At 73.1% G+C, this 56099-nt stretch carries 50 protein-coding genes and 3 pseudogenes (2 of these 53 only partly in view); 17 read left to right on the plus strand and 36 right to left on the minus strand.

The features are described from left to right. Positions 1–122, plus strand: the end of a protein-coding gene (locus ACF1GV_RS29295) for a MarR family winged helix-turn-helix transcriptional regulator (RefSeq protein WP_391686239.1). It extends 334 nt beyond the left edge of the window; the window shows 122 of its 456 coding nt (coding positions 335–456); the start codon falls outside the window, past its left edge; the stop codon is at positions 120–122. Positions 123–128: 6 nt separating this feature from the next. Here the strand turns inward: ACF1GV_RS29295 and ACF1GV_RS29300 are convergent, their stop codons facing one another. Continuing rightward, positions 129–743, minus strand: coding sequence for a hypothetical protein (locus ACF1GV_RS29300; protein ID WP_391686241.1), 615 nt, complete (start codon positions 741–743; stop codon positions 129–131). 234 nt (positions 744–977) lie between these two features. Here ACF1GV_RS29300 and ACF1GV_RS29305 point away from each other — a divergent pair, with 234 nt between their 5' ends. After that, the gene (locus ACF1GV_RS29305) at positions 978–1226 is read left to right on the plus strand and encodes a hypothetical protein (RefSeq protein WP_391686243.1); all 249 of its coding nucleotides are present in this window, start codon (positions 978–980) and stop codon (positions 1224–1226) included. Between the two features lie 41 nt (positions 1227–1267). Here ACF1GV_RS29305 and ACF1GV_RS29310 read toward each other — a convergent pair whose 3' ends face one another. The 4 genes from ACF1GV_RS29310 to ACF1GV_RS29325 form a co-directional block, all read right to left on the minus strand. Further along, positions 1268–2233: a DUF1152 domain-containing protein gene (locus ACF1GV_RS29310; protein ID WP_391686245.1), complete on the minus strand. Its 966-nt coding sequence runs from the start codon at positions 2231–2233 to the stop codon at positions 1268–1270. 259 nt (positions 2234–2492) lie between these two features. After that, positions 2493–3857: an FAD-dependent oxidoreductase gene (locus ACF1GV_RS29315; RefSeq protein ID WP_391686247.1), complete on the minus strand. Its 1365-nt coding sequence runs from the start codon at positions 3855–3857 to the stop codon at positions 2493–2495. A 134-nt stretch (positions 3858–3991) separates the two neighbouring features. After that, the gene (locus ACF1GV_RS29320; protein ID WP_391686249.1) at positions 3992–6799 is read right to left on the minus strand and encodes a SpoIIE family protein phosphatase; all 2808 of its coding nucleotides are present in this window, start codon (positions 6797–6799) and stop codon (positions 3992–3994) included. Positions 6800–6933: 134 nt separating this feature from the next. Then, the gene (locus tag ACF1GV_RS29325) at positions 6934–9420 is read right to left on the minus strand and encodes a SpoIIE family protein phosphatase (protein WP_391686251.1); all 2487 of its coding nucleotides are present in this window, start codon (positions 9418–9420) and stop codon (positions 6934–6936) included. 328 nt (positions 9421–9748) lie between these two features. On the opposite strand from ACF1GV_RS29325, the gene proP reads away from it, so the two are divergent. Then, positions 9749–11257 carry a glycine betaine/L-proline transporter ProP gene (gene proP, locus ACF1GV_RS29330; protein ID WP_391686254.1) on the plus strand — a complete coding sequence of 503 codons (1509 nt, stop codon included), beginning with the start codon at positions 9749–9751 and terminating at the stop codon, positions 11255–11257. 115 nt (positions 11258–11372) lie between these two features. Continuing rightward, positions 11373–12218 (plus strand): DUF72 domain-containing protein, encoded by an 846-nt coding sequence (locus ACF1GV_RS29335; protein ID WP_391686256.1) that lies wholly within the window; start codon positions 11373–11375, stop codon positions 12216–12218. A gap of 26 nt (positions 12219–12244) precedes the next feature. Here the strand turns inward: ACF1GV_RS29335 and ACF1GV_RS29340 are convergent, their stop codons facing one another. The 4 genes from ACF1GV_RS29340 to ACF1GV_RS29355 are packed head-to-tail and all read right to left on the minus strand — an operon-like array spanning position 12245 to position 16667. Next, entirely contained in the window at positions 12245–13627 is a 1383-nt protein-coding gene (locus ACF1GV_RS29340) for a GH1 family beta-glucosidase (RefSeq protein ID WP_391686259.1), read from the minus strand. A gap of 17 nt (positions 13628–13644) precedes the next feature. Further along, complete coding sequence (locus ACF1GV_RS29345; RefSeq protein ID WP_391686262.1) at positions 13645–14481, minus strand: carbohydrate ABC transporter permease; 837 nt, start codon at positions 14479–14481, stop codon at positions 13645–13647. A gap of 8 nt (positions 14482–14489) precedes the next feature. Beyond that, positions 14490–15437, minus strand: coding sequence for a carbohydrate ABC transporter permease (locus ACF1GV_RS29350; protein ID WP_391686265.1), 948 nt, complete (start codon positions 15435–15437; stop codon positions 14490–14492). Between the two features lie 12 nt (positions 15438–15449). Next, entirely contained in the window at positions 15450–16667 is a 1218-nt protein-coding gene (locus tag ACF1GV_RS29355) for an ABC transporter substrate-binding protein (protein ID WP_391686268.1), read from the minus strand. A 226-nt stretch (positions 16668–16893) separates the two neighbouring features. On the opposite strand from ACF1GV_RS29355, the gene yicI reads away from it, so the two are divergent. Continuing rightward, complete coding sequence (gene yicI / locus ACF1GV_RS29360; RefSeq protein ID WP_391686271.1) at positions 16894–19164, plus strand: alpha-xylosidase; 2271 nt, start codon at positions 16894–16896, stop codon at positions 19162–19164. A 90-nt stretch (positions 19165–19254) separates the two neighbouring features. Here yicI and ACF1GV_RS29365 read toward each other — a convergent pair whose 3' ends face one another. Genes ACF1GV_RS29365 through ACF1GV_RS29375 form a run of 3 tightly spaced genes read right to left on the minus strand, consistent with a single transcriptional unit; the run spans position 19255 to position 20428 of the window. Continuing rightward, complete coding sequence (locus ACF1GV_RS29365) at positions 19255–19941, minus strand: alpha/beta fold hydrolase (protein WP_391686274.1); 687 nt, start codon at positions 19939–19941, stop codon at positions 19255–19257. Continuing rightward, positions 19914–20267 (minus strand): hypothetical protein, encoded by a 354-nt coding sequence (locus ACF1GV_RS29370; RefSeq protein ID WP_391686277.1) that lies wholly within the window; start codon positions 20265–20267, stop codon positions 19914–19916. Before ACF1GV_RS29370 ends, ACF1GV_RS29365 begins: the two co-directional genes overlap by 28 nt. Beyond that, positions 20264–20428: a hypothetical protein gene (locus tag ACF1GV_RS29375; protein WP_391686279.1), complete on the minus strand. Its 165-nt coding sequence runs from the start codon at positions 20426–20428 to the stop codon at positions 20264–20266. Before ACF1GV_RS29375 ends, ACF1GV_RS29370 begins: the two co-directional genes overlap by 4 nt. Between ACF1GV_RS29375 and ACF1GV_RS29380 the strand changes: the two genes are divergently transcribed. Continuing rightward, complete coding sequence (locus ACF1GV_RS29380) at positions 20427–20666, plus strand: prolyl oligopeptidase family serine peptidase (RefSeq protein WP_391686282.1); 240 nt, start codon at positions 20427–20429, stop codon at positions 20664–20666. The two genes, ACF1GV_RS29375 and ACF1GV_RS29380, sit on opposite strands and share 2 nt — an antisense overlap. A gap of 21 nt (positions 20667–20687) precedes the next feature. Here ACF1GV_RS29380 and ACF1GV_RS29385 read toward each other — a convergent pair whose 3' ends face one another. The 3 genes from ACF1GV_RS29385 to ACF1GV_RS29395 all read right to left on the minus strand — a co-directional run bounded on the left by ACF1GV_RS29385 (position 20688) and on the right by ACF1GV_RS29395 (position 22821). Continuing rightward, positions 20688–21218: a DoxX family protein gene (locus ACF1GV_RS29385; protein ID WP_391686285.1), complete on the minus strand. Its 531-nt coding sequence runs from the start codon at positions 21216–21218 to the stop codon at positions 20688–20690. A 76-nt stretch (positions 21219–21294) separates the two neighbouring features. Continuing rightward, complete coding sequence (locus ACF1GV_RS29390; protein WP_391686287.1) at positions 21295–22353, minus strand: ABC transporter permease; 1059 nt, start codon at positions 22351–22353, stop codon at positions 21295–21297. A gap of 120 nt (positions 22354–22473) precedes the next feature. Then, a complete protein-coding gene (locus ACF1GV_RS29395) occupies positions 22474–22821 on the minus strand; it encodes a helix-turn-helix domain-containing protein (RefSeq protein WP_363268425.1) in 348 nt (115 codons plus the stop codon). A 130-nt stretch (positions 22822–22951) separates the two neighbouring features. On the opposite strand from ACF1GV_RS29395, the gene ACF1GV_RS29400 reads away from it, so the two are divergent. From ACF1GV_RS29400 to ACF1GV_RS29410, 3 genes are all read left to right on the plus strand, one after another. Continuing rightward, a complete protein-coding gene (locus tag ACF1GV_RS29400) occupies positions 22952–23677 on the plus strand; it encodes an ANTAR domain-containing protein (RefSeq protein WP_391686290.1) in 726 nt (241 codons plus the stop codon). Positions 23678–23956: 279 nt separating this feature from the next. Further along, positions 23957–24730: a chitosanase gene (locus ACF1GV_RS29405; protein ID WP_391686293.1), complete on the plus strand. Its 774-nt coding sequence runs from the start codon at positions 23957–23959 to the stop codon at positions 24728–24730. A gap of 14 nt (positions 24731–24744) precedes the next feature. Next, positions 24745–25710, plus strand: coding sequence for a right-handed parallel beta-helix repeat-containing protein (locus tag ACF1GV_RS29410; protein ID WP_391686295.1), 966 nt, complete (start codon positions 24745–24747; stop codon positions 25708–25710). A 54-nt stretch (positions 25711–25764) separates the two neighbouring features. Here ACF1GV_RS29410 and ACF1GV_RS29415 read toward each other — a convergent pair whose 3' ends face one another. From ACF1GV_RS29415 to ACF1GV_RS29440, 6 genes are all read right to left on the minus strand, one after another. Then, positions 25765–26637: a trypsin-like serine protease gene (locus ACF1GV_RS29415; RefSeq protein ID WP_391686298.1), complete on the minus strand. Its 873-nt coding sequence runs from the start codon at positions 26635–26637 to the stop codon at positions 25765–25767. A 119-nt stretch (positions 26638–26756) separates the two neighbouring features. Next, positions 26757–27686 carry a hypothetical protein gene (locus tag ACF1GV_RS29420; protein ID WP_391686301.1) on the minus strand — a complete coding sequence of 310 codons (930 nt, stop codon included), beginning with the start codon at positions 27684–27686 and terminating at the stop codon, positions 26757–26759. A gap of 14 nt (positions 27687–27700) precedes the next feature. Then, positions 27701–28465 (minus strand): metallophosphoesterase, encoded by a 765-nt coding sequence (locus ACF1GV_RS29425; RefSeq protein ID WP_391686304.1) that lies wholly within the window; start codon positions 28463–28465, stop codon positions 27701–27703. Further along, positions 28462–28707 carry a BON domain-containing protein gene (locus ACF1GV_RS29430; RefSeq protein WP_363268434.1) on the minus strand — a complete coding sequence of 82 codons (246 nt, stop codon included), beginning with the start codon at positions 28705–28707 and terminating at the stop codon, positions 28462–28464. Before ACF1GV_RS29430 ends, ACF1GV_RS29425 begins: the two co-directional genes overlap by 4 nt. Beyond that, complete coding sequence (locus tag ACF1GV_RS29435; protein WP_391686307.1) at positions 28704–29378, minus strand: hypothetical protein; 675 nt, start codon at positions 29376–29378, stop codon at positions 28704–28706. Before ACF1GV_RS29435 ends, ACF1GV_RS29430 begins: the two co-directional genes overlap by 4 nt. A 102-nt stretch (positions 29379–29480) precedes the next feature. After that, a complete protein-coding gene (locus ACF1GV_RS29440; RefSeq protein ID WP_391686310.1) occupies positions 29481–30944 on the minus strand; it encodes an aminotransferase class I/II-fold pyridoxal phosphate-dependent enzyme in 1464 nt (487 codons plus the stop codon). 162 nt (positions 30945–31106) lie between these two features. Here ACF1GV_RS29440 and ACF1GV_RS29445 point away from each other — a divergent pair, with 162 nt between their 5' ends. Continuing rightward, positions 31107–32396: an amidohydrolase gene (locus ACF1GV_RS29445; RefSeq protein ID WP_391686313.1), complete on the plus strand. Its 1290-nt coding sequence runs from the start codon at positions 31107–31109 to the stop codon at positions 32394–32396. Here the strand turns inward: ACF1GV_RS29445 and ACF1GV_RS29450 are convergent. Beyond that, complete coding sequence (locus tag ACF1GV_RS29450) at positions 32326–32967, minus strand: class I SAM-dependent methyltransferase (protein ID WP_391686316.1); 642 nt, start codon at positions 32965–32967, stop codon at positions 32326–32328. The two genes, ACF1GV_RS29445 and ACF1GV_RS29450, sit on opposite strands and share 71 nt — an antisense overlap. Positions 32968–33445: 478 nt before the next feature. On the opposite strand from ACF1GV_RS29450, the gene ACF1GV_RS29455 reads away from it, so the two are divergent. After that, positions 33446–34819 (plus strand): alpha-lytic protease prodomain-containing protein, encoded by a 1374-nt coding sequence (locus tag ACF1GV_RS29455; protein WP_391686319.1) that lies wholly within the window; start codon positions 33446–33448, stop codon positions 34817–34819. Between the two features lie 79 nt (positions 34820–34898). Here the strand turns inward: ACF1GV_RS29455 and ACF1GV_RS29460 are convergent, their stop codons facing one another. Then, a complete protein-coding gene (locus ACF1GV_RS29460; protein WP_391686322.1) occupies positions 34899–35990 on the minus strand; it encodes a serine hydrolase domain-containing protein in 1092 nt (363 codons plus the stop codon). Then, positions 35987–36109: a hypothetical protein gene (locus ACF1GV_RS29465; RefSeq protein WP_391686325.1), complete on the minus strand. Its 123-nt coding sequence runs from the start codon at positions 36107–36109 to the stop codon at positions 35987–35989. Before ACF1GV_RS29465 ends, ACF1GV_RS29460 begins: the two co-directional genes overlap by 4 nt. Positions 36110–36759: 650 nt before the next feature. Here ACF1GV_RS29465 and ACF1GV_RS29470 point away from each other — a divergent pair. Together ACF1GV_RS29470 and ACF1GV_RS29475 are read left to right on the plus strand one after the other, a co-directional pair. Next, a complete protein-coding gene (locus ACF1GV_RS29470) occupies positions 36760–37026 on the plus strand; it encodes a hypothetical protein (protein ID WP_391686461.1) in 267 nt (88 codons plus the stop codon). A gap of 161 nt (positions 37027–37187) precedes the next feature. Then, entirely contained in the window at positions 37188–37361 is a 174-nt protein-coding gene (locus tag ACF1GV_RS29475; protein ID WP_391686328.1) for a hypothetical protein, read from the plus strand. 7 nt (positions 37362–37368) lie between these two features. On the opposite strand, the gene ACF1GV_RS29480 is transcribed toward ACF1GV_RS29475, so the two are convergent. Together ACF1GV_RS29480 and ACF1GV_RS29485 are read right to left on the minus strand one after the other, a co-directional pair. Next, positions 37369–38724, minus strand: a complete 1356-nt coding sequence (locus tag ACF1GV_RS29480) for a diacylglycerol/lipid kinase family protein (RefSeq protein WP_391686331.1) — start codon at positions 38722–38724, stop codon at positions 37369–37371. A gap of 64 nt (positions 38725–38788) precedes the next feature. After that, positions 38789–40084, minus strand: a complete 1296-nt coding sequence (locus ACF1GV_RS29485) for a phytase (protein ID WP_391686334.1) — start codon at positions 40082–40084, stop codon at positions 38789–38791. Between the two features lie 192 nt (positions 40085–40276). Between ACF1GV_RS29485 and ACF1GV_RS29490 the strand changes: the two genes are divergently transcribed. Continuing rightward, positions 40277–40690: an SRPBCC family protein gene (locus ACF1GV_RS29490; protein ID WP_363268448.1), complete on the plus strand. Its 414-nt coding sequence runs from the start codon at positions 40277–40279 to the stop codon at positions 40688–40690. An 8-nt stretch (positions 40691–40698) separates the two neighbouring features. Here ACF1GV_RS29490 and ACF1GV_RS29495 read toward each other — a convergent pair. The 8 genes and pseudogenes from ACF1GV_RS29495 to ACF1GV_RS29530 form a co-directional block, all read right to left on the minus strand. After that, positions 40699–41001, minus strand: a pseudogene (locus tag ACF1GV_RS29495) (lytic polysaccharide monooxygenase); the annotation flags it as partial. A gap of 132 nt (positions 41002–41133) precedes the next feature. Beyond that, positions 41134–42270, minus strand: coding sequence for a cellulose binding domain-containing protein (locus ACF1GV_RS29500; RefSeq protein ID WP_391686337.1), 1137 nt, complete (start codon positions 42268–42270; stop codon positions 41134–41136). Positions 42271–42508: 238 nt separating this feature from the next. Further along, entirely contained in the window at positions 42509–43531 is a 1023-nt protein-coding gene (locus tag ACF1GV_RS29505; RefSeq protein ID WP_391686340.1) for a LacI family DNA-binding transcriptional regulator, read from the minus strand. 174 nt (positions 43532–43705) lie between these two features. Then, on the minus strand, positions 43706–45973 hold the full coding sequence (locus tag ACF1GV_RS29510) for a catalase (protein ID WP_391686343.1): 2268 nt from the start codon (positions 45971–45973) through the stop codon (positions 43706–43708). 437 nt (positions 45974–46410) lie between these two features. Next, positions 46411–46875, minus strand: a pseudogene (locus ACF1GV_RS29515) (SRPBCC family protein); the annotation flags it as partial. An 80-nt stretch (positions 46876–46955) separates the two neighbouring features. Beyond that, entirely contained in the window at positions 46956–47708 is a 753-nt protein-coding gene (locus ACF1GV_RS29520; protein ID WP_391686346.1) for a DedA family protein, read from the minus strand. Further along, positions 47705–47986 carry a hypothetical protein gene (locus ACF1GV_RS29525; RefSeq protein ID WP_391686348.1) on the minus strand — a complete coding sequence of 94 codons (282 nt, stop codon included), beginning with the start codon at positions 47984–47986 and terminating at the stop codon, positions 47705–47707. The genes ACF1GV_RS29520 and ACF1GV_RS29525 overlap by 4 nt, the downstream gene beginning before the upstream one ends. A 92-nt stretch (positions 47987–48078) precedes the next feature. Next, positions 48079–49023, minus strand: coding sequence for a MerR family transcriptional regulator (locus ACF1GV_RS29530; RefSeq protein ID WP_391686464.1), 945 nt, complete (start codon positions 49021–49023; stop codon positions 48079–48081). A gap of 61 nt (positions 49024–49084) precedes the next feature. Between ACF1GV_RS29530 and ACF1GV_RS29535 the strand changes: the two genes are divergently transcribed. Beyond that, positions 49085–50614 (plus strand): alpha/beta fold hydrolase, encoded by a 1530-nt coding sequence (locus ACF1GV_RS29535; RefSeq protein ID WP_391686351.1) that lies wholly within the window; start codon positions 49085–49087, stop codon positions 50612–50614. A 101-nt stretch (positions 50615–50715) separates the two neighbouring features. Here ACF1GV_RS29535 and ACF1GV_RS29540 read toward each other — a convergent pair whose 3' ends face one another. Together ACF1GV_RS29540 and ACF1GV_RS29545 are read right to left on the minus strand one after the other, a co-directional pair. Beyond that, the gene (locus ACF1GV_RS29540) at positions 50716–51582 is read right to left on the minus strand and encodes an SGNH/GDSL hydrolase family protein (RefSeq protein ID WP_391686354.1); all 867 of its coding nucleotides are present in this window, start codon (positions 51580–51582) and stop codon (positions 50716–50718) included. 321 nt (positions 51583–51903) lie between these two features. After that, positions 51904–52575: pseudogene (locus tag ACF1GV_RS29545) on the minus strand (PP2C family protein-serine/threonine phosphatase); the annotation flags it as partial. 266 nt (positions 52576–52841) lie between these two features. On the opposite strand from ACF1GV_RS29545, the gene ACF1GV_RS29550 reads away from it, so the two are divergent. Further along, a complete protein-coding gene (locus tag ACF1GV_RS29550; protein ID WP_391686356.1) occupies positions 52842–54602 on the plus strand; it encodes an MOSC domain-containing protein in 1761 nt (586 codons plus the stop codon). 125 nt (positions 54603–54727) lie between these two features. Further along, positions 54728–56099, plus strand: partial view of a PLP-dependent aminotransferase family protein gene (locus tag ACF1GV_RS29555; RefSeq protein WP_391686359.1) — the 5' portion only. It continues 62 nt past the right edge of the window; the window shows 1372 of its 1434 coding nt (coding positions 1–1372); the start codon lies at positions 54728–54730; its stop codon lies off the right edge, out of view.

The raw sequence follows: 56099 nt of genomic DNA on the forward strand, positions 1-56099 counted from the left end.
GCCACGCCCTGCAGGCCCGGCTCCTCGAACTGCTCGAACAGGACTCGCCGTTGGCCGGCCTGGGTCCGGATCAGCAGCGCACGTTGCAGGACTTGCTGGAGCAGGCCCTCATCCGTCCCTGACCGATTTCAGGAACCGCCGCTGCCCTCACGCTCCGGACGGTCCCGGCGCCGGCCGCGCCGACGGCGCTCCCGCGGCGTCGGTACCGCGTCGACCGGGGGTGCGCTGAAGCCGCCCGGCACGAACGGTGCCGCCGCCGGCCCGGAACCGGGCGCGGCCCGGTCCCCGGCCGGACGGTCCCCGGCGGCAGGGCGGTCCCCGGTGGTCGCCGGACGGGGTGCGGGCGGGGTCGGCCGGGCCGCGGCCCGGGCCACCACGCGCGCGTGGCTCATCAGCGGCGCGCACGTGGAGCACACCTCGCTCAGGGTCCACACCTGCCCCACCGCGGGATCGTGGCGCAGCACCAGGACCACGGTCCCTCCGCAGGAGACCCGGGTGCCCTCGTGCGGGCCGCATCCGTGATGGCGGCACCAGCAGGCGGCGTCGGCGCGCACGGCCGCGGCCCGGGCGTGCGCGAGGGCGTGCGCCTCGGCGAACCGGCGCAGCGCCGCGAGGTCGCGGGAGCGGGCCGGCATCACACACGACGAGGAGCAGGTGACCGAGGCGCTGCGGTCGCGGTGACCGACCACCCGGATCGTCCAGGAACGACCCGGGCGGCGCGCCGAGGGAGCGTCAGGAGTCATCAGAGCCAAGAGCGGTTGTCCTTCGTGGGAGCCGATCAGGCGGGCAGCCACCGAGGGAGATCCACCGATCCACCGGAAGTGGCCTCGCCCACAGCATGCCCACCCTCCGGCCGCGCCATCCGCCTCCCACGCGGGAGTCACCACCCGGCTCACTCCACCGCGTACACACGGATCACGATGTCCCCGTCCTCCTCATGGGCGAGACCCACGAATCATCGTCTGCGCGAGCCACCGGTGGGCGGGCGCGTCGGTGCGGAAGACGGGCTGTGGCGGAGCCGGCGCACCGCCGACGCGGGCGCGGCCCTCGCCCTCGCCGTGCTCGGCCTGCTGATCCTCGGACTGCGCGTCGCGGCCCTGTACCCCTGGCTCGACGTGCCGGTCCCCGGCGTGCTGCTCGCCGGACTCCTGGCCCAGACGGCCGCCGTCCTCCTGCTCACCGTGGCCCTGGCGGTGAGCGGCGGCCGGCACCTCACCGCCCGCTGAGCAGCGGGCGGGCTCGCATCTCTGCGCCGCCCGCAGAGCGGTCAGTGGGGGTACTGGCGGGGCTGCCGCAGGCGCGGTACCTGCTCCCTGAACTGCGCGATCCTGGTGCTGATCTGACGCATCAGCACCGTGTCCTCGAGACGGTCCAGGTAGAGGTTGCGGCGGGCCAGGGCCGGGGCGTCGACGCAGAAGTACAGCGCCATGAGGGGGTTGACGAACAGTTCGCTGTCCTTCGTGCGCGCGGTGAAGCGTACGTCGCCGAAGTCGCCGCGCACGGCCGCGGCGACGGATCCGTTGACGATGCTCGGATGGCCCGGCGTGCACGCCTGCGCATGGGCCACCGCGTCCAGGTAGAGAGCGCCCTCGGAGCTGTCGCGGGGCAGGGAGAACGCGCCGAGGCAGGCGCCCTCGCGGTCGAGCGCGGCGAGGTTCTCCAGCACGTGGACGTGGTTGACGCCGTGGTGGGCGTCCACGCCGAAGCCGAGGCAGGCCACGAGGCGTTCGGGAACCTCGTCCAGGCCGTTCACCGCGGCCAGGCTGGCCATGTCCTCCTCGGGCGTGCCCAGCCCGTGCTCGTCCCCACGCATCAGGATGTCGGTGCCGCCGTCCACCAGCACGATCGCGTCCACGCCGCCGAGGTGGCCGAGCAGCGCGCGATAGGCGTCCCGCAGCGGGGCGACGCCGGTGCGGGGGAAGGCGTACACGGTGGCGGGCAGGCCGTTCCGCTCCAGCCAGCGGGCGAGCGTGCGCTCGGGGAAGTAGTCGTCGTGGCCCGGGGTGTCGGGTCCGACGGCCGCGAGGTCCGGCTCGACCCAGGCCTGCGGCGGCAGCCCGTACAGATCGACGAAGGAGAGGCTCGCCAGGTGCACGTCCTTGCCGGCCGAGCGCAGAGCGAGAGCCAGCGGCAGCCCCGCGTACACGTCGAAGCCACCGCCGGCCCCGGCGACGACGACCCGCCGCGCCTCGCGCAACCGGGTGAACAGGGGAGGCTCATGAAGGGTGAACACGCCGGGACGCTAACAGCCGGGTGTTACGGAACCCAGCGGTTTACCGGGGCGCGGGAGCCGTCGCAGGTGCCGGTGGCCGCCCGGATCCCGGCCGCGGCACGGCGGCGCGGGGCGGGCGGCCGCCCGGGGTCCGCGGCCAGGCGCGGCGGGCCCGGTCACCGGCGCCGGTTCCGGTCCGCCGCGCTGTGGCGCGGACCGGCGAGTGCGTCACCAGCGGCGCGGACCGGCGAATGTGTCACCGGCCCACGCCGTGACCCCGTTACGCGCCGCTCGCCTTCAGCATCTCCTCGCGTTCCACGATCTTCACGCGCTCGCGGCCCTGCGGCTCGCCCAGCGCCTTCTCGGCCGCATCCAGGGCGTACCAGCCGTCCCAGGTCGTGAAGCGGACGCCGCGCTCGGCGAGGAAGGCGTCGACCGCCTCCGGGGCGGGCGAGGCCGGCGTCTGCAGACGGCCGTTCGCGTGGTCGTCCAGCAGGTTGGCCACCGTCTCGTTGGCGTCGCCCTTGGTGTGGCCGATGAGGCCGATCGGGCCGCGCCGGATCCAGCCGGTGACGTACACCGACTGCAGGTGGGTGCCGCCCTCCTCGACGACCCGGCCGCCCGCGTCGGGCACCGTGCCGCTGTCCAGGTCCCAGGGGAGCTTGGGGAGTTTGTCGGAGAGGTAGCCCACCGCGCGGTAGACCGCCGACACGTCCCAGTCGGTGAACTTGCCCGTACCGCGCACGTTCCCGGTGCCGTCCAGTTCCGTGCGCTCGGTGCGCAGGCCGGCCACCTTGCCGTCCTCGCCGAGGATCTCGGTGGGCGACTCGAAGAAGTGCAGGAACAGCTTGTGCGGGCGGTCACCGGTGTCGCGGATCGCCCAGTTCTCCAGGGTCTTGGCGACCATGTCGGCCTGCTTGTTGCCGCGCCGGGTGGCGATCGAGCCCTCGTCGTAGTCGATGTCCTCGGGGTCGACGATGACCTCGATGTTCGGGGAGTGGTCCAGCTCCCGCAGCTCCATCGGGCTGAACTTCGCCTGCGCCGGACCGCGGCGGCCGAAGACGTGGATCTCGACGGCCTTGTTGGCCTTCAGACCGTCGTAGACGTTCGCCGGTATCTCCGTGGGCAGCAGTTCGTCCGCCGTCTTGGCGAGGATGCGCGCCACGTCGAGGGCCACGTTGCCCACGCCGAGCACCGCGACCTTCTCGGCCTGAAGCGGCCAGGTGCGCGGCACGTCCGGGTGGCCGTCGTACCAGGAGACGAAGTCGGCGGCACCGTAGGAGCCGTCGAGGTCGATGCCCGGGATGGGCAGCGCGCGGTCGGCCGTGGCGCCGGTCGCGAAGATCACCCCGTCGTAGAACGCGCGCAGGTCGTCCAGGGAGATGTCGGTCGGGTAGTCGACGTTGCCGAAGAGACGGATCTGCGGCTTGTCCAGCACCTGGTGCAGGGCCGTGATGATGCCCTTGATCCGCGGGTGGTCGGGGGCGACGCCGTAGCGGATCAGTCCGAACGGCGCGGGCATGCGCTCGAAGATGTCGATGGACACGCCGGGCTCGGCGGCCACCTCGGACTTGAGGAGCGCGTCGGCGGCGTAGATCCCGGCGGGGCCGGAACCGACGATGGCGACCCGCAGGGGGCGAGACATGACGGGTTTCCCTTCGAGCGGCGAATGATCGACTCGACGGGAAGCCTAAACTGAGGCATGCCTAAGTCGGTACGCGGGTCCGCTCTATGACCTCATAAGCGGCTCTTATGGGAAGTCAAAGGTCCGCTTGATGGCTACGGCAGCGGCTGCTCCGCCCAGATGATCTTCCCGTGCTGGGTGTAGCGCGTCCCCCAGCGCTCCGTCAGCTGCGCCACCAGGAACAGACCGCGCCCGCCCTCGTCGGACAGCGCCGCGTAGCGCAGGTGCGGTGAGGTGTTGCTGCCGTCGAAGACCTCGCAGATGAGACTGCGGTCACGCAGCAGCCGCACCCGCACCGGGGCGCTGCCGTACCGGATCGCGTTGGTGACCAGCTCGCTGAGGATCAGCTCCGTGGTGAACTCCAGCTCCTCGAGGCCCCACTCCGCCAGCTGCCGGGTCACGAACGCACGGACGTCCTTGACCGCCGACGGCTCCATCGGCACCTCCCGCTCGGCGACCTGGTCGGGGCCGAGCGCCCGGGTGCGCGCGACGAGCAGCGCGATGTCGTCGGCCTGCCGGGCCGGCAGCAGCGCGTCCAGAACCGCCAGGCAGGTGTCCTCCGGCGAGGTTCCGGCCCCCGCCAGCGCGCCGCGCAGCAGCTCGAGACCGCTGTCGATGTCCCGCTCCCGGTCCTCCACCAGCCCGTCGGTGTACAGCACGAGCCGGCTGTCCTCCGCGAGGTCCAGCTCCACCGCCTCGAACGGCAGGCCGCCGAGCCCCAGCGGGGGACCGGCCGGTACCTCGGCGAACACCACGCTGCCGTCGGGGCCGACCACCGCCGGCGGCGGATGGCCGGCCCGCGCCATCGTGCAGCGCCGCGCCGCCGGGTCGTACACCGCGTACAGGCAGGTCGCGCCGGTGACCGGGGCGGCGGCGCCTTCCGTCGCCTCGTCCTGGTCGATCCGCGCCACCAGCTCGTCCAGCAGCGTCAGCAACTCGTCCGGGGCCAGGTCCAGCGAGGAGAAGTTGTGCACCGCGGTGCGCAGCCGGCCCATGGTCGCCGCCGCGTGCAGCCCGTGCCCGACCACGTCGCCCACGACCAGCGCCACCCGGGCACCCGACAGCGGCAGTACGTCGAACCAGTCGCCGCCCACCCCGGCCTGCGCCGGCAGATACCGGTAGGCGATGTCCAGCGCGTTCTGCGCGGGCAGACTGCGCGGCAGCAGGCTGCGCTGCAGCGTCACCGCGAGGCCGTGCTCGCGGGTGTAGCGGCGCGCGTTGTCGATGGCCACCGCCGCCCGCGTGACCAGCTCCTCCGCCAGCGCCACCTCCTCCTCGTCGAAGGGTTCGGGCCGCTCGGCCCGCCAGAAGCTCACCACGCCCAGCACCCGGCCACCCGCCCGCACCGGCACGGTGATCAGCGAGTGGATGCCGTACGCCATGACCCGCGCCGAACGATCCAGGTCCTGCGCCCGAAAGCCCGGCGCCTTCGCCAGGCTCGGCTCACTGACCGCCCTGCCCGTCACCAGACTCACCCCGTGCGGCGAGGAGTCCACGAACCGCAGCTGGCGGCCCAGGGGGAACAGCGGCGCGTCCCGGCGGACCCCGCTGACGGCCGTCCGGCGCAGCGCACCGCCCGGCGCCGGGTCCTCCCCGGACAGGACGGCGTCGAAGAGGTCCACGGTGACGAAGTCGGCGAACCGCGGCACGGCCAGCTCGGCCAGCTCCTTCGCCGTACCGGCCACGTCGAGGCTCGTGCCGATTCCCACTCCGGCGGCGTAGAGCAGGTCGAGGCGCTCGCGGGCCGCCTCGGCCCGGCCCAGCAGGGCCCGCAGCTCGGTCGAGTCGCGCAGGGTGGCCACACTGCCGGGCGGGCCGCCCTCCAGGTCGGTGGGCCGCTGGTTGATCACCAGCAGGGAATCGCCGACCAGGTGCACCTCGTCGGTGGCGACCCGGCCGGAGGCCAGCAGTTCGGCGGTGTCCGCGTCCAGGCCCAGGTCCAGCACATGCCGGCGTTCGGCGTCGGCGGGCAGGCCGAGCAGCCGGTGTGCCTCGTCGTTGGCGAGCAGCAGGTCGCCCTCGCCGCTGACGATGAGCACGCCCTCGCGCACCGAGTGCAGCACCGCGTCGTGATGCTCGTACATGCGGGTCATCTCGCGCGGGCCGAGGCCGTGGGTCTGGCGCAGCAGCCGCCGGCTCACCAGGGCCGTGCCGCCGGTGGCCAGCGCCAGCCCGGTGGCCGCTGCGGCCAGCACCAGCGGCAGCTGGCGGTCGACGGCGCCGCCCACGTGGGCGGTCGTGATGCCGGCCGACACCAGCCCGACCACCTTCCCGTCGGGCGCCGTCACCGGCACCACGGCCTGCACCAGACGGCCGATCGTCCCGTTGACCTCCTCCACCACGGTGCCCCCGGCCAGGGCGGGGGCGATGGTCCCGACGAACTTCTTGCCGATGCGGTCCGGCTTGGGGTGGGTGTAGCGGATGCCGTCGGTGTTCGTCACGACGATGAAGTCCACGTTCGCCGCCTTGCGGGCCGCCTCGGCGCGCGGCTGCAGCACCGCCGTGGGGTCGGGGGTGCTGAGCGCCTCCCGGGTGCCGGGCGCGTTCGCGAAGGTCTCGGCGACCGCGAGGGAGCGGGTGCGGGCTTCCTGCGTGGTGTCGGCTCGGGCCTGCAGCAGCAGCGCGACCACGGCGGCGACGACGAGCAGCAGCACGATGACGACATTGAGGACGAACACCTGCCCGGCCAGGCTGCGGCCGCCGAGCCTGGCGCGCAGCCCCGCCGCCGGCTCTCGGCGCGTGCGGCCGGGCCCGTTGCGCCGCGCGGCGGACGCGGGCACGGCGGCCTTCCGCCGCAGACGCTCACCGCCCGCGCGGGGCACGCCGTCATGGCCGTGCGGTTCACGCCGGCTGCCGGGAGGCCGGGGCGAGCGGGTCCCGGATCGACCCAGAAGTCGGACCATGTGCCCATGTCTACACTGCCGCGCCGCGTGAGGCGAGGGGCGTCACACCGTGGCAGCGGCCCGTCGGGTGAGCGGTGCGCGCTCGTGCGCCTCGTGCGCGACACGCTGGCCCAGGCGCCCAGGGGTTCGCGCCGTCACCCGCCCGCCGCACCCGCCGGCGTGAGCGCCGCCAGCAGGAGTGCGATGTCGTCCGGGCGGTCCGCGGCGTGCCGGGCCGTCGCGGTGAGACGGTCGGCGACGTCCGCCAGGGACCTGCAACCCCGGTCCGCGCCCGGCGCGCCTGCCCGGGACAGGGCGAGCCGCAGCGCCGTGATGCCGTCGTCGATGTCGAAACCGGGCCGCTCGACCAGCCCGTCCGTGTACAGCGCCAGCACCGCGCCCGGCGTCATACGCAGCTCGGACACGGGGTAGCGGGCCGCCGGGTCCACGCCGAGGACCACCCCGCCGGGCAGGTCCACGACCGTGGTGCGGCCGTCGGCCTCCCGCAGCAGCGGCGGCGGATGCCCGGCCCGCACCGCCCGCGCCAGGCCGCTGACCGGATCGAGCCGGACGTAGCAGCAGCTCGCGAACTGGCCCGGGTCGAGGTCGATGAGCAGCCGGTTGGTGCCGCCGAGCACCTCCTGAGGCGGCCGGTCGCTCAGCGCGAACGCCCGCACCGCACTGCGCAGCTGCCCCATCGTGGCCGCCGCCTGCACCCCGTGCCCCTGCACGTCCCCGATGACCAGCGCCAGCCCGTCCCCGGACGGCACCACGTCGTACCAGTCGCCGCCCACGTCCATCCCCTCCGTCCCCGGCAGATACCGCCCCGCGGTCGCCACCCGGGGGTGCTCGGGCAGACGGCGGGGCAGCAGCGCCTGCTGCAACCCGTGCGCGAGGGCGGCCTCGGTGTCGTACCGCTGGGCCTTCTCCATCACATGGGCGATCAGACCGGCGAGCGCGGTCAGGACGGTGCGCTCCTCGGAACTGAAGCTGCGCGGGCGGTCGAAGCCGAGGATGCAGGAGCCGACCGGGCGCCCGGAGGCGATCAACGGCAGGAAGGCGCGGGAGCCCTCGGTGGCGTCCAGCGGGATGCCCGGGTAGGCGGCCTCGAGCTGCTGCATGGATTCGAAGAACAGCGGACGGCCCGTGGTGAGCGTCTCGACACCGGGCAGCCGCGCGTCCAGCGCCACCCCCTCGAAGGGCGTGAGGAAGCCCTGCGGGAAACCGGTCTCCCAGGCCAGGTACAGATGCCGCTCCTGGAGCAGATAGATCGCCAGGCGGCGACCGCCGAACGCGGGCAGCAGCTCCTGCACGACCACCGCGGACACCTGGCGCGCCGTGACCGCCTCCGACAGCGCGATGGCCAGTGCGATCGGACGGTACTGGGGAGCGGCGGCGGCCGTGGCGGGGCGCGGTGCGTCGTCGGCGTCGATCGGCGGCGGGGACTCCGGCACCCGGTCGGCCGGGGCGAGGGTGCAGGTCAGGATGTGGGTGCCGGGGTGCACGGACACGGCGAGCCAGTCGCCCTCGTAGGACTGCCGGGGCTGCGCGGGCGGCCGCCTGACCTGGAAGTGCACCGGCTCGAGGGACAGCAGGGCTTGGCGCAGCTGGTCCTCGCAGCCGGGCTGGTCCAGCCACGGCACGGCCTCCCACAGCGGACGGCCGAGCAGCCCGTCGCGCTCCGTCCCCAGCAGCCGGGCGGCGCGCGGATTGGCGTAGCCGACCACGCCCAGCCGGTCCAGGCAGAACACCCCCTGCGGCAGCAGATCGGCCGCGCCGTCGGCCAGTGCGCCGGACCCCGGGTCGAGGACGACGCCGTCCACGCACCGCGTCAACCCGCCGTCCGCCGTCCGCGGCGCCCACAACAGCACCAGCCGCTGCGCGCCGTCCGCGCCGCGCACCGGCACCGGCAGGGGCGGGGGCCGGCCCTCGGCCGCCTCCCGCAGCAGGGCAGGCAGCTCCGGATCGACCGGCAGCAGCGCGTCGAGGGCGCCGGGCAGCCGGCCGGCCGGGGTCCCGAGCAGGGCCTGCGCCGGGCCGTCGGCGGTCAGGCGGTCGGCCACCGGATCCCACGACAGGCACCCGACGCGCCCGCCGGCCGGACCCGGCCCCTGCGGCCGCACGTCCAGCGGCGCCGCGTCCCAGGTGACGTGCGGGCCCGTGCCCGCCGGGCCGTCCAGCGCCAGGGCCAGCCGGCCGGCCAGCGCCTCCAGCGACTGGCGCTGCGGCACCAGCTCGGCGGCATCCGCCACGGCCGGGCCCAGCACCGCCAGCACCCCCAGCACCCGGGCGTCCCGGGCGATCGGCACGCACAGCGAACCGAACGGGAACGGCAGCCCCGCCGCGAACTGCGGATAGCGGCGCATCGTCTCCGCCGGGTTCGCCAGCGTCACCGGCACCCCGAGCCGATACGCGTCGGTCGCCGGGAACGGCCACTCCACCTGCAACCGCCACCACGGCCGGAACAGCGCCCCGGGCAGCCCGCACAGCACGGCCAGCCGCAGCAGCCCGGGGACGGACGAGCGCAGGTACACGGCCGCGACCCGGCCGTCGGCCGCACGCATCGCCTGCGTCACGGCGTCGGTCAGCAGCGCGGCCGACCATCCCGGTGGCCGCTGTCCGTCCCCGGCGCTCCCACTCATGGCCCTACCTCGTCGGTGCCGCCGTGTGGGCGACACAGCAAGAAGACACAGCAAGAATGCGCCTCCCGGCGGGGGCGCCGCATCCGCGCGCAGCGGTTGCGCGGCCCCTCGGTACGGCGGGGGAGGCGGCGCGTCGTCCGCGGACCGGTGGAGTGACGAACATCCCTCTGCCGCCCCCACCCGGTTTGCGTCTGCCACGAGTGAGCAGGCGATCTTGCGGTTGTACCCGCCCAGAGGAGTCCAGGAGTCCAGGAGTCCGCAGGAATCCGGGGGTCCAGGTCCGCACAAGTCCCAGCGGCCCGCAGGAGTCCGCAGGAAAGGAGTCCCCATGGTGCCCGGCGTGTCCGACACCTTCGAGGAAGCCGCCGATCCGGAGGCCGAACGCCGACACCGCGCACTGTTCCGCGCGGCGAGGCGGCGCCGCAACCCGCCGCTGCGCCGCACCGACATCACGGTGACCGACGAGCAGGCCGTGCAGCGCGCGGTGAAGGCGGCCTCCCTCGGCAACGCCATGGAATGGTTCGACTTCGGCATCTACAGCTATCTCGCGGTCACCCTCGGGCATGTCTTCTTCCCGTCCGGGAACGACACGGTCCAGCTGCTGTCGTCGTTCGCCACCTTCGCGGTGTCCTTCCTCGTACGACCGCTCGGCGGCATGGTGTTCGGCCCGCTGGGCGACCGGATCGGGCGCAAGAAGGTGCTCGCCCTGACCATGATCATGATGGCGGTCGGCACCTTCGCGATCGGGCTGATCCCCTCCTACGCCCTGATCGGCTTCTGGGCGCCGGGCCTGCTGATCCTCTTCCGCCTGGTGCAGGGCTTCTCCACGGGCGGGGAGTACGGCGGCGCGTCCACCTTCATCGCCGAGTACGCGCCCGACCGGCGGCGCGGTTTCTTCGGCAGCTTCCTGGAGCTCGGCACCCTCGCCGGATACGTCGGCGCGGCCGGCCTGGTGACCGCGCTGACGGCGTGGCTCGGCGACACCGGCATGCAGGACTGGGGCTGGCGGGTGCCGTTCCTGGTCGCCGGCCCCATCGGGCTCGTCGGTCTCTATCTGCGGCTGCGGCTGGACGAGACGCCCGCCTTCCGCAAGCTGGAGGACGACGCCGTGCACCGGGCGTCAGAGGCGGCGTCCGGGGTGGAGACGAGCGCGCGCGGCGACCTGGCGAAGATCTTCCGGGAGCACTGGCGGACGCTGATCCTGTGCGTCTGCCTGGTCGGCGCGTACAACATCGCCGACTACATGCTGCTGTCGTACATGCCGACCTACCTGTCGGACGAGATGGGTTACTCCGAGGCGCACGGCCTGCTCGTCCTCATCGGCACCATGGTGGTGCTGATGCTGCTCATCAACCAGGTCGGCCGGCTGTCCGACCGGGTGGGCCGCAAGCCGCTGCTGATGGCCGGCATGCTCGGCTTCCTGCTGCTGTCCGTGCCCGCGTTCCTGCTGGTCGGCCAGGGCAGCCTGGGCGCGGTCTCGGCGGGCATGCTGATGCTCGGCCTGTCCCTGGTGTGCCTGCTCGGCACGATGTCCGCCGCGCTGCCCGCGCTGTTCCCCACCCAGGTGCGCTACGGCTCGCTGTCCATCGGCTACAACCTCTCCGCCTCCCTCTTCGGCGGGACGACCCCGCTCGTGATCACGGCCCTGATCTCGGCCACCGGCAGCGAGCTGATGCCCGCGTACTACGCCATGGCCGCCGCCCTCGTCGGCGTCGTCGCCGTGGCCTGCATGAAGGAAACGGCCCGCCGCCCCCTCGACGGCTCCCCACCGTCGGTCGAAACGGAGGAGGAGGCGGCCCGCCTGGTGGAGGAACAGGCACCGGCACCGCGCTTCTGACGGTCCGCCGGCTGCGTCGACCGAGGGCGGGGCCCTGATCAGGGGCCCCCGCCCTCAGCCGCGCCCAGGCCCCCAATCGCCCCATGTGCAGCCCGTGTCGGGGTAACCGGCCGCCATGGGTGAGATTCTCGTGGGGACGTGCTCATGGACCGATCGGGCGCTCGTCGGCAGCGGCTGGTACCCGGCCGGGCGACGGGATCCCGAGGGGCGGCTGCGGTACTACGCCGAGCAGTTCCCCGTCGTCGAGGTCGACGCGACCTACTACGCCCTGCCCTCCGCACGCAACAGCCGCCTGTGGGCGGAGCGTACGCCCGACGGGTTCGTCTTCGACGTCAAGGCCTTCTCCCTGCTGACCGGGCACCCCACCCGCCCCGCCTCCCTGCCGGACGGCCTGCCCGCGGACAGCCGGGACCCCGCGGTGCTGGACGCGGTGTGGTCCCGCTTCACCGACGCGCTCGCACCGCTGCGCGAGACCGGGCGGCTGGGCACGCTGCTCTTCCAGTTCCCGCCCTGGCTGAAGCCCGGCCCCCGGGCCGAGGAGGTCCTCGCCGACTGCGCCGCACGCACCGCGGGCTGGCCCGTCGCCGTGGAGTTCCGCCACCCGCAGTGGTGGAGCGGCGAACGGTACGACGAGACGCGGGCCTTGCTGCGCGGCCACGGGTTCGCCGCGGTCGGCGTCGACATGTGCCAGGGGCTGCCGGCCTCCGTTCCGCCCGTCATCCCGGTCACCTCGCCGGAGCTGTCCGTCGTCCGTTTCCACGGCCGCAGCCCCGCCTGGGGAACGGGCAGCAAGGAGGACCGCTTCCGCCACGCCTACACGGACGCGGAACTGAAGGAGTGGGTGCCGCGGCTGCGGGCCCTGGCCGACGGCACCGCCCGGCTCCACGTGCTGTTCAACAACTGCTGCGGTACGGCAGCCGTCGACGCCGCCGCCCGCATGCGTGACCTGCTGGACGCGTGAAGGCCGGGCCCCCGCACGCCGTCGGTTCAGTCCCGCTGCGCGGCGATGAACTCCCGGTACCACCGGTAGCTGTCCTTCGGCGTGCGCCGCAGTGTCTCGTAGTCGACCCGCACGATGCCGAACCGCTTGCCGTAGCCGTGCGCCCACTCGAAGTTGTCCAGCAGGGACCACACGTAGTACCCGCGCACGTCCACGCCCGCGTCGATCGCGGCCCGCAGTGCGCCGAGGTGGTCGCGCAGATAGGCCACCCGGTCCGTGTCGTGCACCGTGCCGTCGGCGTCGGCCTCGTCGTGCTCGGCGGAGCCGTTCTCGGTGATGTGCACCGGCGGCAGCGCCGCGCCGTAGCGCTCCTTGAGGTCCACCAGCAGGTCGGTGAAGGTGCCGGGTGCGACGGGCCAGTCCATCGCCGTGTGCCTCACACCTTCCAGACGCACCTCCGCGTACCGGTTGTCCGTCGCCACGCGCCGGGCCGGGTCGGCTTCCCGGTACGGGGCGTCGGCGACCACGATCGGCCGGTAGTAGTTGACGCCGAGGAAGTCCAGCGGCTGCCCGATCAGCTCCAGGTCGCCGTCCTGCCGGAAGTCCTGACCGGTGATCAGCTCGCCCCAGGTCTCCTCCTCGCTCGCCGGGTAGCGGCCCGCGAACAGCGGCTCCGTCCACACCAGGTTGTGCTGGGTGTCGGCGCGCAGTACCGCCGCCCGGTCCGCGGGGGAGCCGGGGGAGGCCGGCAGGTTGCGGTCCAGGTTGAGCGTGATGCCCACCTCGCGCACCCAGGCCGCCCGCAGCGCCTGTACGGCGAGCCCGTGGCCGACCAGCAGATGGTGGGCGGCGGCCAGCGCGCCGCGGCCCTCCCTGGCGCCGGGCGCGTGACGGCCGACCGCGTAACCGAGGAAGGCGCTGCACCACGGCTCGTTGAGGGTGATCCAGCGCGGCACCCGGTCGCCGAGGCGCTCGGCGACGGCGGCCGTGTACGCGGCGAAGTGCTCCGCAGTCGCCCGCACCCGCCAGCCGCCCCGGTCCTCCAGGGCCTGCGGCAGGTCCCAGTGGTAGAGGGTGGCCGCGGGCTCGATCCCGGCCGCGAGCAGCTCGTCGACCAGCCGGTCGTAGAAGTCCAGGCCCTTGGGGTTCACCGGGCCCGAGCCGTCCGGCACGATCCGCGGCCAGGCGATCGAGAAGCGGTAGGAGTCCACGCCCAGGTCGCGCAGCAGCGCCACGTCCTCGGCGTAGCGGTGGTAGTGGTCGCAGGCGACGTCGCCGGTGTCGCCGTTCGTGACCATGCCGGGAGTGTGGCTGTAGGTGTCCCAGATGGAGGGGGAGCGGCCGTCCTCGCGGACCGCGCCCTCGATCTGGTACGAGGCGGTCGCGGCGCCGAGGACGAAGCCGGGCGGGAAGCGGGGGAAGTCGGTCATGTGGGCGGCCTCCACGGTCACTTGACGGAACCGCCGGTGATCCCGGCGGCGATGTACTTCTGGGCGAGGACGAGCAGGATCGCGGCGGGGATCGCGGACAGCACCGAGGCGGCCATCACCGAGCCCCAGTCGCCGACGTGCGCGCCGATGTACTGGTAGATGCCGAGGGTGACCGGCTTGACGTCGTCGGTGGTGTTCAGCGTGAGCGCGAACATGAAGTCGCTCCAGGAGAACAGGAACGCGAACAGCCCCGAGGTGATCAGCGCGTTGCGGCTCATCGGCAGCACCACCTGGACGAACGTCCGCAGCCGGCCGGCCCCGTCCATCTGCGCGGCCTCGACCACCTCGCCGGGGATGGACACCATGAACGAGCGCATCAGCACGATGGAGAAGGGGATGCCGAGCGAGGCGTCCGCCAGCATCAGGCCGGCGTAGGAGTTGACCAGGCCCAGATCGACGTAGGTGTTGTACAGGGCGTTGGCGATGACGATGCCCGGCACCATCTGGGTGATCAGCGTGCCGAACACGATGCCGCGGCTGCCGCGCAGCCGGAACTGCGCGAGCCCGTAGGCGGCCGGCGCGGCGATCGCCAGGCAGATCACGACGGCGCCCAGCGACACCACCAGCGACGTCAGCAGATGCCCGCCCTGGTCGCCGAGCGCCTTGGAGAATCCGGACAGGTCCAGGCTGTGCGGCACCGGATCGACCTCCAGCAGCCCGGCCTTCGGCTGGAGCGCGGTGTCGAGCATCCAGTACAGCGGGAACAGCATCACGCACAGCACCAGCACGCCCACGACGGTGGAACCCCAGTGGCGCTTCGCGGTGCGCGGTTGCGCGGCGGTTTCGGTGGCCATCGTCCTCGTCACTTCCCCTCGGTGCGGTTGGCCCGCAGGTAGAACACCGCGAACACCGCGGAGATCAGGATCAGCACGTTGCCGACCACCGCGCCCGCACCGAAGTCCAGCTGGACGAAGGAGTTCTGGTAGGTGAGCGTGCCCAGGGTCTGCGTCGCGTTGGCTGGACCGCCGTCGGTCAGGGCGAGGATCAGGTCGAGGATCTTGACCGTCGACATGAATCCCAGCACCAGGACGACGGTGATGACGGGCCTCAGCATCGGCAGGGTGATGGACCGGAACGTCCGCCATGCCGACGCGCCGTCAAGAGAGGCGGCCTCGTACATCTCCCTGGGGATCTCCTGCAGACCGCCGTACAGAATGACCATGTTGAAGGGGATGCCGATCCAGATGTTGACGACAATGACCGACAGCAGGGCCATGTGCGGACTGGTCAACCATGGAGTGTGGCCGCCGAGCCCGATCGTGTCGAAGAAGGTGTTCAACACACCCGTGTCCTGGTCCAGGATGCGCCGCCACACGATGCCGGACACCACCATGGGCACCAGCCACGGCAACAGGATCAAGGACCGCAGTGCACCGCCCAGCGGAAAGCGCCGGTTGAAGAACACCGCGAGGGCGAGGCCGATGCAGAACTGCCCGAGCAGCGAGCCGGCCGTGAAGACGAGTGTGTGCCACAGCGCCTTGCCGAACAGGGCGTCCTTGAAGACGTGCGACCAGTTGTCGACGCCGTTGAAGGGCGCCTCGCCGGTGAAGAACGTCTTTGGCGTGTAGTGCTGGAAGCTCATCACGACGTTGCGCACGAGCGGGTAGCCGAAGAAGAGCAGCATGAAGACGACGGCGGGGGCGACGAACCCCCACTGCGCGAGCCGGCGCCGCAGCCCGCGCGGACCTGGCGCGGCGGCCTTCGGACGGGCCGCGGAGGGCGCCGGGGCGGTGACGGTGGACGTGGTCATGGGTCGCGTACCTCAGTTCCCGCTCGTGGCCCGCTGCTGGGCGCGCTTCAGGGCGGACTCGCTGGACTGCCCGGTCAGGGCGGACTGGAAGGCGCTCTGCAGGGCGAGCGACACGCCCGACCAGCCGGCGCCGAGCTTGGCGGTCCGCGAGCGGGCCTGGGCCACCTGGTCGGCGAGCGCGTCGAGCTCCGGGACGCGTGTGCGCCACACGGCGGCGGCCTTGGCGTCGGCGGGGACCATCCAGCTGTTGAGGGCGTAGGTGAGCTGCTCCTGCTCGCTCGACAGGCAGGCGACGACGCGCCCGGCCGTCTTCTCCCGGGCCGCGTCCCCGGTGTCCGGCACGGTCAGCACCGCGCCGCCGAGCGGGCCCACCGACTCGTCACCGGCCTTCGGCACCGGAATCTGCGCGATGCCCCAGTGCAGCGACTTCTTGGTGTTGAGCGTCTCGACCTGCCACGGTCCGTTGATCATCATCGCGGCGTTGCCCGCCATGAACTGGTCGTTGACGTCCGCCTGCGTCCAGCCGACCGTCGACTTCGACAGCGAGCCGTCCTTCAGCAGGGCCTTCCAGAAGTCCAGGGCCTGCACGACCCGCGGCCCGTCGAGCCGGGTCTCGTCACCGCCGTTGGACCACATGAACGGCGTGAACTGGAAGACGCCGTCCTCCGCGCCGCCCGCGCTGAGGGCTATGCCGTAGCGCTTGCCGGCGGTGAGCCTCTTCGCCGTCGCACGCAGCTCGTCCCAGGTGGCGGGCACCTTCAGACCGGCCTCGGCGAGGAGGTCCTTGTTGTAGAACAGCGCGAGCGTGTTCACCGAGCGGGCCGCGCCGTAGTACGTGCCCCGGTACGACCCGAAGTTCACGATGCCCTGCGGGACGCCGTCGGTGCTCAGCCCGAGCGTGCGCAGGTCGGTCAGACCGCCTGCCTCCGCGAAGGTCGGCATCTCGGACGCGTCGAACTGCACGATGTCCGGCAGCGACTTCGAGGACGCCATGCGCAGGGCCTTGGTCATCACCTGCGCGGCCGGGACGCTCTGCTGCCTGATCGTGACCCCCAGCCGCTCGCTGCAGCGGGCCATCGCCTGGGCGTCCCAGCGGTGGTACGACTCGTCGGTCGAGGAGTTCAGGACGGTGTAGACACTGCTGTCGCGCTGCTGGCCGCATCCGGTCAGGGCCGTACCGGCGAGCAGCACCAACGCCGCGGCGAGCGTGTTGTTGAAGCGCTTCGACATAGGGTGGACCTTGCTGTCGTCCGCCCGGCCACCTTGCCGGACGAGTTTGTTTTCTGCGATGACTAATACGGCAATCCTGGCTCCGGCGCCAGACCTCTTCCGTGGTCGATCGCTCACCGTCCGCACGGAGATCCCCGCTACCGCCTTGTTTTATGTACGATCCGAACCCTTGGGCGACGCTCAGCGCGGGCCCTTTCGACCTCCGCCTCTCCTTGCGAGGAAGACCATGAAGTTCACCAACGGCTTCTGGCGCATCCGTGACGGCGTCCGCATCGCGTACGCCACCGAGGTGCGCGACGTACGCGCCGAATCGAAGCGCTTCACCGCCTCTGCCGCCGTGCAGAAGGTGACGCGCAGAGGGGACACGCTCAACGCGCCGCTCCTCACGGTCGACTGCTTCTCACCTGCCGAAGGCGTCATCGGTGTGCGCGTCACCCACCACGCGGGCAAGCGCGACCCGGGCCCCCACTTCGCCCTCGCCGCCGACCCCGGCGGCGCGGGCGAGGTGCGCGACGACGGCACACTCACCGAGCTGACCAGCGGCCCGCTCACCCTGCGCCTGGACCGGGCCGCCCCCTGGACGCTGAGCTTCCACGACGCCGACGGTCGGGAGCTGACCCGGGCCGGCCGCAAGGGCACCGCGTTCGCCACCACCGACGACGGCGCCCACCACGTCCTCGCCCAGCTCGCGCTCGGCGTCGGCGAGCAGATCTACGGACTCGGCGAGCGCTTCACGCCGTATGTCAAGAACGGCCAGGTCGTCGACATCTGGCAGGCCGACGGCGGAACCAGCAGCGAGCAGGCGTACAAGAACATCCCGTTCTACCTGTCCTCCCGCGGCTACGGCGTCTTCGTCAACCACCCCGGCGCGGTCTCCTTCGAGGTCGGCTCCGAGTCGGTGGGGCAGGTGCAGTTCAGCGTGCAGGACCAGACGATCGAGTACTACGTCGTCGCCGGCCCCACGCCCAAGGACGTCCTGACCCGCTACACCGCCCTGACCGGCCGCCCGGCCCTGCCGCCCGCGTGGTCCTTCGGGCTGTGGCTGACCACGTCCTTCACCACCGACTACGACGAGGCGACCGTGATGTCCTTCGTCGACGGCATGGCCGAGCGCGGCATCCCGCTGTCGGTCTTCCACTTCGACTGCTTCTGGATGCGCGAGTACCAGTGGTGCGACTTCGAGTGGGACCCCGAGGTCTTCCCCGACCCGGAGGGCATGCTGGCCCGGCTGAAGGCCAAGGGCCTGAAGGTCAGCGCCTGGATCAACCCCTACATCGCGCAGAAGTCCCCGCTGTTCGAGGAGGCTGCCCGGCTGGGCCACCTGGTGCGCCGCCCGAACGGCGACGTGTGGCAGTGGGACCTGTGGCAGGCCGGCATGGGTCTGGTCGACTTCACCAGCCCCGACGCCCGGGCCTGGTTCCAGGGCGAGCTCAAGGCGCTGCTCGACCAGGGCGTGGACTGCTTCAAGACCGACTTCGGCGAGCGCATCCCCACCGACGTCGTCTGGCACGACGGCTCCGACCCGGAGCGCATGCACAACTACTACACGCACCTGTACAACCGGACCGTCTTCGAACTGCTGGAGAAGGAGCGCGGCCAGGGTGAGGCCGTGCTCTTCGCCCGCTCCGCGACCGCCGGCGGCCAGCAGTACCCGGTGCACTGGGGCGGTGACTGCTGGGCCTCCTTCGAGGCCATGGCGGAGTCGCTGCGCGGCGGACTGTCCCTGTCGCTGAGCGGCTTCGGCTTCTGGAGCCACGACATCGGCGGCTTCGAGGGCACCCCGGACCCGGCCGTCTTCAAGCGCTGGCTCGCCTTCGGCCTGCTCTCCTCGCACAGCCGGCTGCACGGCTCGGACTCCTACCGGGTGCCGTGGCGGTTCGGCGAGGAAGCGGTGGAGGTGGCCCGGCGCTTCACTCTGCTCAAGCACCGCCTCATGCCGTACCTGTTCGGCGCCGCCGCCGAGGCGCACCGCACCGGCGTGCCGGTGATGCGCCCCATGGTCCTGGAGTTCCCGCACGACCCGGCGTGCCGCCCGCTGGACCGCCAGTACATGCTGGGCCCCGATCTGCTGGTCGCCCCGGTCTTCACCGAGGACGGCGAGGCCGAGGTCTATCTGCCCGCGGGCACCTGGACCCACCTGCTCACCGGCGAGCGGGTCACCGGCCCCGCCTGGCGCACCGAGCGGCACGGCTTCGACAGCCTGCCCCTGTACGTCCGCGAGGGCGCCGTGCTGCCGCTGGCCTCGGACGACAGCCGGCCCGACGGCGACTGGCTGGACACGCCGACCCTCCTCGTCCACCCCACCGCCGACCCCGCGTACCGGGCCGAGGTCACCGTGCCCGATCCGACCGGCACCCCGGCGGCCACGTTCACGCTGCGGCGCGACGGCGACCGGCTGTGCGTCACCGCGCACGGCACCGACCGCCCCTTCACCGTGCGGGTGGCGGGCGGCGCGAACGCGACGGGCGCGGACGAGGTGACCGTAGCGCTGGGCTGAGGGGCCGGGACCCCGGGAGGGGCTCGGGTGGGGGCGGCTCGGGCGAGGCCGGGGCTCGGGCCGGGGCCGCCGTACCGCTCGGCCGGGCGGTCAGGACGCCGAGAGGAATTCCATGACGGCCCGGGTGAAGGCGTCGGGTGCCTCGTCGTGGACCATGTGGCCGACCGGGATCGTGATCACCCGGGCGTCCGGGATGCGGCGGGCCAGCTCCGCCACGCCGTCCTGCGGGACATGGCTGGCCGGCCCGCCGGCCACGACGAGCGTCGGGGCGGTGATCCCGGCCAGCCGGTCCAGCCAGGCCGGATCGGGCGTGTCGAGCTGCGGCCGCACGGCCGTCACCACGTTCCAGTCGAAGTGCAGCTCCCCGTCCGGGCGCACCGGCTCAGTCGGTGTGCGGCGGCGTGGGGCGGGCACGTCCTCCAGTACCAGCCGTGCCACCCGGTGCGGACGCTCCTGCGCCAGCAGTTGGGCGACCACCCCGCCCAGCGAGTGCCCGACCAGGTCCACCGCGCCGAGCCCGAGAGCGTCGAGGAAACCGAGCACGTCGGACGCCATCAGCTCCAGCGTGTACGTTCCCGGCCACGCACTGCGGCCGTGTCCGCGCAGATCCAGGGCGTACACCCGCCGCTCGACGGCAAGCGCCCGCGCCACCGCGCGCCAGCTGCGGGCGTCCTCGCCGAGCGCGTGCAGCAGAACGGCGGCTCGTCCCTCCTGCGGTCCGGACACCTCGTAGGCGAGCCGGATGCCGTTCACGACGGTCGTGCGGTGATCCACCATGCCCGGAGGCTAGCCGTGGGCCCGCCGTTTCCGGCTCGGACTTCGCTGTCCGCAGAAGTGGTCGTCCAGGGCGCGCGCACGAGCGGCGGTTCGCCCCGCGGCAGGCTGAGTGCTGCGCGCGGCGCCGCGGCCGGTCCGGCCCCGATCCGCTCGGCCGGCACCTCCTCGACGCGGGCGAGGACGGCCTGGGCACGGGCGTGCACCCGCTCGCCCTCCGGGGTGATGCGGATCAGCCGGGTGCGGGCCGAGGCGGGGTCGGGCACCTGCTCCAGCAGCCCCAGCGCGACCAGACCGTGGACGGCCTGGTGGGCGGTCTGCCGGGTCACCCCGATCCGCCGCGCGATGTCGACACCGTGGTGCCCTCCGGGTCGAGGCTGGCGAAAACCAGGCCCTGGGCGCTGGTCACCGGCTGTTCGCCGGCAGCGCGCATGCCGGCGAAGAGCGCGTCCTCGAACCAGCGGCGGGCGTCCGCGAGCAGCAGCGCCATGTTCGTCAGCGGGGAGGCGCCTGCGTTGCTGCTCCTGCACGGCGCCGACGACACGATCGTCCCCGTCACCCGGTCACGGGACCTCACCGCGGCCCTGCGCGCGGCCGGTGCCGACGTCGCCTTCCGCGCCGTACCCGGCGCCGATCACCCGTGGACCGGCGCGCAGGACGCCCAGGGGGAGGAGGTGTTCGCGCGGTCCGTGGAGTTCGCCGGGCGGGTCGTTCGGCGGCGCTGCTGATGTGCCGTCGCCGAGAGGGCGTCAGCGCACCTTGGCGCGCAAGGCGCCCGCGGCCGCCGCCGGACGGGCGGTCGTCCGAGCGGTGCGGCGCACCAGATGGGCCTCGCGGCTCAGGTCGCGGGCGCCGTGCCGGCCGCGCCACAGCAGCGACGGGGCGCTGCCGGTGTCGTCGGCCGCGATGAGCAGCCCGCCCAGCATGGACAGGTTCTTCAGGAAGTGGATGCGCTGCTGCGCCCGCTGCCCGGAGTCGTCCGCCTCCCAGAAGCGGTGTCCGGCCAGCGTGGTCGGCACCAGCGTCCCGGCGAGGGCCAGCGCCGCCAGCCGGGGCATGCGCCCGGTGGCCAGCATGAGCCCGCCCACCACCTGCACCGCGCCACTGAGCCGTACGGCGTGCTCGGTGCGCTCGGGCAGCAGCGGCACCCGTTCCCTGATCGGGCCGACGACGGGCTCCGCGGCGGGAGCGACCTTCTCGGGGGAGCGTAGGGAGTTCACGCCGCCGGAGACGAACATGGACGCGAGCAGGGGACGGCCGACAAGGCGCAGCACACTCATGGCAACTCTCCAATGGGTTGACAGGCAGTGACCGCCGGGTTCCCGGCGGTGGACGGGGCCATGCGCGCGCCTCTCGTCACGACGCATGGGCGGGCAGGCGTTCGCGGCTGCCGGGATGCCGGTGCCGCCAGGTCCAGAACACCGCGCACGACAGCAGCGCCCACCCGGCCAGCACCAGGAACGGGAACGCGTGCTGGTGCCCGGCGAAGTACACGGCCGTGTGCTGGGCGCTCACCGAGGCGCCGGGCGGCAGCCAGCGGCCGATCACGCCGAGCGGGGAGGGCAGCAGCGGCCAGGAGACCGCGCCGCCGGACGAGGGGTTGCCCAGCAGCACCATCAGTCCCCACGTCGGCAGCATGGCCCAGCGCCCGATCAGTGTGTTGAACATCGTGAAGACCATGCCGGACGCGAACATCGTCAGCGCCAGGATCAGCCACGACTCCAGGAACGGCAGATTGACGGCGTCGAGCAGCCAGTCCACGACGGCGGCGATCGCGAAGCCGCCGAGCAGCGCGTAGCCGATGGTGAACGCGATCCGCTCCACCGGGGTGAGCGCCCGCGCGTGCACGCTCAGCTGGATCGCTCCGACGAAACCGATGATCACGGCCGCCAGAGAGATGTAGAAGATGGCCAGCCCCCGCGGATCACCCTCCTGCAGCGGCTTGATGTCCCGCACGGTGACGGCCACCCCCGTCTTACGCCCCACCACCGGCGCGGTCTCGGACAGCACCTGCGCCACGGAGGCGCCCGAGGCACCGGAGACATCCAGCATCACGCTGCGCCCGTCGCCGCGCCCGTCGAAGACCGCGAACACCTTCTGCTCGTCGAGCGCCTGCCGGGCCTGGGTGACGGTGCCGTAGGTGTGCACCTTCACCGAGGCGTTCAGGGCCTTCTCCATGCCGTCCAGGAAGGCCCGGCCCCGGGCCTGCTGGTAGGAGCCGACTACGGCCGAAGGGATGGAGTGCGGGGTGGGGTTGGCCATCGAGTACGTGTAGGAGCCCGCGAACAGCCCGGCGGCGGCCGCGAGGATCAGCGCCAGCACGGTCGCCGGCAGCAACGGCGAGTCCCGGAACGCGGCCCAGCTCTGCGCACGTGTCGGCGGCCTGCCGTGGCCGCCGTGGGGCGTGTCGGCCATCCCGCGCACTCTCCCTCCAGCCAGGCACGACCCTGACACATCCGGGACGGACCGGCACGAGGTGGCAGTGCATTGGAGGGGCGCCGCGCGCGCGTGCGGCGGGCGGGGGCGCGGCGAAGGTCAGTCGCTCCCCGTCTTCTGCGCCGCAGCGGGCAACCGGGACCGGTCCGCCTCGTCCTGCACCAGCAGCGAGAGGAGCGAGGCAACCGTCAGCCCGGCCTCGGCGGGGTGTCGCAACACCTTGGAGGGATCGATGTCGTAGACGTTGCCGCGCCCTTCTCGGGTGTGCGAGAGGTAGCCGTCCTGTTCCAGATCGGCAATGATCTTCTGGACGGCCCGCTCGGTCAGCCGGCAGTGCGCGGCTATGTCGCGGATGCGCGCGCTGTGATTGTCTGCGATGGCCGCCAGGACCCGGGCGTGATTGGTCAGGAACGTCCACCCGGTATGCGGCTCAGGCACTCCCTCCATGGGGCGATTCTACGGCCTCCCCTTCGTGTATACAAAGACCTGAACAAGTTTTCATGTATAGGTTGACGTGTTGCTGTGCTCGGGGGAGCCTGGAGCGGAAGACGGTCATTGCTGACCGGGGGAGGCGGTCATGCCGGAGCCTGCGTACGAGGAGGGGTCCTCCGTCGGGGACGCTCCCGGGCGTACGGTCACGACGGGCGAGCCGCCCGTGCGCCCCCGGCGCCTGCCGCTCATCGACGTGCGCCCCGAGGGCGAGTCGGTACGGGTCACGGTGCGCGGTGAACTCGACCTCGACGCCGACGACGCGCTGGACCGCGCGCTGCGCGCGGCCGTGACCCTGTCCGCCGGAGACGTCGAACTGGACCTGTCCGGTGTCGACTTCTGCGACTGCTCGGCACTCAACGTACTGCTGACCCACCGGCGCCGCGCCCTCGACGAGGGAAAGATGCTCGTCCTCGGCGGCGCCGCACCCACGGTCCTGCGGCTGATGGAACTGACCGGCACCCTCACCCTGTTCGTCACGGACGACGATGCGGGGGAGTCCGTGTCGCAGGACGACGACGCCCTCGAGGACCTCCGTGTCGAGGTCGTGCAGCTGCGCCGGGCGATGCAGACCCGGCCGGTGATCGACCTGGCCCGAGGTATCCTCATGGCCTCCTTCGGACTCAGCGCCGAGGACGCCTGGACGGCGCTGGTCACGGCCTCCCAGAACACCAACACCAAGCTCCACCACCTGGCCAGGGACCTGGTGGGCGCCGTACACGGCGAGCCTCTGGCCGATCCGGTGCAGCAGCAACTGGCCGCGGCGGTCGCCAAGGTGGCGGCACCCGCGCCCGTCGAGACACCGAAGCTCTGAAGCCCTGGAGCCACGAAGCTCTGGAGTCCCCAGCCCTGAGGCCCTGTAGCACCGGACCCCTGAAGCCTTGACGACTCGTCGGCTCAGCGCCCGTGCGGCACCGCGGCTTTGTTCGATCGCACGAATTTCACCGCCCCCGGGTTACGGTCGACGCGATCTGATAGTAAACCTTCCTGTCAGTGGCACCACGGTTCAACTCTCCACCCCCCACCTTCACTTGGAGCCCCCGTGACGCATTCCCACCCGGAGTCCGGCCTGCGTCGGCGTACCCTTCTCGCCATGACCGGCGCCCTGGGCGCGGCATCCTTCTTCGGCATCTCCCGGGCCACGGCGGCCCCGGCCGCCACCGGGCTCGACGACCCGGCGAAGAAGGAGATCGCCATGAAGCTCGTCTCGAGCGCGGAGAACTCCTCGCTCGACTGGAAGGCGCAGTACAAGTACATCGAGGACATCGGCGACGGCCGCGGCTACACCGCCGGCATCATCGGCTTCTGCTCCGGCACCGGTGACATGCTCGACCTCGTCCAGCTCTACACCGACCGCAAGCCCGGCAACGTCCTCGCGCGCTACCTGCCGACCCTGCGCCGCGTCAACGGCAGCGACTCGCACGCGGGCCTGGACCCCGACTTCCCCCGCGACTGGCGCAAGGCCGCCTCCGACAGCGCCTTCCAGCAGGCGCAGAACGACGAACGCGACCGCGTCTACTTCGACCCGGCCGTCCGCCGGGGCAAGAGCGACGGGCTGCGCACCCTCGGCCAGTTCTGCTACTACGACGCCATCGTCATGCACGGCGACGGCGACGACCCCACCAGCTTCTCCGGCATCCGCAAGCGGGCCCTGCGCCAGGCCAAGCCGCCCGCGCAGGGCGGCGACGAAGTGCGTTACCTGGACGCGTTCCTCGACGCGCGCGTGTGGGCCATGAAGCAGGAGGAGGCCCACAGCGACACCAGCCGCGTCGACACCGCCCAACGGGTTTTCCTGCGCCGGGGCAACCTCGACCTCGACCCGCCTCTGGACTGGAAGGTCTACGGCGACAGCTACCACATCGGCTGACGGGCGGGCAGCTCATGCGACCCCGTCCGCGACCGCTGCTCACCCCCTTGCTCGCCGCGGCCGCGCTCACCGGCGCTCTCCTGCTCGCCCCGCCCGCCGAAGCCGGCGCCCAGGTGATCGAGGTGACCACCGCGGCCCAGCTCAAGGCGGCGCTGACCGGCGCCGCGCCCGGCGCCACCATCCACCTCGCCGACGGCACCTACACCGGCAACTTCAAGGCCACGAAGGCCGCGTCGGCGTCCGCCCGCATCACGCTCACCGGCTCCGCCAGGGCCGTACTGAAAGCCGGCGGCGGATACGGTCTGCACCTGAACGGCGCCTCCTACTGGACCGTTTCGGGACTGACCGTGACCGGCGGGCAGAAGGGCATCGTGATCGACGCGGCCCAGGGCGTCCTGATCGACGGAGTGGCCGTGCACGGCCTCGCCATGGAAGGAGTCCACTTCCGCAACTCCAGCAGCGACGGAGTCGTCCGCGGCTCCCGGATATACGACACCGGCACCGACGGCAGCGGTATGGGCGAGGGCGTCTACGTGGGCACCGCCAACACCCTCTCCGACCACAGCGACCGTGTGCAGATCGTGGACAACACCATCGGCCCCGGCGTCGGCGGCGAGAACATCGACATCAAGGAGGGCACCACCGGCGCCCGCATCGCTGGCAACACCTTCGACGGCAGCGGGCTCACCGGCGCCCACTACGACGACTCCTGGGTCGACGTGAAGGGCAACGGCGTCCGGGTGGAGAACAACACCGGCCGGCACACCACCGACGACGGCTATCAGACCCACACCCAGCAGCCCGGCTGGGGCTGCGGGACCGTCTTCCGCGGCAACCGGTCCGATCTGACCGGCGCGAGCGGCCCGAACCGGCTGGCCATCGACGTCACGAACAGCGGCTCGGGCTGCCGGACCACGGTCTACGGCAGCAACGCGGTCACCGGCGGAAAGGGGCTGACGAACATCCCCGTCACCCCGTGACGCGGACACAAAGGTGACCTGCGGCCGGGCGCCCCACGGCGCCCGGCCGCTTGCTCAAGGCAGCTGCACGAAGGGCGCCAGGAAGGCCCGGGCGCCCGGAGTGTCCAGCCGGTAGGTGACGTTCGTGGCGTAGCACGGGGTGTCACCGGTGATGGTCGTCGACGTCAGCACCCGCTTGCCGCCCAGGACGGCGAAGTTGGGGCCGCCGGAATCGCCGTAACAGGCACCGCCGTTGCCCTGCGGCGCCGTCATCGCGAGCCGCACCCATGCCTTGTTGAGCGCGTCGAACGAAACCGGCGCCTTCATCCGGACGCCGCCGCCCGGATGGGTCTGGCCGCCGGGCCCGTTGACGGCCTCCTGGGTGCCGTACCCGGCGACGAGCCAGTCGGCCGCTTCCAGCCCCTTTGGGCCCAGCGCGTCCAGCTGGTTCGCGGTGGGCAGGGTGGCCGGGGTGAACTTCCAGCGAGCGGCGACCTTCGCCGCCGGCAGCTGGATCACGGCGATGTCGTGCGGGTCCGCCGAGGGCCCCGGGTAGCCGGGGTGGGTGTGGGCCGTGCCCTCGACGCCGACGGCACGGGCCCGGGCCGCAGGGTCGCCGGGATACTTCTGCGCGGCGGCGTCCAGACCGGACTGCACGTCCTGGTCGAGGGAGACGTAGAAGCGCACGTCGTCCGGCCAGTCGGTGGTGCAGTGCGCCGCGGTGAGGAAGGTGTCGGCGTCGATCATCGTGCCGGAGCAGACCCAGTCCACCCGGTCCGGGGTGCTCGGGTCGCCGTCGTCGTCCCAGGTGGCCACGAGCGCGCCGACCTCGGTGCGTTCGGGCGCGGGCGTGGCGTTGTAGGAGTTGATCGCCGAGGACGGCACGGCGACGGCCAGCACGGTGGCGCAGGCCGCCGCGGTCAGGGCGGTGATGCGGAGCGCGGTCAAGAAGAACCCCTTCGCTGGGTGTGGACGGGCGTTCTCCTGTGGGAGGTGAGGGAATTGAATCCCATGGGGCGCCCGGCGGCAAGACATGGACACGACCGGCCCCACCCTGTCCTCGTGGGTCAGGTCTCGTCCGCGCCCCCCAGGTCCGCGAGTTTCGTCGCCGCCGTCATCGCGTGGCGCCGCGCGTCCCGCAGGCGGCGGTCCGCGGACCGGGCCTGCTCACGGGCCTCGCGTGCGCCGGTGTGCGCCTCACGCTGCTCCTGCTCGGCCTGCTTCAGGAGCTCACGCAGCTCGGTCACACGGCCGCGCAGTTCCTCCGCGTGTTGTTCGGCGGCGTCGGCCCGGGCGGCGATGTCCGTCGCCTCCTTCTCCGCCGCGCCCAGTTCCCCCTGCGCGGCCTCGGCCTCCTCGCGCGCCCGCTCGAGCCGGCGGCGCCGCTCCGCCTCCCGCTCCCTGTCCCGGCGGGCCGCCGCGGGCGTGCGTTTCGCCGTGGCCCCCTCCGTGGGCCGTGCCGTGGTCGGAGTCGCAGTCCCAGCTGGGGCCGTGGCCGCACGGCGTACCGCCTCCGGGCCGGCGGTGGGGAAACCGACCGGCTGCTCCAGCGCCTTGACCAGGTGACCTGTGGCCCACTCGCGTGCCGCGTCCGGGTCGGCGAGCACGGCGTGCAGGGTGGCCTCCACCTCGCGCTGGGCGCCGTCACCGATCGGATGCCCGGCGTCGGCGGTGAGCTGCCGCGCCTGCCGGGCCAGCGCCCCGACGAGCGAGTGCTGGCGGCGCGTCAGCTCACGCAACTGCCCGCCGTCCAGCTCGCGGTGCGCCTGCCGCAGACCCTCGCCGAGTTCCAGCAGGGGAGCGACGGCGTCGGGCCGCTCGCGCACCAGCAGATTGGCGGCCCACGCCGACAGGCTCGGGCGGCGCAGCCGGGCGATCCGGTCGGCCAGCGCACGGTCACCGGCCGTGCGGGCCGCCGCCGCGCGGGTGTTGCGGGCGGCGGTGAACTCCTCCGGCCGCAGCACGTACAGCTCGTCGGCGACGGTGTCCAGATCCACCGGCCCACCCGTCGTCAGCGCGCGGGCTCCGCCCCCGCGGCGGCCGGCACCCGGTCCGGCGCCTGCAGGTGGTAGACGTGGAACGCCCGCCCGATCACGGGCTGCGCGACATTGCGCACCCGCACCCCGCCGCTCGTCATCCCGTGCTCGGTGCCCGCGTGCGCGTGCCCGTGCACCGCCAGGTCGGCGCCCGTCTCGTCGATCGCCTCGGCCAGCAGATAGCTGCCGAGGAAGGGGTAGATCTCCAGCGGTTCGCCGGCGAGCGTGTCCGGTACCGGGGAGAAGTGGGTGAGCGCGATCCGCACGGCGCAGTCCTGCCCGGCGAGCCGCTCCAGCGCCCCGCGCAGTCCGTCGGCGCACCGGCGCGAGTAGCGCACGAACTCCTTCATCAGCGGTTCCCCGAACTCCCCGGCGTTGCGCCCGGCGAAGCCGCCGCCGAACCCCTTGGTGCCGGCCACGCCGATGCGGCCGGCGGGGCAGTCCAGCACGGTCTCCTCGCCCTCCAGGACGCGCGCGCCGCCGTCCTGCAGGATCGCCGTGACCTCTTCGGGCCGTTCGTCGTGGTGGTCGTGGTTGCCGAGCACGGCGACCACCGGGACGCCCAGACCGGCGATCTCCCGCGCCACCACGCGGGCCTCCTCCGGCGTGCCGTGCCGGGTCAGGTCACCGGCCAGCAACAGCACGTCGGCGCAGTCGGGCAGGGTCTCGAAAGCGGGCCGCAGCACGCCCTGGCTGTCGGGGCCCATGTGAATGTCTCCGACGGCTGCGATGCGGATCATGCCAGCTCCTCCGCCTGGTCGGGGGACGACGCCTCGGCGACGACGAGGTCGCAGTGGACCGTGAGGCCGCCCAGCGCCTCGGACACCAGGCGCCCGACCTCGTCGCGGCAGTGCGCGGACGGCACGGTTCCCGTCACCAGGACCGACTCGCCGTGAACGACGACCTGCACGCCCAGCTCGGCCAGCGTCCCCTCGGCGAGGCGCTCGCGCAGATGGGCGACGCGGTAGTCCATGGTGCTCATGGAAGCTCCTTCTGCGGGGTGATCACGTTCAGGCGTTCGAGGAGGAAGAGGAACGCCGCGGGCATCGGCTCCTCACCGCACTCCCGCCGCACCTGCTCCCAGTCGACCTTCTCGCGCAGGGCACGGGCGACGGGCAGGACCGCGCCGAAGTCGCAGTAGTGCTCGGAGAACGCGGAGACCAGGCTGGCGACGAGGTCCGTCGCCGACAGCACCGGCATGACGACCGACTCCACCGGGATCTCCTCGGCCCGGTCCAGCATCTCCGTCGTCACGGGGTGGTGCGCCAGCTCGAAGATGATGTCGATCGACTGGCCGAAGCACTCGGTCTTCAGCAGCCAGTCCTCCGGCGGGACGAGCACCTCCAGACCGCCCTCGCGCAGGGTGGCGGCGATCGAGTCCGCGTCGTCGGCGCGGACGCAGAAGTCCGCGTCGTGCTGGAGATTGGTGCCGGCGCCGTGCGCGTACGCGGCGACGCTGCCGGCGAGTGCGAACCGGTGGCCCTGCTGTTTGAGCAGCGCGCCCACCTGCTTGGTCGCCTCCAGGATGGCCTGGGTACGGTCCCGCGGCAGTTCCTGCGTCCCCGTGACCTCGGGCGGCAGCACCGTCGCGAACCGCAGGCCGGAGCTCGACGTGCGCCGGGCGGAGGCCGGGTCGTCACCGTGCTGCGTCATCACCACTCCCTTCGGCGCGACGGGGCGGGCCGGACCGGGCCGTCCCGGTCGTCGCGCCCCGTAGCGGATTCCAAGTACCCGGGGCACCGGCCCCGACACGGATCACGGCCGGGCCACCACCCTCAGGGTCTGCACCGTCGAGTCGGCGGCGTCCGGGATGAGCATCCCGTGCTCCACGCCGCTGCGCAGGTAGTCCAGCACCTCGTCGGTGATGACCTCACCGGGCGCGATCACCGGCACACCCGGCGGGTACGGGCTGACCATCTCCGCGCTGATCCGTCCCGCGGCCCGTTCGGCGGGCACGTGCTCGACGGGCGCGAAGAACGCCTCGCGGGGCAGCATCGCCTGCTCCAGCTCCAGCGTGGACGGTGCCGGCAGCCGCACTGCCGGCTGCCGCTCGATGGTGTCGGCCTTCTCGACCAGCGCCCGCAGCGCGTCCAGCAGGACCCGCTCGGTGGTGTCGTCGTCGGCGTGCGTGATCGAGGCGCTGATCCGGCAGGTGTCGGAGCCGCCCATGTCCACGTGCCGGTTCGCGCGCAGCCACTCGTTGGCCTGCATGCCGCTGATGCCGAGCTCCCGCACATCGATCACGATCTTGAGCGGGTCGAAGGCCGCGGCCAGCCCTTCCTCGACGATCTCCTGGCCCATGACCCGCAGCCCCGGCAGTTCGTCGGCCGCCTCCCGGATCCGCCGAGCGCGGTGCAGCGCGGCGTCCAGCAGCTCGTGCCCCTGCTCCACCATCTGGCGCCGCCAGCCGTCCAGCGTCGCGAACACCAGGGTCGAGGCGCTGGTGGTGCCCAGCAGGTCCTCGCGCTGCTTGAGCGCCTCACCGGAGATCCGGTCGTACTGCAGGTGGAAAACGGAACTCTGCTCGATGGCCCCGCCCATCTTGTGCACGCTGGTCAGGACCAGATCGGCCTCGGCGTTCATGCCCCAGGCGGGCAGCCCGGGATGAAACGGCAGATGCGCGCCCCACGCCTCGTCCACGATGAGCGGCACGTCGAACTCGTGGCACACCCGGGCCACGCCCGCGATGTCGGCGCAAGAACCCCAGTCGGTCGGGGTGATCAGCAGCATCCCCTTGGCGTCCGGATGCTCGCGCAGCTTCCTGCGTACGTCGTCGGGCTCCGGCGGATGGGCCACGTGCCGCTCGGTGTCGAACTTCGGGTGCACCCAGATCGGCTCGACCCCGTTGACGACGACGGCCGCCACCACCGACTTGTGGGCGTTGCGGGAGATCAGCAGCTTCTCGCCGGGGCCCGCGGCGGCGAGCATGGCGGTCTTCACCGACAGGGAGCTGCCGCAGGTGGAGAAGAACGCCTCCGTCGCGCCCACCGCGTCCGCCATGAGTTCCTGCGCCTGGCCGATGACGCCCTGCGACTGACGGCGGTCGTCCAGCCCGTTGAGGCTGAGCACGTCGGAGCGGAAGACGTCCATCCCGACGACGTCCACCACCCGTGGATCCGCGCCCCGGCCCTGTTTGTGGCCCGGCGGGCCGTAGGCGATGTCGCCACGGCGCCGGAACTCCTGCAATGCCTCAAGGACGGGGGCACGCGAGTGGTCCATTGTTCCTCCCGGTCGCACGGGTCACCGGCCGCCGGCCGGACGGCCGCGCCGAGCGGCCGTACCCACCGTGTTGCACCGCCACGGCGAGTGAAACTCCGAGGGTGTCAGGGCCGCGGACCCTGGAACCCGTCCCGCCACGACCACCGGCCCCCGAAAGGACGTGTGACTGTGACACCGGACGGCGTCCACGACACCCTGCGCGCCGACGTGGCCGGCCGGGCCGACGCCTTGTGGGACGTCGCCCTGCGCCTGCACGCCGAGCCCGAGTTCGCGTTCGCCGAACACCGGGCCGCCGAACTGCTCACCGGTGAGCTCGAGCGCGCCGGGCTGACCGTGCGGCGGGAGGTGGCGGGCATGCCGACCGCGTTCACCGCCCGCTCCGGCCACGGCAGGCCGACCGTGGCCCTGCTCCTGGAGTATGACGCCCTGCCCGGTCTCGGCCACGCATGCGGCCACAACCTGATCGCCGCGGCAGGCCTGGGCGCCGCGCTCGCCCTGCACACGGTGCTGGGTGGCGCGCACGGCAGCGTGCTCGCCGTCGGCACTCCGGCCGAGGAGGGCGGCGGCGGCAAGGCCCGGGAGGTGGAGGCCGGCGTGTTCGACGAGGTCGACGCCGCGCTGATGTTCCATCCGGGGGTGTACGACTGGGTGCGCGCCCCACTGACGGCGCAGGTGCAGTACCGGGTCGGCTTCCACGGGCGCGCGGCCCATCCCACGGGCAACCCGACCGAGGGGATCGACGCGCTGGCCGCGCTGATCGAACTGTTCAACGTGGTGCACGCGCTCGCGCGGCGCCTGCCGCCGGCCTCGCATGTGCAGGGCATCGTCACGCACGGCGGCACCGCCACCAACATCGTCCCCGAGTACGCCGAGGGACGGTTCGGGCTGCGCGCGGCCACCACCGCCGAACTGGACGCGCTGATCGGCCGGTTGCGCGAGTGTGCCGAGGGGGTCGCGCGGGCCACGGGCACCAGGGCGGAGGTGGAGCGGGTCACGGTCCGCTACGACCACTTCCAGGACAGCGAGGTCCTCTCCGAGCGGTTCGCCGCCCATGTCTCGCGGGCCGGCATCAGGCTGACGCCGCCCGTCCCCGGCGTCCAGCTGGGCTCGTCGGACATCGGCAACGTCAGCACCCGGGTCCCCGCCATCCACCCCTTCGTCGCGATCATGGACGCGGACGGCTCCGACCACACCCCCGAGTTCGCCCGGGCGGCCGCCTCGCCCCGGGCCCGCGCGGTGCTGACCGCCGCCGCGCAGGCCCTCGCGTGCACGGCGGCGGACGTCCTGCTCGACGCCGACCTGCGGGCGTCCGCGTGGGCACGGCACCGGGAGGGCGACGGCAGTCGGCCGCCAGCGCGGCGGCCGTACGACCAGACGGGTGTCAGCCCTCCGCCTTCGAGCAGTACAGGAACAGATGCGGCTCCGGCGTGGCCGAGGCGTGCGCCGGGGTGAACTCCCGGCCGTGGCGCGCCAGGAGGGTCAGGCCCGCCGAACGGGCGAGCGCGGCGAAGTCCTCGGCGCCGAAGCTGGTCGCACGCACCGGCTGCCCCATGAAGTCGATCGGCAGGTTCTCCACGTCCGCGGGGACCGTGGCGAGCACCATGGTGCCGCCGGGGCGCAGTGCGCGCGCCAGCCTGCCGACGACGCCGGTCTGTTCCTGCCGTGACATCTGCAGCAGCGAGAAGTACACGCACACAGCGTCGAACGCGGCGTCCTCCAGCGGCAGTTCGCGGATGTCGGCGTGGCGGAAACGCGCGCCGGGGACCTGTCGGGAGGCGAGGGACACCATGACGGGGGAGACGTCGACGCCCAGCACGTCGTGGCCCGCTCCGGCCAGCGCGGCAGCGGTGGGCCGGCCGGTGCCGCTGCCCACGTCCAGCACGCGGCTGCCCGGCGCCAGACGCCCGAGCAGCCAGTCGAGCGACGCGAGATGGGCCGGGGAGGCGGCGAACGCCTTCTCGTAATCCGCGCCCAGCGCGTCGAACGCCACCGCCGCCGGTGGCCGTTCCTCGATATCGCTCACGGTGCCTCCTGCCTGTGCTGCCGGATCTGCCGGGTGCGCACCGGATCTGCCCACCCCTGCCGGACCCTACGCGTGGCCACCCGGCGAACACAGACCTTCGCCCTCCGCCCGGCTCAGGGTGCCGCGCCGAACGCGGTGCTCACCATCGACCTGGTCCACGGCACCGGCGCCCAGACGGAGGACAGCCGGCTGCGCTCCCTGGACACCGCGCCGCGTCGGCGTGGCGGCCCGAGGAGCTCCAGCTCTGCCCGCTTCCCCTACGGGCGGCGCGCGCTCGAACGCGTTCCGGCGCAGCCCAGGCGACACGGGCCGGTGTCGCGCGGTAGGCCCCTGCGCCCTACTGCACTTGACCCACTTGCGTCCCCCATCGCGGGAAACAGCTGCGCCGGGGCCATGCGACGCGGACATCGCGGCAAAGCCTGGCTCCACGACATCCGACGTCTCATACCCCTCGCCCGAGCCCAAGGAGGCCCTTCGTATGGTCGGCAGACACACCGCGCGCACCGGCCGCGCCGCCCTGGTGGCGGCCGGCGCCCTCGCCCTGGCGGCGGTCCACCCCGCCGCGGGCGCCACCCCGCCGCCCGCCCCCGGTCCCGTCCCGTCCGCGGCGCAGACGCTCGGAGCGGACCGGCCCTCGGCGGCGATGCTGCAGGCACTCCAGCGCGACCTGAAACTGACCTCCGCTCAGGCCACGACGCGACTGGTGAACGAGGCCGAGGCCGGTACCCGGGCGGGCCGGCTGCGCAACGCCCTCGGCGCGCACTTCGCCGGCGCCTGGGTCAACGGCACGACCGCGGCCCAGCTGACGGTCGCCACCACGCGTTCCTTGGACGCCTCCGCCATCCGCGCCCAGGGTGCCAAGGCCGTCGTCGTCAAGACATCGCTGAGCGACCTGCGGGCGGTCAAGGACAAGCTGGACAAGGCCGCCCTGCGGGCGAAGGCCGTGGCCACGCCGGTGCGGTACGTCGACGTGCGCACCAATCGCGTCGTCGTCCAGGCCACGACCCGTCAGGCCGGCAACGCCCTGGTCAAGGCCGCGGGCGTGCCCGCCGAGCGGGTGGCCGTGCGGGTGTCGAAGGAACGGCCCCGCCCGCTGGCGGACATCGTCGGCGGCGACGCCTACCACATCAACAACGAATTCCGCTGCTCCATCGGCTTCTCCGTCACCAAGGGCGAGCAGAACGGCTTCGCCTCGGCGGGCCACTGCGGCAAGCCCGGTGACAACACCACCGACCCCAACGGGGGGGAGCAGGGCACCTTCCAGGCCTCCACCTTCCCCGGCAAGGACATGTCCTGGGTGGGGGTCACCAGCGGCTGGACCGTCACCCCCACGGTGCGCGGTGCAGGCGGAGCGACGGTGAACGTCGCCGGTTCCGTCGAGGCGCTGGTGGGGGCCTCCGTGTGCCGTTCCGGCTCGACGACCGGCTGGCACTGCGGCACGATCCAGGAGCAGAACGCCACCGTCACCTACGAGGAGGGCACCGTCAACGGCCTGACCCGGACCACGGTGTGCGCCGAACCCGGCGACTCCGGCGGCCCCTACCTGGCCGGCGCGCAGGCGCAGGGCACGACCTCCGGCGGCTCGGGCGACTGCACGAGCGGCGGCACCACGTTCTTCCAGCCGATCAACCCGACGCTGAGCGACTTCGGGCTGACCCTGGTGACCGCCACGGCCCAGAACAACGCGCCCCTGCCGCAGGACACGGCGGCGGACGCGTGGGCCACGGGCCGGGTGTACGAGACCGGCGCGACGGTGACGTTCGGCAACGTGCGCTACCAGTGCCTGCAGTCCCACCAGGCGCAGGGTGCCTGGGCGCCGGAGAGCACCCCGGCGCTGTGGCAGCGCGTGTGAGCGACGCCTGACCGGTGCGGCACCCCGGCTTCGGCCGGGGTGCCGCACCATCGCCGGGCTCGCGTCCGGTCGCGGGGGCTCAGATCTCGTCGTCGGCCAGCAGCGCGTACGCCGTCGCCACGAACGGGTCGCCGGAGCGGAACCGGCGGGTGCACACGGCCGCCAGCGCGGTGCCGGTGTCCGGCCGGAACCCCAGGAATGCCTGCTGGCCCAGCGTGGCGCCGCCGTGGAAGTACATCGGCCCGCCGTGCGTCGGATGCCGGAACCAGGTGAGGGTGTGCGTGTGCCGGTGGCCCAGCCCCCGGCGCAGCACCGGCACCCGGACCGCTTCCAGCGCGGCGCTCAGCGGAGAGCCGGCCGGGTCGAGGTGGGCCTCCAGGAAGGTGAGCAGGTCGTGCGGGGCGGCCCGGACGGCCCCGGCCGCCTGGAACCCGCCGGGGTCGAACGCCGGGACGAGCGTCCAGGCGTCCTTGGTGTACCCGACGGCGTCGGTGTCCGGGGAGCCGGCCCGCAGCGCGGTGTCGTGCAGTGCGAGCGGGCCCAGCACGTGCGCGCCGACCAGGTCCTCCCACGACGCCCCGGTGGCCGCCGCGAGGGCGTGGCCGAGCACGGCGACGCCGAAGTCGGAGTAGTGCCAGCGGCTGCCGGACCGGTGCCGGGGCCGGGCGCGCAGAAACGCCTCGACGACCCGCTCCGCCGGGTAGCGGGCGTAGGGCTGGGTGCGCCAGGCGGGCAGCGCGCGCGGGAAGAAGTCGCGCGGCAGGGCGGGCAGTCCCGAGGTGTGCGTGATCAGGTGCGCCAGGGTGATCCCGCCGGTGTGCGTCGCCCGGCCGGGTGCCAGGCAGGCGGCGGCCGGTTCGTTGCCGGTGAGCGCGCCGCGCTGGATCAGCTCGGCCAGGAGGAGCCCCGTGAAGGTCTTCGAGGCGGAACCGATCTCGTAACGGAGCTCTTCGCGGGCGGTGGGGCCGGTGCGGTGGCCGCCGCTGTGGACGACCCGGTGACCGTTGCGGGAGAGGGCGAACACGGCGTCGGGCGCGTCGACGGCGTCGACGGCGGCCGCGAGCCGCTCGCGGACACGGTCCTCGTCGCCGGGTACGGCACGACGCGCACCGGCAGGGGACTCGTCCACGGCCGCCACATCGGGCCAGCGCGTGCGGTGTTCGCCGTTCATGACGCGGGGGCCGGTTCGGACAGGGACCGGGACAGGGCCAGCGTGGAGGCGCACGCGGCGACCGCTTCCTCGAGTTCGACGTCGACGAGTTCGTCGATCAGGCGGTCGGTGGAAGGCATATGACCATGTCCCTGTGGGTTGAGCGGACAGCCGCCTCACTGGTTCACCCGTTGTGGGCCGATGATGCAGAAAATACCATAAATGCCTTTTCGTCACTTCGGGGCGTCCGGGCCTGGCGCAGTTCCCCTGTGGCGGCTGACGGACGCCAGCCGGCGGCTGTACTTCCATCAGGCGACCGTGACCGGTTGACGCCGGTCCCGGCGTCAACGACCCCTGCATCCTGGACTGTTGGGGCCGGTGGCGGAATGCCCGCATGCCGATACCCGAGGCCACGGCGAGGGTGCCCGGGGATACTTCCCTGGTCGCCCGCGTCCTGACCCGGGCCTTCGACGGCGACCCGATGATGCGCTGGTTCTTCACCCACGCCGCAGTCCGCGCCCGGCAGTTGGCCGAGTACTTCACCATCCTGTTCACCCGGCAGTACGGCCTGCACGGCGTGTGCGAGCGCACCGACGCGGCAGTGGCCTTCTGGGTGCCCGCCGAGGCCCGCGACAAGGTGCCCCAGTCGATCGTGCTGCGGGTGGTGAACGACGCGCCGCAGGCGAGGCGGCCCCGGCCGCGCGCCCGCCGCCGCACGGCGGCGAACTCGTGCGGCCGGGGCGGGGCGGCCGTACCCGCCGTTGTCAGTGGCGGATGCGAGGCTGTGACCATGGACGAGACGGAGTTCATGAAAGGCCGCGTGTACGGCGCCGACCACGAGGACGCCTCGCCCCGCCCGGGCCGCGTCTACGCCGAACTGGTGGGCGGCCCGCTGGACGGGCTGCTGCTGGACGTCACAGACGGGCCGCCTCGCCCGGCGGCCGGGAGCGTGGTCCTGCCCACCGAGATAGGCCGCCACGGCCCCGGGGGCCGTGCGCTGTACGCGCCCCGCGCCTTGGACCCGAGCCGCTTCGACTGGCAGGGCGACATCCCCTGACCCGGCTCACCGACCGGCGGACCGCTACTGTCCGTGTCCTCAGGGGCGGTGTTGAGCCGACTTTCCAGTACCGCCAGTAACATGATCACCTTGTCTCCGGGTGCACCGTACAGTCAATTCCGGCGCTGTCTGAAGCACGCGCCCTCATCCGGAGATTTGTCATGCCCTCTGAGAATGCGGCCCTCGAAGAAGCCCGCGCGACCTACCAGCAGCACATGCAGACGTGCCGTCAGTGCCACGCCGACCGAGCCGCCTGCGCCGTCGCGAAACACCTGATGCGGATCTACAACAACGCCCGTCGGCAGCACAACGGCCCCGCGACGCCCGAGCGGTGACACGGCGTCAGCCGCGCGCCCGCCGCGGCACGGCCGTCCGGCCCACCGACGCGGCGAGCTTGCGCACCCGCCGCCAGTTCATCCGGGGCGGCGGCTCGGGCACCCCGGGGCGCTGCCGGGGCACCCGCACCCGCAGCGCGCGGCGAGCGATGCGGCAGTGCACCGGGGCGGTCAGCAGATGCGCCTCCCCGTCGATGCCGACCTCGATCACCGGCTGGTCCGCGTCCACGACCACCTCGCGCGCCGCAGCGATCGTGAGCCCGGCCGACTGCGGGTCCAGCAGCAGCGCCGCCGCCTCCACCGCGCTGTCGACCCGGACGCCCAGCACGCCGAGCGTCCCCGTGTCCAGCCGGTCCCGCCGGCCGAGTCCGAGCGGATCGCCTGTGCGGTAGGGGTTGTTGCTCACCAGCACCGCGTGCGGATCGTGCAGCGCCGAGGCCTCGGCCGGGGCCCCTCGCAGGCGGGCCGTGAGCCGCGGACCGTCCTGGCGGGTCAGCAGATCCGGCAGCATGTCCAGCGCGGTGCCCACCTTGTCGCCCCGGTAGGCCGGGTTCTGGATGACCGAGGCGTAGGCACCGAACGAGGCGTTGTTCACGAACGGGTGCCCGGCCGCGAAGCCCAGGTCCACACGCAACTCCACCCCGTCGACCAGGGCGTCCAGACCGGCGGCCGGGTCCTCCCGGTCCAGCCCGAGATCCATGGCGAAGTGGTTGCGGGTGCCCGCGCTGATCACCAGGAACGGCAGTCCGTGCTCGGCGGCCACCGCCGCCACCAGCGCCTGCGTGCCGTCGCCGCCGGCCGCGCCCAGCAGGTCCGCGCCGCGCCGGACGGCCGCCTGCGCCAGCGCGGTGACGTCCTGCTCCTCGGCCGGGTCCAGCAGGACCACCTCGGCGCCGAGGGCCTCAGCCTTCTCCTTCAGGCCGAAGCGCCCCACCTTGCCGTCCCCGGAACGCGGGTTCATGATCAGGAACGGCCGTCGTGGCGGCGAGACGGCCCGTTCGCGCATCCGGGGGGCGTGCTCGCCGGTGCTGCGCAGGGCGTACCGGCCGCACCACACGGCCACGCCCCACAGCGCCGGGGAGACGACGAGCGCCCACAGGAACGTCACCGCGAACAGCGCGACGACCGCCGCGGGCGTGACCACGGCCAGCACCGCCGCCGCCACCCGGGCCGGGCCCCGCCGGGACAGCGCCCACCACAGGGCGGCCGCGGTCACCCCCAGCCCGGCCGTGCCGGCCAGCATGAGCAGCAGCCCCGTGACACCGCCGACGAGGACGGGCAGAGTGACGGCGGCCACGGCCGCCGCCAGGGACGCCCGCGCGGCCCACCGCTGTGCCCAGGGGACATGTCCGCCGAAGTCCACGCCGCCCGCCTCCTCCCACGCCCGCGCTCATCGTAGGCGCCGCGGCGCACGGGGCCCACGCGGGTCAGTCGTCCAGGGCGTCCAGCACGTCGCCGAGGTCGACCAACTTGAAGTTCGTCGCCGCCCGGTCGCCGTCGCCGGGGGCGTCGTGGCCGTCCTGCACGACCAGCAGGCCGTGCGGGAAGCGGCGGCCGAGCGGCTGGTTCAGCGCCGCCGCCCCGTCGCACTCCTCGGAGCCGTCCGGTCCGGCCGAGGCGGGCGCGACGCGGAAGCCGCCCTCGTACTCGTTGTCCTCGCCCACCTCGCGGTCGTAGGCGGCGAAGGTGTTGTCGCCCTGGCTGGAAGCCAGCAGATATCCGTCGCCGTCCGCCTCGGAGACGAGAGTGAGCCCCTCGACGTCGGCCGTCAGCCGGTTGCCGCCGTAGCCCGGGTCGCGACCCGGGACGCACTCCTCGGCGGCCTCGTCATAGGTGGCGGCCACGCCGTACTCGCGGACCTTGTCGACCAGGACCGGTGCGCCGGTCAGGTCGGCGCGCAGCCGCCAGATACCGACGTCCTCCTGCCCGGCGTACAGCGTGCCGTTCGCCGGGTCCACGACCATGCCCTCGACCTGCGGCAGCTCGCCCGGCTCGGCGCACGGGGACCACGACGTGCCGTCCGGCAGCCGGAAGGCCGACGGCAGGTTCAGGGTGCGCACGGTCCGGTATCCGACGCGTCCGGTCGCCGTCGGGGTCAGCTCCAGCAGGGCGAGCGTGGTGCGCTCGCGCCGGCTGACCAGGGCGTAGGAACGGCCCGAGGACGCATCGGTCCAGGTGGCCAGGCCGTAGGCGGTGCGCTGCTCGTTGATCTCGGCCTGGTCGGCGGAGAACACCGGCGGGGCCGCCGGGTCGGTGACGTCGGTGAGGGGACCGTTCGGCGCGGCGGGGTCGATGCGGTAGACGCGCAACCGGTCGTTGCCGCGGTCGGTGGTCACCGCGAAGTCGCCCCTCGTGCCGGCCAGCCGCATGCCGTGCACCAGATCGACGTTGTTGAAACGGCCGGGCGCGTCGCCCGCGTGCGCCGGGGCCGGCGCCGGGACGGACTGCACGACCCGCGCGCTCAGGTCGTACACCCGCAGTCCGCCCTGCTTGGCGGTGGCGACGACCAGGCTGCGGTCGGGGTCGGCGGCGTTGCGCCAGATGGCGGGGTCGTCGGCGTCGGCCTTCCCACCGGCCGCGTCGTCGTACAGGGCGGGTGTCTCCAGCCGGGGATGGACGGCCGGCAGGTCCGCGTCGTCGGCCGCGGCCGGTATGGCGGTCGCGAGCGCCAGGGCGGCCGCGACGACGCACGCGCCGACGGCGCCCGATCGGATGCTCTTCACGCACACTCCTTGGTCGGGGGAGGGCAAAACGATGTTGATCTTGCGGACGTCACCGGTCGCGGCGGCGGCCGAGCGCCGACGCCGCGGTGACCGGGACGCAAACTTCGCGTGCCGTGCGCGGGACGGCTTGGATCACGTCAGGAGGGGCACGCGGTACGAGGCTTAGCTACCGACCCGAGGAACGGTGCAGCGATGAGCGAGTACGAGCGTTCGCGCACGATGCCGGCGCAGCCCGAGCACGTCTTCGACCAGGCCGCTCAGGTGGACCAGCTGGACGCCTGGCTGCCGCAGGCCCTGCATGTGCGGGCCGAGGACCTGCCGGCCGTCACCGTGCACGAGGACCGCGGCGACCACGACACGGCCGCCGTCCTCAAGCCCCGGCCCGAGCAGATGCGCCTGGAGTGGGGCACCCGCGACCAGGGCGGTTACGCCGGCTGGCTCCAGGTCGCCGGGATGGGCAGCGGGGCCAGCGAGGTGACCGTGCACCTGTCGTTCTTCGACGAGGACCACGACCCCGGCGAGCAGCGGGTGCAGGAGGCTCTGGACGCCAGCCTGCAGCGGCTGGAGCAGCAGGTCAGGCTGCGCGAGGACAGCGCGGCCGGCTGACGTCACCGTAGGGTGCCGTCCGGGACGTAACCGGCGCCCCGGCCACCGGCGTTGGAGTCCAGCACGGCGAACCAGTTGTACAGGGCGGTCGCTCCGCTGCCCGCCAGGGCGTCCTCGCAGGCGGGGTTCGTGGGGTCCAGCCCACAGGTGGCGCTACGGGAGTCGAGGTAGCACAGGTGGGTGCGGGAGCCGGGCAGCATGGCCACCCCGTGGGCCTGGGCGGTGCCCTGGCCGAGGAGGGTCAGGCCGAGTGCCGCGAGCAGGGTGGCGAAGGCGGCCGCCACCGACAGGAGTCTGCTGCGTCGTGCCATGGGTGTCTGCTCCTTCCGTACGGTCCGGTGGAGTCCCCGCCCGCCCGGGTGGTCGGCGCCGGGCGGGCGGGGAGGTCCGTAGGGGTGGTGCGCCGGGGCCGGCGGCTCGTCCGGGGCCGCCGGCCACGCGGGTCACGCGACGGTGCAGGGCGTGCCGTTGAGACTGAACGCGGACGGCTTGGCGAAGGTGCCGGCGTAGGTGCCCTGGAACCCGAAGGTCTGGGTGCCGCCGGGCGCGAGATGCGCGTTGTGGGTGAGGCTGCTCGCCGTGACGGCCCCGGAGGCAGGGGAGACGGCGGCGTTCCAGGCGTTGGTGATCCGCTGCCCCGAGGGCAGGGCGAACGCCAGGTTCCAGCCGTCCACCGGGGCGGACCCGGTGTTGGCGACGGTGACGTCGGCGGTGAAACCACCCGTCCATACGTCGGTCGCGTAACCCACCTTGCAGGCGGCCGAGGTGCCGGGGTCGCCCGAGCCGCCGCCGGAGGTGTCGACGGTGGAGGAGAAGGAGGTCACGGCGAGACCGGCCCCGTTCTGCCAGGGCTCGAAGCCGGCCTGCACGCTCGTCAGATACCAGTCGTCCCGCGCGAGCCCGCGCGCCACGGCCTGCCGGACGAAGTCCATCACGTCGAAGCTCCAGCTGCCGATCGCCGACGGAGCGACGAAGGACAGCACGTCGTTGGAGCCGTTGTTGCCGGCCCACACCTGCCAGCCGCGCCCGGCGACGGTGGCGCTGCCGACCGGGGAACCGACGGGCTGGACGGAGCCGACCTTGTCGAACCAGACCATGATCTCGGTCCGGTTCACCCCGTCGGTGCGCGGGGTGGGGTCGAGCCAGATGTCGTACGCCGCGTCGTAGACAGCGTTGCTCACGTAGCTGTAGGAGATCGAGGTCGGGGCCGCGGCGATGGTGCCGAGCCGGGCGGGGAGTTCGGTGCCGGGGGAGCAGACGGTGTAGTGACAGCCGTCGAAGATCGACGGATACGACTTGGGGGCACCGTTGGTGGGCACCGAGCCGTCGGCCCGGTCGATCCGGAAGCCGGTGCTGGTGGCGGTGACGCACTGGGCGTCGCTGGTGCCCCAGCGGTTGTTCTGGACGACGTACCGGCCTTGGACGGTGGTCGTGCCGAAGGGTTCGCAGATCGCGGTGTCGGCGGCTGCCGACGGCGCCGAGGCCAGCAGCGCTGCCAGGGTGCCCAGTGCGGTGAGGAGCGTCAGGAGAGCTCCGAGCAGGCCGCGGTGGGTGGGGGAGCGGCGCGGTAAGGATGGCATGGGGGGACCTCTTCGCGGAGGCGGAAAGGGACGGAGGGCGGGAGCGATCCCACATGATGGGAGCGCTCCCAATGAGCGGCTCGCTGGGGACTGTAGGGATGGGGGCATGCTCGTGACAAGATGCTGAACGCCGTGGGTACCGAAGGATCTTCGAATCCCCGGGTGGCCCGCGCGGGGACGAAAGCGGCGCTGAGCCTTCGGGAGCGCTCCCGAAGGCTCAGCCCTCGCCTCGGCCGGATCACGCCGATCGGCGCAGCACCAGCTCCGTACGGAGGATCACGTGCCGCCAGGCCACGGCCGGTTCCTCCATCTCCTCCAGCAGCAGACGCACGAGCGTGCGCCCGATCTCCGCCAACGGCTGCCGCACCGTGGTCAGTTGCGGGTCGGTGGCGGTGGCCAGCGCGAAGTCGTCGAAGCCGATGACCGCCACGTCCTCGGGCACCCGGCGTCCGGCGGCGCGCAGCGCACCGACCGCGCCCGCCGCCGTGGTGTCGGAGGCGGCGAGGACAGCGTCGACCTCCGGGTGCCGCCGCAGCAGTTCGGCCATCGCCCGGCGCCCGCTGTCCTCGGTGAAGTCGCCCTCCACGACCCACGAGTCGTCGGCGACGACGCCCGCTCGTGCCAGGGCCTCGCGGTAACCGTGCAGCCGGCACTGCGCGACATACATGTCGAGTGGCCCGGTGATGGTGGCGACGGCCCGGCGACCGCCGCGCAACAGGTGCGCCACGGCGTCCCGGGCGCCGCCGGCGTTGTCCACGTCTACATAGGTGACCCGCTCGTCACCGGAGCGACGCCCCAGCAGCACGGTGGGCAGGCCCGACTCGGCCAGCATGTCGGGCAGCGGGTCGTCGGCGTGCACGGACATCAGCAGCGCCCCGTCCACCCGGCCGCCGCGGGCGAACTCCACGAACCTGCGCCGCTCGGAGTCGGTGCGGATCAGGGTGAGCAGCAGCTGCAGGTTCGTGTCGGACAGGGCGTCGCCGATGGCCCGCACGGTCTCGTTGAAGAACGGTTCCCCGAACTGCCGCCAGTCCCGCTCGGTCATGGCCAGGGCGACGGCGTCCGCGCGCCGTCCGGCCAGGGAACGCGCGGCGAGATTGGGCACGTAGCCGAGCTCGGCGATGGCCCGCTCCACGGCCCGTCGCGTCGAGTCCCGAACCCCCGCCGCGTTGTTGATGACGCGTGACACGGTGCCGCGCCCCACGCCCGCGCGTGCGGCCACCTCTTCCAGCGTCGGCGTGCCGGGGCTCCGTCTGCCCATGACCACCTCCCCCAAGAGATCACCGATAGTACGGCCCCGCACGCGCCGCCGACCGGGTTCGCCCAGCCGTGCGCCGCGCAGGCACGAGGGCCGTGCGCGCACGAGGGCCGCATGCAGCGCGGACGCTGCAAACACGGCCCTCGATCGGTACGCCAGGACGCTCCTCGGTACGGCTCACACCTCGCCGGTGAACCGTTCCCACACCCGGTGGGCGCCCAGCAGGCGGGTGACCTCGCTCAGCGCCGCCGTGGCGCTGTCGGCGCGGATCACGCCGGGGGCTTCGGCGGGCACACCGGCCGCCTGCAGTACCCCTTCCGCGCCGTCCCACACGGCGATGGCCTTGCCGTGCCGGAAGGCCTCCGACAGCAGCAGCGCCACCCTCGGGTCGCAGGAGCCCTGCGGTACGGTCGCGGGCGCGCCCTTGGCATCCCGGGCGCCGTAGGCGTCGTCGCCCACCCCGGGGGCTCCGGCCACCAGGACCGCGTCGAACTCCACGGAACGGGCGGTGGCGTAGCTGCGCTGCACCGTCACGGCGCCGTCGCCGTCGCCGAGGACGCCGCCCGTCGGGGCGACGACCAGCGGGACCATGCCGCCCTCCAGCACCGCCTCGCGCACGGCGCGCACCCCGGCCAGGTCGCCGTCGCGCCCGGTGACGATCCCGACGATGCGGCCGTCCGTCGGCCAGGTCTGCCCGATCTGGGACAGCGCCGGACTCGGCTCGACGTCGGCGAGCGGCACGGTCGGCTTGGGCTCGGGCAGCCCGAGACCGGCGGCGACGCCCGCGCACAGCTCGGGGTCGATGTTGGCCAGCACCTGCAACGCCCGTTCCTTGACAGCCTGTTCGTAGCACTTGCCGAGTTCGAAGGTGTACGCGCCGATGATGTGCTCGCGCTCCACCGGGCTCATGCTCAGCCAGAACCGGCGCGGCTGGCTGAAGTGGTCGTCGAACGACTGCGGCGCCTGGCGCACCTTCGTCGCCTCCGGCACCCGCACGGGCGTCTCGACGTAGGCGCCCGTGTCCGCGCCGGCGGCGAACGGGCAGCCCCCGTCGACGGAGTTGGGCCGGTAGGGCGCCGCCCCGCGGTGCACGGCGGTCTGGTGCATGCCGTCGCGCAGCATGTCGTTGACCGGCGCGTGCGGACGGTTGATCGGCACCTGCGGGAAGTTGGGGCCGCCCAGCCGGGTGATCTGCGTATCCAGGTAGGAAAACAGGCGCCCGGAGAGCAGCGGGTCGTCGGTGATGTCGATGCCGGGCACGAGATGACCCGGGTGGAAGGCGACCTGCTCGGTCTCGGCGAAGAAGTTCGACGGATTGCGGTTGAGGGTGAGCAGCCCGATCGGCTGCACCGGGGCCAGCTCCTCCGGCACCAGGTTCGTCGGGTCGAGCAGGTCGATGCCCTCGAAGGTCTGCTCGGGGGTGTCCGGGAACGTCTGGATGCCCAGCTCCCACTCCGGGTAGGCGCCGGCCTCGATCGCGTCGGCCAGGTCGCGCCGGTGGAAGTCCGGGTCGACGCCGTTGGCGATCTGCGCCTCCTCCCAGACCAGGGAGTGCACGCCCAGCTTCGGCTTCCAGTGGAACTTCACCAGGGTGGTCTTCCCGTCGGCGTTCACCAGCCGGAAGGTGTGGACGCCGAATCCCTCCATCGTCCGGTACGAACGCGGGATGCCCCGGTCCGACATGTTCCACAGGGTGTGGTGGGTGGCCTCGGTGTGCAGGGTGACGAAGTCCCAGAAGGTGTCGTGGGCGCTCTGCGCCTGCGGGATCTCCCGGTCCGGGTGCGGCTTGGCGGCGTGGACGACGTCCGGGAACTTGATCGCGTCCTGGATGAAGAAGACGGGGATGTTGTTGCCGACCAGGTCGAAGACGCCCTCGCCGGTGTAGAACTTCGTCGCGAAACCCCGGGTGTCGCGCACGGTGTCCGACGAACCGCGTGAGCCCAGGACGGTGGAGAAGCGCACGAACACCGGCGTCTCGGCGTCCTTGGCGAGAAAGGCGGCCTTGGTCACCGGCGCGGCGGTGCCGTAGCCGCGGAAGATGCCGTGCGCCGCGGCGCCGCGCGCGTGCACCACCCGCTCCGGGATGCGCTCGTGGTCGAAGTGCATCACCTTTTCGCGCAGATGATGGTCCTGCAGCAGCACCGGCCCGCGCGGCCCGGCCTTCAGGGAGTGGTCCGTGTCGTACAGCCGGGCGCCCTGCGCGGTGGTGAGACAGGCCCCCTGCTGGGCCATCGCCGCCTGGTCGGCGCCGGTGGGAACGCCGGTGGGGGAGTACGTGTCGGGGCCGGTCTGGTCCGGCTTCGGGGGCAGCGGCTCGCGCGCCTCGGTGGGCTCCTCGACGGCCGGCGGTTCGGGTCCCGGGCGGCCGGGGATGCCGTCGGAGGGTCCGGTGTCACCGCCGAGGACCTTCTCGGCCGCCTTCTTCAACGGGTTGCTTTCGCTCATGTGTGATCCCTTGTCTCCGGCCGGGCCGCCGCGTGGCAGGGCCGGGCTGCCCTACGGGTGGATGACCGTCCGCCGCGCCGCCCGCACACCGCGGCGCGACCCCGGGCGCGCGGCGCCGGTCCGCGCCGATCCGGCCGGGTGCACGGCGCGGACGGTCCGGCGGCGGAGCCGGACTCCGCCGCCGGACCGGGGCGATGCTTGATCGGCGCGGCAACGTCACGACGCCCCTTCGGGGGGGCGCAAGCACTGCCAACGTCCCACGGCACGGGGCGCCGCGCACCGGGCGCGCGGCGGCCGGGTGAACCGGCGTACGTCCCGTGCGCCGATGGTCAGAGAGGAGTGCCGCCAGGCGTGCCGCCTGTGCCGGGCATGCCGCCCGTACCGCCGGGCATCCCGCCCGTACCGCCGGGCATCCCGCCCGTACCGCCGGGCATCCCGCCGGTGTCGCCCGGCGCGATGCGGCCGCGCCACGACCCGGACTCGGCGCCGCGCTCCTCGACGTACTGCTTGAAGCGCTTCATGTCGCCCTTGACGCGGCGGTCGATCGTGCCCACCAGGTCCGCCACCTTCTCGACCGCGCTGCTGGGCTCGACCTCCATCACCAGCTCCACGCGCGTGTGCGTGTCGTCCACACGCTGGAAGCGGACACTGCCCTTCTGGTCGGTGTCGCCGCTGGTCGTGCGCCAGGTGATGCGCTCGTCAGGGAGCTGGTCGACGATCTCGGTGTCGAACTCGCGCGTGACGCCGCCGATCTTCGTGGTCCAGTGGTTGTGGCGGTCGTCCAGCTGCCTGACCTCCTCGACGCCCTCCATGAAGCGCGGAAACTCCTCGAACTGCGTCCACTGGTTGTACGCGGTGTGGACCGGGACGCCGACCTCGACGGTTTCCTTGACCGTGCTCATCTTCGTTCCTCCGTGTTCATGGCGTGACGGATCGGTACGACGTGCGGGTACCCGACCGGCCGGGATCTCCACCTACGACCTCAGTCGTCTTCCTGGACCGGGGATTCGGAGGCCGGGAACTCGGCCTCGGGGGACCGCTCCGGTGCGTCCTCGGCCGGCGCCTTCCGGACCGCGGAGGTGTCCCGGACATGCCGCGGAGCACGCGTGTGTGCCCGCGCGCGCCGGGCCCGCAGCGCCTCCCACAGCAGGGGCAGCAGGGACACCACGACGACCGCGGCGACCGTCGGGATCAGATAGGCCTCGACGTGCGCCACCGACGTGCCCAGCAGATAGCCGGCGAGCACCAGGGACTGGGTCCACAGCAGGCCGCCGACGGTCTGCCACAGCGTGAAGGTTCGCACCGGGACGTCGAGCGCGCCGGCCACCGGATGCAGCACGGTCCGCAGCATCGGCACGAAACGGCCGAGCACCAGCGCCTTGCCGTAGCCGTAGCGGGCGAGGAACCGTTCCGCCCGGCCGGCGCCTTCCCGCAGCCGCTTGCTCGAGGGGCGTGCGAGCAGCGCTTTTCCGCCGTGCCGCCCCAGCAGGTAGCCGACCTGCCCGCCGGCCACGGCCCCCACCGCCCCGCACAGCAGCACCTGCCACAGCTCGAGCCGCGCCCCGTTTCCCGAACTGTCCGCGCACAGCACACCGGCCGGGAAGAGCAGGGTGTCCCCGGGCAGGAAGAAGCCGAAGACCAGCAGCCCCGACTCCGCGAAGATCACCACCAGGACGCCGAGCGCGCCGAAGGCGGCCAGCACCGAGGCGCTGTCCGTCGGGTTGACGGCGATCACGGCGTTCGCCTCCCTGCACGTCGGTCCGATCCTCCTCGGGCGACCGCACCGGCCGCACTCACCAGCATCGCGTGAACCTGGCCGACAGGCATGGGCGGCGACCGGTGCGGAGGCCGGTCGCCGCCCAGGGGGAGGCGCGGGAGCGGGGTCCACGGCTCGTCGACGACGAGGGCCGGGGTGCCGGCCGTGAGGATCTCGCCGCGGAAGAACGCGGGGCTGCGGCGGCGCATCACCAGCATGATCACCACGCCGAGCAGCAGCAGGCCGACGCCGATCACGAAGACGGAGCCAAAAGGCGACTAGCACTCGCGTGGCGGTGCGGGAACTGTGCACCCGCCAGGAATTTCCGGTTCCATTTCTTCCGTGTGATCTACGCCGCTCCGGCGTTGTCCGCGTCCAGTGCCGCCCGCAGCCAGCCGTCCGCAGCTCCCGGAGTCGGCTCCGGCAGGCCGCCCGGGGGCGAGATCACCACGGCCGTCAGCTCCCAGTAACGGTCCAGGCGCGGCTCGGATCCGAGCAGACCGGCCAGCCGCCGACGGAAGTCCCGGGTGTCCCGTGTGCCGTAGGCGCTCGCGTACGCCGCCACATAGGCGTCCAGCGCCTCACCGGGCCGTGGCGTCCGCTCCCGGCGCAGCTGCGGACCGGCCAGCTCGTACGCCTCGGCGAGCCCCGCGTACAGCTCCGCCGCCCCGCCGGGACCGGCCACCCGGTGCACCTGCGGCCGGGGCTGTGCGCCGGCCGGGCAGGGGCTGCTGGTCATCGCGTGCAACCGGGCGAAGGCGAGCACCTGCTCCGGAGCCGGCTCGGCGGGCGGTTGCGGGACCGCCAGCTCCAGGAACGCGGCCGTCGCCCGGGCCGGCATCCGCGCCGGCAGCCAGCCGCGCCAGAATCTGGCCAGCGAGTCCGTGCTCGGCGGGCCGGCCACCGCACCGAGCAGCCGCAGCCGGTCGGCCCGCTCCCCGGGTGCGCACTCCTGCACCAGCCGCAGCGCCGCTTCCCGCCAGCGCAACGCCCGCAGCTCGGAACCGAGATCGCGCAGCCGCCCGGCGACGGCGTCCTCCAGCGCCGGGCCGGCCGCGTCCTCGTCGTCGAGGATCCGGCGCACCTGGGGCAGCGGCAGGTCCAGGGCGCGCAGGGAGCGGATGAGCCGCAGCCTCTCCAGCGCCTCGGGACCGTACCGGCGGTGCCCGCCGCCGCTGCGACGGGCCTGCGGCAACAGACCCTGGTCGGAGTAGAAGCGGACGGTCTTCACGGTGACGGCCGCACGCTCGGCGAGCTCACCGATGCTCCACAGGCCCTCATGCGATGCGGACAGTTGAACCTCCCCCAAGAGGAGTTCCTACGGTACCGGTCGTCACACAGGCAAGGAGATGATCATGACGGTGTTCCTCATGGTGGCGGGCGCGTTCACCGGCGCCCAGGTATGGCAGGGGACGGCCGCGCGGCTGGCCGAGGCGGGTGCCGAGGCGCGTGCGGTGCCCCTCACCGGACTCGACGCGGACCGCCCGGCGGCGGGAGATCGCGTCGATCTGGAGACACACATCGCGGACGTGCTCGCGGCGATCGACGCGGTGGACCCGGCGGGCGGACGGAAGATCGTGCTCGTCGGCCACGACTACGGCATCCATCCGGTGCTCGGCGCCGCCGACCGGCGCCCGGAGCGCATCGACCGCATCGTCCACCTGGACGCCGGGATGCCGCAGAACGGCGTCCCGGCCCTGGCCGCCGTCCCGGACCAGGAACTGCGCGCCCGTCTGGCCGAAGGGGCTCAAAACGGGGAAACAAGCGGTGAGTTGGCACCCCCTGCGAACCGTGAGCAGTGGCAGCGCTGGGGGAGTACCGCCGGTGTCCCCGACGCGGCGCTGGACCGGCTGACCGCGCTGGCCGCCCCGCAGCCGCTCGCCACCCTGCTCCAGCCGCTGCGGCTGACGGGCGCGGTGGCCGCCGTGCCCACCAGCGGCATCCTGTGCACCGGCAACGGCGTCAGCATCGACATGGTGCAACGGCTCGCCGACTTCGGCGACCCGGCCCTTCAGGCTCTCGCCGACCCCCGGGTGTCGTTCTTCGAACTGCCCACCGGCCACTGGCCGATGCTGTCGAGCCCCGCCGAACTGTCCGAGGCCCTGCTGGGCGCGGCAGCCGGTGAGGGCCGCCGCCTGCGACCGGCCGGCACCTGTGAACCGCCTGCCCATCTGCGCCCGTTCCCGCTTCAGGTGCCCGAACTGCCCCGGGAGACGAAGCAGAACGTCGACCTGTACGTCCCCGACGCCGACGGCCCGCGCCCGGCCGTGGTGTTCGTGCACGGTGGTCCGGTGCCCGCCGGATCGCGACCCACCCCGCGCGAGTGGCCGACCATGGTCGGGCACGCCCGCCTGGCCGCCGCCGAGGGCATGGTGGGCGTGACCCTGGACCACCGGCTGCACGACGTGGGCGACTACGAGCGCGCCGCCGCCGATGTCACCGCCGCGGTGGATCTCGTGCGGGCCGATCCCCGGGTGGACGCCGACCGGATCGCCCTGTGGTTCTTCTCCGGCGGCGGCCTGCTCACCGCACCCTGGCTGGCCGCGCCCCCCTCATGGCTGCGCTGCCTGGCCGCTTCCTACCCGATCCTGGCGCCGCTGCCCAACTGGGGCCTGGCCGACGCCCGGTTCCAGCCGGTCCCCGCGGTCGCGCAGGCGGGCGCCCTGCCGCTCGTCCTCGTGCGCGCCGGGCTGGAGACACCGGAGATCGCGGCCACCGTCGAGGAGTTCGTGACGGCGGCCAAGGACTGCGGGGCTGCCCTGGAACTGATCGACGTGCCCGGCGGCCACCACGGCTTCGAGAGCCTCGACCCGCCGGAGGAGATCCGTCCGGCCCTGCGGCAAGCGATGCGTGCGGTGGTGAGCCGCCTGACCGACAGGGCCTAGCCGCGTCCTGGCCGGGCGTGCCGCACACGCCCCCGTCGAGGCGGCGATGCCGACCTGCGGATGATCGTCGCATCGCCGCCCCGCGGCGGCCGGGCGCCGGGTCAGCCGAGTCCGAGGTCGCTCATCGTGCGTTCGGCCATGCGACGTTCGCCGAGCGCGTTGGGGTGGACCGGCACGATGTTCTGCCCGAACAGCAGCGGCTCGATCCACCGTGTCCCGGGGGCCTGGCACGCGTCGTGGCCCTCTGACGCCTCGCCGAAGTCGACGTAGGCGGCCCCGGTCTCCTGGGCGGCGCGTGCCACGACGGCGTTGAGATGGGCCTGGATCGCGCGCAGGTAGGGCACATCGCCCGCGGCCAGGGGGAGGGTGACGAAGCACGACGCCTCGAACGTACGGGGGACGATCCACGGATACCCGAGGGCCGCCACGCGCGCGTGGGGGGCCTTCGCGCGCACGCCGGCCAGCGCGGCCTTGAGCGCCGGGTAGGTGTTCGCCTCGATCTGGTCGTCGAAGGACGTGCCGTACTTGTCCTTGCAGGGGCTGCCCTTGCCGCCGCTGAGGACCCCGGCCGTGCCACAGGACACGACGGCGTTGATGAAGGTGTTGTTGTCGTTGCCGCCGATCGTCAGCGTCACCAGGTCGGTGTCCGCGCCGACGGCGTCGAGCTGCGGGGCCGTGCCCGGGTACTGCGCCTGGGTGAAGTCCTTGGTCTGGGCGCCGCCGCAGGTCACGTCCGTCAGGCGGGCACCCGCCCGGTTCGCCAGGACGTGCGGGTAGTTGGCCGTGGACCGCAGGCACAGCAGGTTCGTGGGGTCGACGGGCAGGACCCCCGATCCGGCGCTGTAACTGTCGCCGAGGGCCACGTAGTCGAGCGGAGCCGTGGTCGCGTGGGCGGGAGCCCCGGTGAAGCTCAGGGCCACGGCCGCGACTGTCGCGGTCATGACATGACTCAGGGCATGCTTCGGCATGTGCTCTCTCTTTCTCGGAAGGCGCACGCGCGACCGCGGACACGGCCGTGCCCGTGCGGCGTGCAGGGGAGCGAGAAATGCGCGGCTCGAGCAGAAGGAAGGTGCCTACGGCCGTGTCGTGAGCGTGGGGGGCGCACGGCGACGGCCGGGGAGGACCGCCCGCAGGGTTACTGCGCGGTTCTACCGATAGGTAATGTGCAGCCGGTGAGACATCGAGTCAACAAGCCTGACGAAAGTTCTTGAAACGCTGACCACCGTCGCCCGCGCGTGGGTTCGTGAGCAGAGGTTCGCGAGCAAAGGGGCCGGAAGGCTCGCGGACGGTTACGTCACCGTCGGCGGCGGCTGCCACTCGAACATCAGGATGGTCGCGTCGTCCCGCAGGCGGCGGGCCTGTCCGTCGAGGATCGAGTGGATCAGACGCCGCAGCGTCTCCGCGGCCAGCTCCCCGGAGGCGGTGGCCCGGATGACGTAGTCGGCGAACCGCTGGAGTCCGAACAGCTCCCCGTCCGGAGTCCGCGCCTCCGTGACCCCGTCGGTGTAGAGGAGCACCCGGTCGCCGGGTTACAAGGCGATTTCGTGTGTGTGCCGTTCCCGGGTGGACAACAGCCGTGCCAGCCCCAGCGGCGGGTCCGACTCGCGTTCCAGGGCGTCGACGAGCAGCCGGTTGTCACGGATCAGCAGCGGCGCGGGATGGCCGCAGTTGCTCCAGCGCAGCACGCCGGTGGCCAGGTCCGGCTCGGCCACGACGGCGGTGCAGAACTGCTCCGGCAGCCAGGTCGCCAGCGCGCTGTCGACGCTGTGGACCAGCTCGGGCAGGTCGAGCCCGCAACGGCGGGCGTTGCGGCAGGCTGCCAGGGACACGGCGCTGGTCAGCCCGGAGGCGAGGTTGTGCCCCAGCGAGTCCAGCACCGTGGCGTGCAACGTCGTCCCGGTGAGCGCGTGGTCGAAGGCGTCGCCGCCGATCTCGTGGGCGGGTTCCAGGACGGCCGTGGAGTTGGCCGGATCGGCCAGGAACTCCTCCAGCAGCTCGTCGCCGGTCTCTGGCGTATCACCACCCGCGCTCCCCTCGTCGTGCCCGCGCTGGGCCGTCACCGCTCAGCAGTCTCACACCGCCCGCGGCGGGCGCAGGACGGGAGGGGCCGTATGGAGGCGTCCAGTGCCGGCACCTTCGCCTGTGGCCTCGTGGTTCGACCTTGCCGTCCCACTTGTTGTTGGACAATCCATTGTCTTATCAAAGATTGTAATGTTACTTTCTGGGCATGACCCACATCTTCGGAGAGCTGCTCTCGGTCAACCTCGGGCAGGCCCAGCCGATGACCGTCCAGGGCGAGACGATCGTCACCGGCTTCGACAAGCGCCCCGCGCAGGGCGTCGTGCTCGTGGGGGCGGACGGGCTGGTCGCGGACGACCACGTCGACGACGCCGACGACCGGGACCGCGCCCTGCTGTGCTACCAGCTCCGTCACTACGCCGACTGGCGCCGCGAGCTGGGCCGGGACCTGCCGCCCGGCACCTTCGGCGAGAACCTCACCGTCGACGGCCCCGCCGACGACGAGGTCGCCGTCGGTGACGAGCTTCGCATCGGCGAGGTGCTCCTGCGGGTCACGCAGCCGCGGATCCCCTGTCGCAAGATGGCCGTCCGGCTCGGCGAGGAGGACTTCCCCGCCCGCTATCTGAGCAGCGGACGTGTGGGCTTCTTCTGCCGTGTGCTGGAGCCCGGCCTGATCCGGGCCGGCGACAAGATCGAGCGCGTGCGCCGGGGCGAGGGCGGGCTGTCCGTAGCGGAACTGGCCCGCGTCCTGCACCGGGAGCGGCCCGACGCCGAGGCCCTAGCCCGCGTCCTGGACTGCGCCGCCCTGCCGCCGCTCCTGCGCACCAAGGCGGAGCGGCTGCTGGCCCGGGCCCGCGGAACACAGGAGGGATGGTCCGGTGAGCGCGCCCTCCTTGTCACCGGCCGCCGCCGGGAGGCCGCGGACGTCGTCTCCTTCGACCTGGCCGACCCGGACGGCGAGCGGTTGCCGGACTTCGCGGCGGGGCAGTTCCTGACCCTGTCGCTCGACGTGCCCGGGGCGGTGCGGCCCGTCGTGCGGACGTACACCGTGGCCGGCCGCACCGACGACGGCCTCGGCTACCGCATCGCCGTCAAGCGCGAGCCGGCGCCCGCCGAGGCGCCGGGCATCCCCGCGGGCGTCGCCTCCGGCCATCTGCACACGGACATCGCGGTCGGCGCGCGGCTGCGGGCGCGGGCGCCCCGCGGCCGGTTCGTCGTCCAGCCGGGCCGGCGCCCCGTGGTGCTCGTCAGCGCGGGCATCGGCATCACCCCTGCGCTGGCGATGCTCACCGAACTCGCCGGCCAGGACGGCGCGTCGGCGCGCCCCGTCCACTTCGTCCACCAGGCCCGCTCCTCGCGCGAGCTCGCCTTCGGGCCGTACGTGCGCCACCTCGCCGGATCCCGGGACGGGCTCCACACGCACCTGCTGTTCAGCCGCCCCCTGCCCGGGGACACACCCGGACGGGACTTCGACGAGCCGGGCCGGCTCACCCCGGCCGCTCTGGAACGGATCCTGCCCTCGCTCGACGCGGACTACTACGTCTGCGGGCCCGCCGGCTTCATGGCGGACGTCGTCGCCGGGCTGGCCGGCCTGGGCGTGCCCACCGACCGTGTGCACCACGAGTTCTTCGGCGCGGCCCGGCCGCTCACCGGCGAGGAGCCGACCGAGGGACACACGGACGCCGGCCCCCCGGCCCGGGACGCCGACGGGCGGCCGGTCACCGTGACCTTCGCCCGCTCCGGGGTGACCGTGCCCTGGCGGGAGAACACCTTCAGCCTGCTCGCCCTCGCCGAACAGGCCGGTCTGCGCCCCGACGCCTCCTGCCGCACCGGGTTGTGCGGCACGTGCGTGACCGGTCTCGACGCCGGCGAGGTCGCCTATGTGATCGAACCGACGGCGCCAGTGGAACCGGGGCAGGTCCCCGTGTGCTGTGCTCGTCCCACCACCAGCGTCATGATCGACCTGTAACGCTGGGGTGAGGACGATCCCGCACGGGGTCCGACGAGAACGACCCCGCACGGGGTCCGACGAGAAACAGCCCTCGGCAGTACGACGGGAACTCCCCGACGAGGGCCGACGAGAAGAGGAGAGCGATGGCGGCCGATCCCCGCCTGTTCGCGCAGTTGCTGGCCGACGACGGGACGAGTGGGCCGGTCTACCGGCGCATCGCGGAGGCGATCGCCACGGCGGTGACCACCGGCCGCCTCTCGGCGGGCGACCGCCTGCCCACCCACCGCGAACTGGCCCGGGTGCTCGGCGTCGCCGTCCCCACCGTCAGCCGCGCCTACCGCGAGGCCGAGGAGCAGGGCCTGGTCAGCAGCACCGTGGGCCGCGGCACCTTCGTCGCCGGAGCCTCCGGCATCCCGCACCTGCGGGACACCCCTGACCCCGGCGGCGCCGACGCGCCCGCCCGGCTCGACATGGCGGTCAACGCCCCCGCGCGCGGCCGGCACGAGGAGCTGCTGCGCCGCACCCTCACCACGCTCGCCGGCACCGCTGGCCTCGGCGCGCTTCTCGGCTACGAGTCCGACATCGGCTCCCACGGCCACCGGCGCACCGCCTGCGGCTGGCTCGCCCGCAGCGGCCTGGACGTCCGCCCGGAGCAGGTGGCGATCTGTTCCGGCAGCCAGCACGCCCTGCTGGTGGCGTTCGGCGCCGCGCTGCGCGCCGGTGAGACCCTGCTGACCGAGGCGCTGACCTACCCCGGCGCCAAGACCGCCGCCCAGCTGCTGGGCGTCGGCATGTCCGCCGTCGCCATGGACGGCGACGGCCTGATCCCCGAGGCGCTGGAAGAGGCCTGCGCGGCCACTCCCTCCGCACGCGCCCTGTACTGCATGCCGACGGCCCACAACCCGACGGCCGCGACCCAGCCGCTCGGCCGCCGCGAGGCCATCGTCGACATCGCCCGCCGCCACGACCTGGTCATCATCGAGGACGACGTCTTCGGACTGCTGTCCGACCACGCGGGCCTGCCCCCGCTGGCCGCCCTGGCCCCCGAACGCACCCTCTTCCTCACCAGCCTGTCCAAGACCCTCGCCCCGGGGCTGCGCTGCGGCTTCCTCGCCGGACCGCCCGAGCTGGCCGGCCGCCTCGGCGCGCTCATCCGCGCCACCGTCTTCAATCCGTCCCCGCTCGCCACCGCCGTCGCCCTGCGCTGGGTGGAGGACGGCACCGCGGAGCGCCTGCTCGACTGGCAGCGCCAGGAGATGCGACGCCGCCGCGACGCCGCCGTGCACCTGCTGGCGAAGGCGCCGGCGATCCGCCACGTCCGGGCCGACGCCCTGCACGCCTGGGTGGAGCTGCGCGAACCCTGGACCGCCTCCGAGGCGCTCGCCCTCGCCGACGGTCAGGGCATCTCGATCAGCCCCACCCTGTACTACAGCGCCACCGACCAGCCGCTGCCGCGCGCCTTCCGGCTGTGCCTGGGCAACGCCCCCGACGTCGGCACCCTCACCGGCGCCCTGC

Source organism: Streptomyces sp. NPDC014006 (assembly GCF_043088925.1).
GTDB lineage: Bacteria > Actinomycetota > Actinomycetes > Streptomycetales > Streptomycetaceae > Streptomyces.

Coding starts and splice junctions, on each gene's coding strand:
- ACF1GV_RS29345 (WP_391686262.1), bottom strand. CDS start 14,481: ATGGCCACCGAAACCGCCGCGCAACCGCGCACCGCGAAGCGCCACTGG.
- ACF1GV_RS29550 (WP_391686356.1), top strand. CDS start 52,842: ATGACCCACATCTTCGGAGAGCTGCTCTCGGTCAACCTCGGGCAGGCC.
- ACF1GV_RS29475 (WP_391686328.1), top strand. CDS start 37,188: ATGCCCTCTGAGAATGCGGCCCTCGAAGAAGCCCGCGCGACCTACCAG.
- ACF1GV_RS29375 (WP_391686279.1), bottom strand. CDS start 20,428: ATGGCGCTGCTGCTCGCGGACGCCCGCCGCTGGTTCGAGGACGCGCTC.
- ACF1GV_RS29430 (WP_363268434.1), bottom strand. CDS start 28,707: ATGAGCACCATGGACTACCGCGTCGCCCATCTGCGCGAGCGCCTCGCC.
- ACF1GV_RS29440 (WP_391686310.1), bottom strand. CDS start 30,944: ATGGACCACTCGCGTGCCCCCGTCCTTGAGGCATTGCAGGAGTTCCGG.
- ACF1GV_RS29320 (WP_391686249.1), bottom strand. CDS start 6,799: ATGGTCCGACTTCTGGGTCGATCCGGGACCCGCTCGCCCCGGCCTCCC.
- ACF1GV_RS29315 (WP_391686247.1), bottom strand. CDS start 3,857: ATGTCTCGCCCCCTGCGGGTCGCCATCGTCGGTTCCGGCCCCGCCGGG.
- ACF1GV_RS29505 (WP_391686340.1), bottom strand. CDS start 43,531: ATGGGCAGACGGAGCCCCGGCACGCCGACGCTGGAAGAGGTGGCCGCA.
- ACF1GV_RS29500 (WP_391686337.1), bottom strand. CDS start 42,270: ATGCCATCCTTACCGCGCCGCTCCCCCACCCACCGCGGCCTGCTCGGA.
- ACF1GV_RS29350 (WP_391686265.1), bottom strand. CDS start 15,437: ATGACCACGTCCACCGTCACCGCCCCGGCGCCCTCCGCGGCCCGTCCG.
- ACF1GV_RS29455 (WP_391686319.1), top strand. CDS start 33,446: ATGGTCGGCAGACACACCGCGCGCACCGGCCGCGCCGCCCTGGTGGCG.
- yicI (WP_391686271.1), top strand. CDS start 16,894: ATGAAGTTCACCAACGGCTTCTGGCGCATCCGTGACGGCGTCCGCATC.
- ACF1GV_RS29365 (WP_391686274.1), bottom strand. CDS start 19,941: ATGGTGGATCACCGCACGACCGTCGTGAACGGCATCCGGCTCGCCTAC.
- ACF1GV_RS29435 (WP_391686307.1), bottom strand. CDS start 29,378: ATGACGCAGCACGGTGACGACCCGGCCTCCGCCCGGCGCACGTCGAGC.
- ACF1GV_RS29535 (WP_391686351.1), top strand. CDS start 49,085: ATGACGGTGTTCCTCATGGTGGCGGGCGCGTTCACCGGCGCCCAGGTA.
- proP (WP_391686254.1), top strand. CDS start 9,749: ATGGTGCCCGGCGTGTCCGACACCTTCGAGGAAGCCGCCGATCCGGAG.
- ACF1GV_RS29465 (WP_391686325.1), bottom strand. CDS start 36,109: ATGCCTTCCACCGACCGCCTGATCGACGAACTCGTCGACGTCGAACTC.
- ACF1GV_RS29510 (WP_391686343.1), bottom strand. CDS start 45,973: ATGAGCGAAAGCAACCCGTTGAAGAAGGCGGCCGAGAAGGTCCTCGGC.
- ACF1GV_RS29540 (WP_391686354.1), bottom strand. CDS start 51,582: ATGCCGAAGCATGCCCTGAGTCATGTCATGACCGCGACAGTCGCGGCC.
- ACF1GV_RS29355 (WP_391686268.1), bottom strand. CDS start 16,667: ATGTCGAAGCGCTTCAACAACACGCTCGCCGCGGCGTTGGTGCTGCTC.
- ACF1GV_RS29460 (WP_391686322.1), bottom strand. CDS start 35,990: ATGAACGGCGAACACCGCACGCGCTGGCCCGATGTGGCGGCCGTGGAC.
- ACF1GV_RS29390 (WP_391686287.1), bottom strand. CDS start 22,353: ATGGCCGACACGCCCCACGGCGGCCACGGCAGGCCGCCGACACGTGCG.
- ACF1GV_RS29340 (WP_391686259.1), bottom strand. CDS start 13,627: ATGACCGACTTCCCCCGCTTCCCGCCCGGCTTCGTCCTCGGCGCCGCG.
- ACF1GV_RS29470 (WP_391686461.1), top strand. CDS start 36,760: ATGGACGAGACGGAGTTCATGAAAGGCCGCGTGTACGGCGCCGACCAC.
- ACF1GV_RS29380 (WP_391686282.1), top strand. CDS start 20,427: ATGTTCGTCAGCGGGGAGGCGCCTGCGTTGCTGCTCCTGCACGGCGCC.
- ACF1GV_RS29490 (WP_363268448.1), top strand. CDS start 40,277: ATGAGCGAGTACGAGCGTTCGCGCACGATGCCGGCGCAGCCCGAGCAC.
- ACF1GV_RS29400 (WP_391686290.1), top strand. CDS start 22,952: ATGCCGGAGCCTGCGTACGAGGAGGGGTCCTCCGTCGGGGACGCTCCC.
- ACF1GV_RS29385 (WP_391686285.1), bottom strand. CDS start 21,218: ATGAGTGTGCTGCGCCTTGTCGGCCGTCCCCTGCTCGCGTCCATGTTC.
- ACF1GV_RS29325 (WP_391686251.1), bottom strand. CDS start 9,420: ATGAGTGGGAGCGCCGGGGACGGACAGCGGCCACCGGGATGGTCGGCC.
- ACF1GV_RS29335 (WP_391686256.1), top strand. CDS start 11,373: ATGGGTGAGATTCTCGTGGGGACGTGCTCATGGACCGATCGGGCGCTC.
- ACF1GV_RS29425 (WP_391686304.1), bottom strand. CDS start 28,465: ATGATCCGCATCGCAGCCGTCGGAGACATTCACATGGGCCCCGACAGC.
- ACF1GV_RS29300 (WP_391686241.1), bottom strand. CDS start 743: ATGACTCCTGACGCTCCCTCGGCGCGCCGCCCGGGTCGTTCCTGGACG.
- ACF1GV_RS29395 (WP_363268425.1), bottom strand. CDS start 22,821: ATGGAGGGAGTGCCTGAGCCGCATACCGGGTGGACGTTCCTGACCAAT.
- ACF1GV_RS29405 (WP_391686293.1), top strand. CDS start 23,957: ATGACCGGCGCCCTGGGCGCGGCATCCTTCTTCGGCATCTCCCGGGCC.
- ACF1GV_RS29410 (WP_391686295.1), top strand. CDS start 24,745: ATGCGACCCCGTCCGCGACCGCTGCTCACCCCCTTGCTCGCCGCGGCC.